A 56646-nucleotide genomic window follows, 5' to 3' on the forward strand; every position below is an offset into this window, starting at 1 on the left:
CCGACGGCGTCGAGGACGGCCTCGACGCCGGAGACCCGGCGCCCACCGAGCAGGTGCAGCGCGTAGCCCAGGCCGCCGGCGGCACCGGCCCCCGGCTCACGCTCGGGCTTGAGGAGCGTGCCGGTCAGCAGGTCCCTCGCGGGCGGACGCACGCGCGCGACGACGCTCGCGAAGTGCCCGAGCGCGCTCTCGAGGCGCTGCGCGTCCTCCTCGCTGGCGCCCTTCTGCGGGGCGAACACGGCGCTCGCCCCCTTGAGCCCCAGCAGGGGCGAGTCGACGTCGCTGGCGATGACGAGGTCGACGCCACGGAGGCGGTCCCGGGCGGCGTCCAGTCCTGCGAGGTCCTCCGCCGTCGTCGCCTCGAGGGCGAGACCGCCGCGCGCGAGGCGTGCCGCGGGGCCGACGCCCAGCGCAGCGAGCAGTCCCGCGCCCGCGTCGTTGGTGCCCGACCCCCCGAGCCCGATGACGACGCGGCGCGCGCCGGCGTCGAGGGCCGCGAGCAGCAGTGTCCCTACGCCGGCCGTCGTGGCCCGGGTGGGGTCTCGCTCGTCCGGTGCCAGCAGGTGCAGCCCGGCGGCCTGCGCCGACTCCACGTATGCCGTTCGCCCGCCCGCGCCGGTCGTCAGCAGGATCGTGCCCGGGACCTCGCGGCCGAGCGGGTCCGTCGTGACGACCGCGACGATCTCGCCATCGAGGTTGTCGGCCAGGACGTCGACGAAGCCCGGGCCTCCGTCGGACAACGGCACGAGGGTGAGTCGGTCGTGCGGTGCAGAGCGAGCCCAGCCGTCGGCCATCGCGGCGGCGGCCTGGCTCGCCGTGAGGGTTCCGGTGTAGCAGTCCGGGGCGATGATGACGTGCACGGCCGCATCTTCGCATCCGCGCTGGGTCGAGGTGGTGGTCGAGGTGGTGGTCGAGGTGGTGGTCGAGGTGGTGGCCGGCTCAGCGGGTCGGGAGGAACAGGCCGGCGTCGCCGAACTCGTGCCAGAGGTAGCGGTGCGCCACCGCCTCGTCGTACGCCCGCTGGGTGAGGGCGGCACCGGCGACCGACTCGACGAGGAGCAGGTGCGAGGCATCCGGGTTGTGCCAGCCGGTGATGAGCCCGTCGACGACGCGCGCGGGGCGGTCGGGCGAGATCACGACGTCCGTCCAGCCTGCCGCCGCGTGCACGGTGCCGCTCTCGTCGGCCGCCGACTCGATGGCGCGGGTCGCCGTGGTGCCCACGGCGACGACGCGTGCGCCGCGGGTGCGCACATGGTTGACGAGCGCCGCAGTGCCGCCCGACACGGCGAACCGCTCGGGCTGTGGCGCCTCGCCGGCCTCCTGCGACGACAGTCCGGTGTGCAGCGTGACCGGTGCGATGTGGATGCCGGATGACACGAGCCGTGTCACGAGCTCGGGCGTGAACGGCCTTCCCGCGCTCGCCATCTCCGCACTGCCCGGCAGCTGGGCGAAGACCGTCTGGTAGTCCGCGACCGGGAACCGTTCACGGAGGTAGCCGTAGGCGACCGGTCGCCCGTGCTGCTCCAGGTGTCCGGGGAGCACGCAGTCCTCGAGCTCCACGGCGCGCCAGAGCCGGTTGCCGTGACCGGTTGGCGACGAGTCGGGGCGCGGGTAGGGCGACTCGAGCCGGAGCCGAGGGCCGCCCTCCGCCAGCTCGACGACGTCGCCCTCTGCCGCGTCGAGCACCGGGCGCGCGGCGTCCGGCGCGGTCCGCAGCTCGATCACCCAGGTGCAGTCGTCGAGCTCCGTCGCGACGTGCACGACGACTGGCCCACGCCCCCGTACCCGTCCGTCGACCTCACCGGCCACGGTCGCCGAGTTGTTGACGAGGAGGAGGTCTCCCGGGCGGAGGTGGTCGCCGAGGTGGTCGAAGGTCGTGTGCGCGACGGCGGTGCCGGCCGTGGTCCCGGACGCCACGAGCAGCCGTATGCCGTCGCGCCGCAGTCCGCGGGCCTCCGGCGGTGCGTCGGCGGTCAGGTCGCCGGTCTCGCGGAACACGGTGTGCGGCACGTGCCCGAGAGACGTCGTCACGAGGCCACCCCCGGCGCGACCGCGTTCGGGATGCCGCTCGTGGTGTCGGCCAGCAGGTCCGCGGCTCGGTAGCGGCCGCTCGGCGGACGGGCGTCGAGCAGGGCGAGGATCCCGGGCACGGCGACGTCCTCAGGGAGCGGCCGGTCGCTGATGTCCTCCCCTGCGAACGCGGCCTGGTGCATCGCCGTGCGCATGTCACCCGGGTCGACGGCATACAGGTGGATGGTGGGGGTCTCGGCTGCCAGGGTCAGGGTGAGGTGGTCCAGCGCTGCCTTGGAGGCGCCGTAGCCGCCCCACGTCTCGTAGTGCTCGACCGCGGCGTCGGACGACACGTCGATGACCGTGCCCGCCGCCGTCTCCAGCACGGGCAGCAGCGAGCGGACCAGCGCGTGGGGGGCCAGCACGTTCACGGCGAGCACGGCCGCGAGGTCCTCGGACGTGAGGTCGCGCACCGCCCGCAGGGGCACGGGGCCGAGGGTGCTCGCGTTGTTGACGAGCAGGTCGAGGCCGGACGGACCGGTCACCTCGGTGGCCACGTCGACCACCTCGTCCCGGTGCACGGAGTCGCTGACGTCACCGGCGAGGCCGACGACCACGTGGCCGTGACGGCGCAGCGAGTCGACGGCGTTGGCCAGGGCGGACGCGTCGCGCGCGGTGACCACGAGGTCCCAGCCCCTGGCCGCGAGGGCCTCGGCCAGGGCTCGTCCCAGGCCTTGGGTGGCTCCGGTGATGGTCGCGGTGGGCATCATGACTCCTTGGGTCGTGAGGTATATGCCCACAGCCTCAGACATCAAGTCGACTTGAAGTCAACCCCCTTCTCTGCCCCAACCCACAGACACACCGAACAACGCGGGACACACCGCGATCGGATGCGGGTGCGTCGAGAACTCCTCGGTGTGTTGCGGGGTCGGCGGACCGGAGCCGCGGCGCAGGGACCCCGCCGGGCGGCATACGATCTGGGCATGACGACGGCACCGGCACCACTCCCCCTCCTCGTGCTCGGCCAGGGCACCGACCTGCGCACCGAGCGCGGCGTCGAGTGCCCCGGTGACCTGCCCGCGCCGTCCGACCCCGGGCTGGTCGAGCGTGCCCGCGCCGCCAAGGCCGCCCTCGGCGACTCCGTCTTCGTGCTCGGGCACCACTACCAGCGCGACGAGGTCATCGAGTTCGCCGACGTCACGGGCGACTCCTTCAAGCTCGCGCGCGACGCTGCGGCCCGCCCCGACGCGCCCCACATCGTCTTCTGCGGCGTCCACTTCATGGCCGAGTCCGCGGACATCCTCACCAGCGACGAGCAGACCGTGATCCTGCCCGACCTCGCCGCAGGCTGCTCGATGGCCGACATGGCCGCGATCGCCCAGGTCGAGGACTGCTGGGACCAGCTCGCCGCCGCGGGCATCGCCGCCCGGACGATCCCCGTCACGTACATGAACTCCTCGGCCGCGATCAAGGCGTTCACCGGCCGCCACGGCGGCACCATCTGCACGTCGTCCAACGCCCGCACCGCCCTCGAATGGGCCTACGGGCAGGTGGGCGGTGTCGACGGCACCGGCAAGGACGCAGGCAAGGTGCTCTTCCTGCCCGACCAGCACCTGGGACGCAACACCGCGGTGCGCGAGCTCGGCCTCTCCCTCGACGACTGCGTCCTGTGGGACCCGCACCGCCCCAACGGCGGCCTCACCCGCGAGCAGCTCGCGAACGCCCGGATGATCCTGTGGCGCGGGCACTGCTCGGTGCACGGTCGCTTCTCCGTCGAGGCCGTCGAGGCCGCTCGCCGCGAGATCCCGGACGTCAAGGTCATCGTGCACCCCGAGTGCCGCCACGAGGTCGTCGAGCTCGCCGACGAGGTCGGGTCCACCGAGAAGATCATCCAGACGATCGCGGCCGCACCCGACGGGACGTCCTGGGTCGTGGGTACCGAGCTCAACCTCGTGCGCCGACTCGCGAAGCAGTTCCCGAACCAGCGGATCGCCTTCCTCGAGAAGAACGTCTGCTACTGCTCGACCATGAACCGCATCGACCTGCCACACCTGGTGTGGGCACTCGAGTCCCTCGTGGACGGGCGCGTCGTCAACCCGATCCACGTCGACCCGACCGTGGCCGCCGAGGCCCGCGCCGCTCTCGACCGGATGCTCGCCCTGCCCGGCAAGACCCACAAGGACTGACGACTGGTGCAACCCGCTCCGCGCGACCCTTGCGGACCACTTCACAAGGTCGCCGTCGTCTCCGACGTGCACGGCAACGTCACCGCGTACGAAGCCGTGCTCGCGGACATCGCCCGCCGTGGCATCGAGCACGTCGTCAACCTCGGCGACGTCATCGGCAAGGGACCCCGCGGGTCGGAGTGCATCCGCCTGAGCAAGGAGCGGTGCGCGGTCACGGTGCGCGGCAACTGGGACGCGTTCATCGCCCGCGACGACGCGCAGGCGTGGGGGCACGCCCAGTGGGTGCGCGACGGCCTCTCCCCCGCCGAGCTGACCTGGCTCGCCCAGCTGCCCAACGTCCACGAGCTCGTCCTGAGCGGCCAGCCGATCCGCTTCTTCCACGCGTCACCGGTCGGCGAGTTCACGCGTGTCTTCGCCCCCACGACCGAGGCCGAGCACCGGGCGTTCGCCGCGCAGACGACGTTCACCGGTGACGGTCCCGTGCCGACGATCGTCGGCTACGGCGACATCCACGGCGCCTACCTCTCCGTCGACTACGGCATCACCGTCTTCAACGCAGGCTCGGTCGGCAACGCCCTCGACGCACCCGGCGCGCCCTACGTCGTCCTCGAGGGCACGCTGCCGAGACCCGGGGAGACCGACCCACCGGGCCACGTCGGCATCACGTTCGTCCGGGTGCCCTACGACGTCGAGGCCGAGATCGCGGTCGCCGAGGAGCTCGGCATGCCGGGCGTCGAGGCGTACGCCCTCGAGCTGCGCGAGCAGCGGTACCGCGGGTCGGCGCTGCCCGCCTCGTGAGCGTCAGCGCTGCAGGGCGCCCAGTCGCGCGAGGAAGACGGCCTCGGCCACGCACACCTTCTCGAACTCGCCCAGGTGCAGCGACTCGTTGGCGCCGTGGGCCCGCGTGTCCGGGTCCTCGACACCGGTGACGATGATCGACGCGTCCGGGAAGCGCGCCGAGAAGTCGGAGATGAACGGGATCGACCCGCCCACCCCCATGTCGACGGGCTCCGTGCCCCACGCATCGGTGAACGAGGCACGTGCCTCGTCGTACACAGGGCCGTCGGCGTCGGCCGCGAACCCCGAGCCGTGCTCCTCGAGCTCGACGGTGAGGCGGGCACCCCACGGGGCGTTGGCCTCCAGGTGTTCGCGCACCCGGTCGAAGGCGACGAGCGGGTCCTGTGTGGGTGCCAAGCGCACCGAGATCTTGGCGGCAGCCTTGGCTGAGAGCGTGTTCGAGGCCTTGTCGATCGTGGTCGCGTCGATGCCGATCGTCGTGATGGACGGCTTGTTCCAGAGGCGGGACAGGATCGAGCCGGAGCCGATGAGTGAGACGTCGTCGAGCAGTCCCGACTCCTCGCGGAAGCGCTTCTCGTCGTAGTCGATGTCGGCCGCCTCGCCGGCGTCGAGACCCACGACGGCGACGTTGCCGTCATCGTCGTGCAGCGAGGCCAGCAGGCGCACGAGCGCCGTGACGGCGTCCGGAGCGGCGCCGCCGAACATGCCGGAGTGGACCGAGTGGTCGAGCGTCTGGACGCGCACCACGACGCGTATGCCTCCGCGCAGCGTCGTCGTCAGGGCCGGCGTGCCGATGTCCCAGTTGCCCGAGTCGGCGATGACGATGGCGTCGGCCGCGAGACGGTCGCCGTGCTTCTCCAGGATCGTGCCGAGCGACGGTGAGCCTGACTCCTCCTCGCCCTCGACGAAGACGGTCACGCCGACGGGCAGGTTGCCGGCGTGGGCACGCAGCGCGGCGACGTGGGCCATGACGCCGGCCTTGTCGTCGGCGGCCCCCCTGCCGTAGAGGCGCCCGTCTCGCTCCTGGGGTTCGAACGGCGCGCTGTCCCAGTCGGCGTCGTCGCCGGGAGGCTGCACGTCGTGGTGCGCGTAGAGCGTCACGGTGGGCGCACCCTCGGGACCGTCGACGTGGCCGATGACGGCTGGGCGGCCGCCTTCGACGACGACCTCGACGTCGAGGCCCTCCCGGCGCAGCAGCTCGGCGACGGCCTCGGCGCTGCGCGCGACCTGACTCTGGTCGAACGACGACGCGGAGACGCTCGGGATGCGCACGAGGTCCTCGAGGTCGGCCCGCACCTGCGGCATGAGGTCGGCCACGCGGTCGCGGATCTGCTGGATCGTGTCGGGGGTGAGGGCGGCGTCAGTCACGTGCCGACCCTACCCACCCGTGGACCGTCCCTCAGACCGAGCCGCCCCGCGCGCCCGAGCTCGTCCGTCGTCCCCTATGGGTAGGTTCGCGGCGTGGGAGACAACGCTTTCGTGTCCGGGCAGGAGCCCTGGCTCGAACGGCTGGGCAACCTGCGCAACGTCGTGCGCCAGGAGCTGGTGACGCGCCAGCTCGCAGCCCACCTCCCCCGCGGCCCCCTGCGCGTCCTCGACGTGGGCGCCGGCCAGGGCACCCAGGCGCTCCGGCTCGCCCGACTCGGTCACTCGGTGACGGCGGTGGAGCCCGACGCGCGGATGCGGGCCGCGTTCGAGCAGGCCGCCCGTGGGCTCACGACCGGTCAGCGCGAGCACATCACGCTCGTCGCGACCGACCTCGCCGGGCTCGCGAGCGTCACGCGGCCCACGGCATACGACGTCGTGATGTGCCACGGCGTGCTCATGTACCTTCCCGAGAGCCGTGCCGCCGTCGCCGCCCTCGCCCGCCGCGTCGCGCCGGGTGGCGTCGTGTCGATCGTGGCCCGCAACGGCGACGCCATGGCGTGGCGACCGGCGCGTCGGCACGACTGGGCGGGCACGCTCGCGATGCTCGACGAGATGCGCATCGCAGCCGCCGAGGGCCGGGATGCCCGCTACCGCAACGAGATCGGCGTAGCTGCTCGCGCCGACACCCTCGCCTCGCTGACGACCGACTGCGAGGCACACGGGCTCGACGTGGCCCAGTGGTACGGCATCCGCGTCGCGAGCGACGACGTGCCCGTCGACGAGCCGGCGCCGCAGGGCGACGAGCTGGAGACCCTGCTCGATGTCGAGGAACGGCTCGGCGCGACCGACCCGTACCGCGCGCTGGGCACCCTGCTCCACGTCGTCGCCCGTCCGCGAGGGTGATCGGGACGTGAACACGGTGGCGGGTCGTGCTTGACTCGACGGATGGGCACGGCTGACGCGGTGGACGGGGCCTTCCGGGCGGTCCCGCGCGCGCGTTTCCTCCCCCGGCTCTCGCGCCCCCGGGCCCGTCACGACGTCCCCATCCTCATCGGGCACGGCCAGACGAACTCCCAGCCGCGCACGGTGGCCGACATGCTGCACCTCCTCCAGGTCCAGCCCGGACAGCGGGTGCTCGACGTCGGCTCAGGGTCCGGCTGGACGACCGCACTGCTCGCGCACCTCACCGGGCCGACCGGTGAGGTCGTCGGCGTCGAGCTCGAGCCCGACCTCGTGCGCTGGGGCGCCGCGAACCTCGCGAGCGTGCGGATGCCGTGGGCCCGCATCCAGGCACCGGCAGCCGGCGTGCTCGGAGACCCTGACCACGCCCCCTGGGACCGCATCCTCGTGTCCGCCGAGGCGACCGCGCTGCCGCAGGCGCTCGTGGACCAGCTCGGCGAGCCCGGTCGTCTCGTCGTCCCCGTCTCGGGATGGATGACCCTCGTCGTGCGCGCCGGTGGCGTGGTGACGACGAGCACCCACGGCCGGTACCGGTTCGTCCCTCTGCGCGAGGTTCCGGGCTGACGGGCGGAGTCCAGGCGTGCTCCGTGGGCGCGATTCCGGGCCGCGCGCCGTTCGGCTTAGAGTGTGTCCGTGTTCGGACGCAAGAAGACCCTCAACGACGAGCTGGCCGCCCAGGTGGAGGCCGATCAGGCCGCGCGCCCCGGCGCGAAGAACCGGCCCACGCCCAAGCGCCGTGACCAGGAGGCCCTCAACAAGCGCCCGCTCATCGTCACCGACCGCAAGGCCGCGGGCAAGCAGGACAAGACGGCCCGCCGCGAGGCGATGGCCAAGCAGCGGGCCGGCATGCTCGTCGGCGACGAGAAGTACCTCCCCGTCCGCGACAAGGGCCCACGTCGGCGCTTCATCCGCGACTCGGTCGACGCCCGGTGGAACATCGGGGAGTTCATGCTCCCGATCATGCTCATCGTGCTGCTGCTCAGCTTCGTCCGCACGAGCTGGGCGCTGCTGCTCGTGTTCGTCCTCGTCTACGGGCTCATCCTCGTGGCGATCGGCGACGCGGTGCTCATGTGGCGTCGCACCCGCCGCAAGGTCGAGGCCAAGTTCGGCCAGGCCGAGAAGGGTGACGCCTGGTACGCGATCATGCGCGCCTTCCAGATGCGCCGCACCCGCATGCCGAAGCCGCAGGTGGGCCGCGGAGACCACCCCGCCTGACGGTTCAGAGCTGCAGGTCGGCGAACGCAAGCGGCGCCCGCGTCACGGCGTACGTCGCGAAGTAGAGCCGCTCGACGGACCCGTCGGCGGCTCTCACCACCTCGAGCACCTCGCCGGCCTCGCGTCCGTCGACGGCGCGGTAGCGGTCGGTCCCCTCGGCGGAGTACCGCGTCTCCGACAGCGGCTCGTCGTCGGCGAGCCGCGACCACAGCTGGCCGTCGCGCACGAAGAAGGTGATCGGCGACCCCTCGGACCACCACAGGCCGAGGAGCTCATCGAGCTCCGGTCGCGGGGCCTCGGGCACCCAGGCGCTCGCCAGTGAGGGCTCGGCGTCAACGACCGCCTCGACGAGGTCGGTCGCGAGCCCGAGCGTCAGGGCGCCCGACGTGGCGTTGGCGAAGACGATGGCGCCGACGCCCTCCTTGCGGCGGACCCGCAGCCCGGTGAGGAAGCCGGGCATCGCGCCGCCGTGGCCGACGTAGACCCGGTCGCCGCGTCGGCCCATCCCGAACCCGAGGCCGTAGGCGCCGCTCCAGGCGTCGACGTCGGTCATGATGAGCGGCCGGCACATCTCGTCGAGCGTCTCGGGCCGCACGACCCGGTCGTCAGGGCTCGCGACGTACGCGGCGTAGCGCGCCATGTCCGCGACGGTCGACCAGAGGCCACCGAGCGGAGCGGTCGCGTTGAGCGTGAAGAGCGGCTCCTCCCGCGCCGTCCCGGCGTACGGGTCGACCTGGTAGCCGACGGCGCGGTCGTCCCCAGGCGTCAGCCCGGTGCGGGTCATCCCGAGGGGTTCGAGCACCCGCTCACGCACGACGTCCTCCCACTCCTGCCCGGTGACCTTCTCGACGACCTGGCCGAGCAGGCCGTACGCGAGGTTGGAGTAGTGGAACGCATGGTGCGGGGGCAGCACCTGCTCGGCGTGCTCGACGCCGGCGAGGAACGCCTCACGGTCCGGGGCCACGAGGCTCTCCCAGATGTTGCCTACCGGCTCACGCTGCAGCCCCGAGGCGTGGGCGAGCATCTGCCGCAAGGGAACCCGCGCGTGCCTCGTGCCAACGAGGTACTCCTCCAGCGTGTCGTCGAGCGAGAGCCTGCCCTCGTCACGCAGTGACATGACCGCCAGAGCGGTGAACGTCTTCGTGACGGAGCCGATCATGAACTGCGTGTCGTCGCCGGCCGGCACCGGATCGGCGCCGAGGCGGGCCGCCCCGACGTGGGCCGACCACACGAGGGCGTCGCCGCGCACCACGCCGACGCTGACGCCGGGTGAGCGCCAGCTGCGCTGGGCCGTGACGACACGGCCCAGCAGGTCCCGCTCGAGCCCCGCGGAGAGCCCGGCGGACGGCCCCACCCCCGTGCCGGGTGCCGTGTGCGCCGCGCCGCTCACTCCGCCGCCCGCAGGCTCATCGGCCCGTAGACGACGATGCCGTTCTCGCGGAGCGTGACGGCTTCGACCCCGGCGGCGAGCAGGTCGCGCCAGGACTCGCCGAGGTAGCTCTCGGCGTCGCTCTGGGTCGGGAAGCCGGTGGTCGTCAGGGCCTCCCCCTCCATCGTCTCTCCGTGGGCGTCGAGGAACAGCCAGGACCAGTCAGCGCTCATGCCGTCACCCTAGTTGGCGGGCCGCGCCACGCGTTTGACGGCTGACCCGCCCGCGTGCCACGGTTCGCTTAACCGAAGGACGACGGGGCAAGCCGGTGAGACTCCGGCGCTGACCCGCAACCGTGATGCCGCCCTCCGTCGCCGTGAGGCCCGGGGTGACCAGCCGGAAAACCCGCGTCCTCCCGGCTCCCCTGTCAGTCTGTCGTGGAATGCGGACCGGAGTCACCAGCCGGGCCGGCTCCAGACCCGACACGGTGTCCGACCGCGAGGAGGAAACCGTGTCCCTTGCCTCTCGTGCCCGTCGAGCTCCGCTCCGGGTCGTGCTCGCCGCGCTCGTCGCGGCATGCCTCTCGGCCCTGACGGTCGCTCCGGCCCACGCCGCCGCCTACCGCTTCTGGGGCTTCTACCAGCTCACCGACGGCGCGTGGACCTTCGCGCAGAAGGGCCCCGACCAGACCGTCCCGGCCGACGGCTCGGTCGACGGCTGGCGGTTCGCGGTCGGCGACGAGGCCTCGACGCGTTTCCCGCGCGGCGTGCTCACGTTCGAGCAGCTCTGCGGCTCGACGCCTGCCCAGGACGGCAAGAAGCGCGTCGGTCTCGTCGTCGACTTCGGCCGCTCCGCCGACTCCGCAGACGGCGCCACGCCGCCCGAGCCCAAGGCAGTCTGCGCAGTCGTCGACAAGGACGCGACGAGCACCGCCGTGCTGGCCACTGCCGGTGACGTCCGGGCGGAGAAGGGCCTCGTCTGCGGTGTCGCCGGGTACCCCACGACCGACTGCGGCGGTGCCGTCAAGGAGGTCAGCGCAGAAGCCAAGGCGCCCGACCAGCCGGTCGCCATCGCGGCACCGGCCGAGACGACGGCTGCCACGACGGCCGCCACGACGGCCGCCCCGGCCCCGAGCACGGGCGGCACGGACACGAACGTGCCGGGCACGTCGGTCACGGCCGAGTCGGGCACGAATGTCGCGGCATACGTCATCGCTGCGCTCGCGCTGCTCGCACTTCTCGGCTACCTCGTCGCCCGATCGCGCTCGCGCGCCCGTCAGGACGGCTGAGACCGGGAGCGACGACCAGCGTGATGCAGCATCGTGCGAGGCTCCAGCACCCCGCGGCCTGGTGGCTGTGGGGGCTCGGGCTCGCCACGGCCGCGTCGCGCACGACGAACCCCGTGCTCCTGCTCCTCGTGATCGGGGTCTGCGTCGTGGTCGTGACGGAGCGCCGCGACCCCGCGACGGCCAACCCGCTGCCGGCGTTCCTCGTCATCGGCGCGGTCATCGTGGCCTTCCGGGTCGCCATGACGGCGCTGCTCGGCAACGGCATCGCGGGGCAGACCGTGCTCGTGACGCTTCCGCGCGTGCCGCTGCCCGAGTGGGCGGCCAGTGTCCGGATGGGTGGTCCGGTCACGCTCGAGTCCCTGCTGTACGCCGTCTACGACGCGCTCCGTCTGGCCGCCATCCTCGCGTGCCTGGGTGCCGCCAACGCGCTCGCGAGCCCACGACGCCTGCTGCGCTACCTGCCGGCCACGCTCTACGACGTCGGCACCGCGGTCGTCGTGGGCCTGACCTTCGCCCCCCAGCTGCTCACCGATGCCCGGCAGGTCCGTGCGGCCCGGACGCTCCGCGGCCGCGACGGTCGCGGTGTCCGCGAGATGGCCCGCCTGACGGTCCCTGTCCTGGAGACGGCCTTCGAGCGTTCGCTCGGGCTCGCCGCGTCGATGGAGTCGAGAGGCTACGGCCGCGTCGTGCGGTCGACGGCCGCCACCCGGCGCACGGCGACAGGGCTTGCCCTCGCCGGTCTCGTCGGGGTGCTCGCCGGTCTCTACGGCCTCCTCGACGCCTCGGCCGGTGGCGTCCTCGGCCTGCCCGTCCTCGTGCTCGGCGTATTGCTCGCGGCGTCGAGCCTCGTCGTCGGTGCCTCGCGCGACCGGAGGTCCGGTCATCGCCGGGACGGATGGGCGTGGACCGAGTCGATGACCGTCGTCGCCGGCGCCGCCCCGGGCGCGGTCCTCGTCGTCGCCTCCGTGCTCGGCTGGGACGGCGTCGTGCCCAGCCAACAGGCGCAGCTCCCGGAGGTGCCGCTCCTCGCGGTCGTCGCCGTGCTCGTGGCCGCCGCCCCGGCGTGGTTCACGCCGCGTCCGAGGGAGATGGCCTCATGATCAGCTTCCGGCACGTCTCGGTGCAGTACGCCGACGCCGCCACTCCCAGCCTGCGCGACGTCACGCTCGAGATCCCCGAGGGCGAGCTGGTCCTCGTCGTCGGCCCGACGGGCAGCGGCAAGTCGACCCTGCTGCGCACTATTAACGGGCTGGTCCCGCACTTCAGCGGCGGCACCCTGACGGGGCGGGTCACGGTCGACGGCCTCTCCACGGACGAGCACCGGCCGCGTGACCTCGCGACGGTCGTCGGTCTCGTCGAGCAGAACCCCTCGTCGACGTTCGTCACCGACGTCGTGGAGGACGAGGTGGCCTACGGCATGGAGACGATGGGGCTCGACTCGACGACCATCCGCCGCCGCGTCGAGGAGACGCTCGACCTGTTCGGTCTCACGCCGTTGCGCGCACGCTCCCTGACGACGCTCTCCGGCGGGCAGCAGCAGCGCGTCGCGATCGCGGCACTCTTCGCGGCAGGACCACGCGTGCTCGTGCTCGACGAGCCCACCTCGGCGCTGGATCCGGTTGCGGCCGAAGAGGTTCTCGCGTCGCTCCACCGCATCGTCCACGACCTCGGGGTCACGGTGGTGCTCGCCGAGCACCGTCTCGAGCGGGTGGTCCACCACGCCGACCGGGTGGTCCTCGTCGACGACGGTCACGTCTCCGAGCTCCTCGACCCGGCCGAGGCCATGCGTCAGTCGCAGATCTACCCGCCCGTCGTGGGGCTGTCGCGGCTCGCCGGCTGGTCACCGACACCGCTGTCGATCCGCGACGCGCGGCGCCGGGCCGCGACCCTGCGCGACGACCTCGGTTCGCGCGAGCACTCCCAGGTTGCTGCCCTGCGTGCCATCGGGCCTCAGGATGCCGTCAGGGTCTCCGGCATCCGGGTCTCGCGCGGGAGCCGGGTCGTCCTCGACGGGGTCGACCTGTCCGTCGGGCGCGGGTCCGTCACGACGCTCATGGGCCGCAACGGCGCCGGCAAGTCGACCCTCCTGGGGGCCATCGCAGCCCAGCACCGGCTGACCTCGGGCCGGGTCACGCTCGGCGCAAGCGCCGTCAACCCGCACACCACGCCACCGCGTGAGCGCGTGCGCACGGTGGGTCTCGTGCCGCAACAGCCCGAGCTGCTCATCTACGCCGACTCCGTGGCGGCCGAGTGCGCGGCGGCCGACGCGGACTTCGCGGCCGCTCCCGGGACCACAAGCTCCCTCCTCGACCGCATCTCCGGCGGCGTCGAGCCCACGACACACCCGCGCGACCTGTCCGAGGGCCAGCGGCTCGAGCTCGCCCTCTCCGTCATCCTCGCCGGCTCCCCGGAGGTGCTCCTGCTCGACGAGCCGACGCGCGGCCTCGACTACGGGGCGAAGAAGCGGCTCGGTGAGGTCCTCACCGAGCTCGCCGCGCGCGGCACGACGGTCCTGCTCGCGACGCACGACGTGGAGCTCGCAGCCGAGGTGGCGGACCGGGTCGTCATCCTCGCCGACGGCGAGGTCGTCACCGACGGGCCCGCGCGTGACGTCCTTGCCTCGTCGCCGGCCTTCGCCCCGCAGGTGACGAAGGTCCTGCTCCCCCAGACCTGGCTGACGGTCGCCGAGGTGGCGGCCGCGCTCGGGAGGCCGGCGTGACCGGCCGGCGGGTCATCCCGCTGCGCTGGCCGGCCGTCGTCGCCGTGACGGTGGTCGGGCTGGTCGGGCTCGTCGCCTTCACCTGGCCGTTCTTCGTCACCGGCGACTTCGCCCGCGACCACGGCAACGACGCGCCGTGGCTCTTCGCGGTCCTGCTCGGCCTGCTCGCCGTGGTCTGCCTCGCGGAGGTGACAGCCGGGCGCCTCGACGCCAAGACCATCGCCGTCCTCGGCGTCGCGGCGGCCGCCGGGGGCGCCCTGCGGCTGCTCAGCGCGGGCACCGCGGGGCTCGAGCCGATGTTCTTCGTGGTCATCGTCGCGGGATGCGTGCTCGGCCCGGGCGTCGGCTTCGTGTCCGGAGCGCTCGCCGTCACGACGGGTGCCCTCCTCACGGGTGGGGTGGGACCGTGGCTGCCGTTCCAGATGATCTGCGCGGGCGGAATCGGGCTGGGCGCCGGGCTCCTCCCGGCCCGAGCGGGTGGTCGCGTGGAGCGGTGGGTGCTCGCGGCGTACGCCCTCGTCACCGGACTCGCGTACGGCCTGCTCATGAACCTGTGGTTCTGGCCGTTCCTGGGCGCCAACGCGCCGACCGGGATGGGCTTCGTGCCAGGCGCGCCGCTCCTCGACAACCTCGGCCACTACGGCCTCTTCTACCTGACGACCTCGCTCGGCTGGGACCTTCCCCGCGGCCTTCTCAACGCCCTTCTCGTCCTCTCCGCTGGTCCAGCCCTGCTGCGGGTCTTCCGGCGGGCCGCACGGCGCGCGGCGTTCGGCGCCCCGGTCGTCTTCGCGCCGCCCGAGACCCCTGCCTCGCTCCAGGACACGAGGGGCCGACCATGAGGGCAGTGGCCCGCACCACGACCCTCGTGACAGGCCCCGTGCGCAGCGGCAAGAGTCGTCACGCCGAGGACCTCCTGGGGGATAGCCACTCGGTCACCTACGTCGCGACCGGGCGCCGGGCCGACCCGAGTGACCCCGAGTGGAGCCGCCGCGTCGCGAGCCACCAGGTCCGCCGACCGGAGTCGTGGCGCACGGTCGAGACCGTCGACGTGGCGGGGGTCGTCGACGCCGCGACCGGCCCGGTGCTCGTCGACTGCCTCGGCACCTGGCTCACGGCTGTCGTGGACGAAACCGGCTGGGACGACCTCGTCGCGGCTGCCACCACGGTTCGTGACGCCAGCGCGCTGCTCATCGAGTCCCTCTGTGCCGCGTGCGTACCCGTCGTCGTCGTGACCAACGAGGTCGGCTGGTCCCTCGTCCCCACCACGGCATCGGGGCGGTTCTTCCAGGACGAGCTCGGTCGCCTCAATGCCGCGGTGGCGGCGGTGGCAGCCCACGTCCACCTGGTCGTGGCGGGTCGGGTCCTCGACCTCAGCAGCGCCCCGGTCGTGCCCCTCGAGCCGCGGCCCGGGACGCTCGATGCGTGACGCGTGGCGGCTCGCCGTCGGGACCTTCACTGCGCTTCGCACCCCTCCCCCTCGACACGTCGACGACCGCGTGCTGGGGCGCGCCATGCTGCTCGCCCCCGTCACCGCCCTCCCGGCCGCTCTCGTGTGGGCCGTGCTCGGTGTCCTCGTGGGCGCCGGCCTCGTGCCACCTCTCGTGGCCGCCGTCCTCGCCGTGCTCACCACGGCCCTCGTGTCACGAGCCCTGCACCTCGACGGGCTGGCCGACCTTGCCGACGGGCTGACGTCCGGCCACGACCCGACACGGTCGCTGGAGGTCATGCGTCGTGGCGACACCGGCCCGGCCGGTGCGGCAGCCCTCGTGCTCGTGCTGCTGCTCGAGGTCGCATGCCTCGCCTCCCTGCTCGGGTCGCCGACCGGCATCGCGCTCACGATCGCCGCCCTCGTCGCGAGCCGGCTGGCGTGCGCGGTGTGCGCGCGGGACGGCATACCCCCGGCGCGCGCGGAGGGCCTGGGTCAGGGAGTCGCCGGCACGGTGTCGCGGCCGCATCTCGTGGGCCTCGTCGCCGCGGTCGTCGTCGTGGCCGGTGCCGTGGGGATCCTCTTCCTCGGTGGTCCGTCCGCGGCCCTCGGCCTCGCGGCCGTCGTCGTCGCAGCGGTCGCCTCGGCGGTCGTCGCGCGCCGGCACGCGGTGCGACGCCTGGGAGGTGTCACGGGCGACGTCATCGGCGCGGCCATCGAGGTCTCGCTCGCCGTGGCACTCGTCGCCGCTTCGGTCATCGCGTCACTCGGCTGAGCCGCCAGCGGCCCCGCGCCGAGTGGCCGCGTCTCGTGGCCCCCGCCGGGTCAGCCACGCAGGCGGGCGGCCAGCGGCTTCGGCAGTCGGCTGCGCCAGTCGGAGCGTGGGGCCTCGCGCCGGGTGTCGGCGATGCGTTCGACGCGGGCCCGCTCGACCGACCCGGAGCGGAGGGTGGGCCACGCCTCCTCGCGGCCGGTGGCGCGGGCCAGCACGAGGTCGGCGAGCTCGGGGTTCAACGCGAGGAGCGGACCGTGCAGCCGAGTGCCCATCACGGAGCCGGCCAGAACGCCCTCCGCTACGGCGCCGTCGGCCTCCTGCGTCCGGTTGCCGGCTCCGATCTCGAGCCTGAACAGCGGCCGGGCGCCGTCCTCGCGCACCGTGCGCAGGTCGTTGGCCTCCCAGCCGACCAGGGCCGGCAGGTCGAGCGAGGGGTCAGGGTGAGTCACGACCGTGCCCGTCGACTCGGACGCCGGGTGCACCGTGACGGGGACGAGACCGAGACCCTCGTGTCGGGAGCCTGACGCGTCGACCCACGTGCGGGCGACGGCGTCGAGGCCGGCATCGACGGCGAAGAGCACCGCGCCGTCCGCGACGCGAGCCGCGAGGTCGGTCGACGCCAGGGCCTCGACGAGCGCTCCCACTCCCCCTCGACCGGTGCCGCCGACGAGGTACACGTCGGCCTCCACGAAGGAGTCGGCGCGGTCGACCGTGAGGGTCTCGACCGTGAGGTCACGCGCGGCCCCGCGACGCACGAGCGCAGCGGCGTTCGCCTCGTCGGCCGCCGCGACCGTCGCCAGGGGGAAGAGCGTCGCGACCGTGAGTGCCCGGCTCAACGGGTGCCTCCTCGGAGGTGCTTGGAGATGCGTCGGAACGCCGGGTAGTTGCACGCGACGATCACCTCGCCGGACGCGTGCCGGCGTAGCGCCGACTCGAGGTCCGGCGCCTCGACGACGTCGGCGCCGAAGGACTCGAGGATCGCGACGGCGTCCGCCGTGCGACCGCCCGTGACGGCCACCCGCTGACCCGCGAGGCGCTCGAACGGCGCCTCCCACATCGTCGCCGTGTCCTTCGGTCCGAACGGGTCGACGGCGACGACGAGCGGCCGGTCCGTCGAGACGACGACGTCGATCGCCTCCGCCCACCCGGCGGGGTTCTTCAGCATGAGCAGGCGCGCGGAGTGGTCGCCGACCCGGTACGGCGCGTAGCGGCCGTCGACGTCGGCGACGGCGCTGACGCGCTCGGCCGCCGTGTCGACGTCGACCCCGAGCGCGTCCGCGGCGGCCAGTGCGAAGGCTCCCCCGACCGGGCCCGTCCGCCCGGGCACGGTGACCTCGATGCGCGTGCGGGCACCCGCGTGCTCGACGGCCCAGCCGTCACCGTCGGGGACGACCTTCCAGTCGGGTTCGGGCCGGGATCGCCGGCACCCGGGGCAGCTCCACGAGTCGTCAGAGAAGTCCTGCACGGTCCCGCACGCCGGGCAGATGAGCGCGTCGCCGCGCCAGTAGAGGCCTCCGCTGACGCCGACCCGCCGCGGCGCCGTCTCGAACGCCCAGCTGACGAGGGGGTCGTCGACGTTGACGATGGCCACGCAGTCCTCGGGCAAGCCGGCCGCCGTGCGACGCCAGTGCTCGAGCGTGCTCTTCAGGGAGACACCTCGCGTGTACTCGCGCGAGCTGTTGAGCACGACGACGGCCTTGGGTCGCGTGCCGCGCGCCACCGGCTCGAGGTAGACCTCGTCGACCTCAAGGGCTGCGAGCGGCGACACACGGTCGCTCGAGAGCGCGGTGACGATGCCGTCGGTCATGTTGGCGCCGGTCGTGTTGCTGACGACCGCGCCGCCGGGCGAGATCGCCGCAGCGACGAGCGCCGTCACGGTGCTCTTGCCGTTGGTGCCGGTGACGAGAACGCTGCGGCGGTCACCCCCCACCGCACGCAGCACCTGTGGGTCGACCCGCAGGGCCAGCCGGCCTCCGATCATCGAACCCGAACCCTTGCCCAGGGCTTGCGAGAGCCGTCCCGCCAGCCGTCCCGTGGCCAGCGCCAGGCGGGCACGGAGCGGATCGCGTGCGTCAGTCAAAACGGGTTACCCTTCTCGACGTCGTGGCCGGGCCGAGGCCGCCTGCGTCGGGCGACCGCTCGATGACATGCCAGATCGATCAGCCAGATGCTATCCGCAGCACCGGCCCCGCCGGCCCGCGGGGGACGAGGAGGAGACCGCGTGCGAGCCGCCGATGTCGGGATCGAGATCGGGACCGGCTGCTCGGGTCCACTCAACGCCATCACCGACGTGGAGGGGGTTCGCGTCGGGTACAGCACGATCGTCCACGGCGAGGGTGACCTCCTGGTCGGGCAGGGTCCCGTCCGCACCGGCGTCACCGTCATCCGGCCCCACGGCGGACGTGCGTCGACCGAGCCCGTGTTCGCCGGCTACCACCGGCTCAACGGCTTCGGCGAGCTGACCGGCCTCGAGTGGCTCCACGAGTCGGGCATGCTCTCGAGCCCCATCGCGCTGACCAACACCGACAGCGTCGGCATCGTGCGCGACTCGCTCATCGCCCGCGAGACCCGGCTCCCGGGCCGGATGCCGATCATGCTCCCGGTCGTCGGCGAGACGTGGGACGGCATCCTCAACGACATCAGCGGCCAGCACGTGACCCGGGAGCACGTGTACGCCGCCTTCGACGACGCGCGCACGGGCCCCGTCGCGGAGGGCAACGTCGGCGGTGGCACCGGCACGCAGTGCTACGGCTTCAAGGGCGGCACGGGCACGGCGTCCCGCGTCGTCGACCTCGGCCACCGGCACTTCACGATCGGCGTCCTCGTCCAGGCCAACCACGGCGACCGCAAGCACTTCGAGGTCAACGGCGTGCCCGTCGGGCACGTCCTGACGAAGAAGGCCGTGCCGTTCCCGCGCATGTCCGAGATCACCCGCGTGCCGCCACCGGGCACGGGCTCGGTGCTCGCCGTCGTCGCGACGGACGCGCCCCTGCTGCCTCACCAGCTCAACCGTCTCGCCCAGCGCGCCGGTCTCGGCATCGCGAAGTTCGGCGCCCGTGGCGACAACTACTCCGGCGACCTCATGATCGCCTTCTCCACCGCCGCGCACGGCATGCCCGACCAGGGTCCAGGTGCCCGAACACAGATCGGCATGCAGGTCGAGATGCTCGCGCTCGAGTACTTCGACGCCCTGTTCGGCGCTGTCATCGAGGCGACCGCGGAGGCGATCCTCAACGCCATGCTCCAGGCCGAGACGATGACCGGCCGCGACGGCCTGACGGTCCACGCCCTCGACGGCGAGCGGCTCGCCGCGCTCCTCGACCGCCACGGCCGCCGCCGCTTCGCCCTGCACTAGCAGGCCCGCGGGCCGACACCCGCCGGTCAGGACTCGCGGACCTGCACCTGCACGAACGGCGGCTTGACGACCGTCGCCTCCACCGCACGACCGCGCACGTCGACCGTCACCGTCTCGCCGTCGGCGATCTCGGGGGTGAGCAGGGCGAGCGCGATGCCCTGCCTGAGCGTCGGCGAGAAGGTGCCCGACGTCACCTCGCCGGCGGCCGAACCGTTCCACGACACCGTGCAGTGCGGCCGCGGGATGCCGCGACCGGTCACGAGCAGGCCCCGCATGAGCCGGGTCGGGTTGGCCCGCTCGGCCTCGAGGGCGGCCTTGCCCCAGAAGGTCTCCTTCTTCCAGCCGACGGCCCAACCGGCGCGGGCCTGGACAGGCGAGATCTCGAGCGAGAGGTCCTGGCCGTGCAGCGGGTAGCCCATCTCGGTGCGCAACGTGTCGCGCGCGCCGAGGCCACACGGCATACCCCCGAAGGTCTCGAGCGAGGCGACCAGCGCGTCCCACAGGGCCGGCGTGTCGTCCCAGCGCGGCACGAGCTCGTAGCCTCGCTCGCCGGTGTAGCCCGTGCGGCAGACGATGACCGCCCGCCCCTGCCAGTCGGCCTCGACGAAGGACATGTACTCGTGCCCGGTCGGGAGGCCCAGCGAGTCGAGCAGCTCGTCGCTCTTCGTTCCCTGCACGGCGATGACGCCGTGGTCACGGTGCAGGTTCGTCACCGTGATGCCTTCGGGCGCGGCGGCCTCGAGACGGCGCACGACCTCAGCGGTGTTGGCGGCGTTGGGAATGAGGAACACGTCGTCGTCGGACTTGAGGTAGACGATGAGGTCGTCGACGACCCCGCCCGCATCGTCGCAGCACAAGGTGTACTGCGCCGAGCCCGGTTGGATGCGCCGGACGTCGTTGGTGAGGCACGCGTTGACGAAGTCAGCGGCGCCCGGTCCCGTCACGGACGCCTTGCCGAGGTGGCTCACGTCGAAGATCCCGACGCGCTCGCGCACCGCGGTGTGCTCGGCGACGACGCCTCCGCCCGGGTACTCGATCGGCATGTCCCAACCGCCGAAGTCGGCCATCTTGGCTCCGAGGGCGACGTGGCGGTCATGGAGCGGGGAGGTGAGCGGGGAGGTCGTCCCCGACGTCGCTGTCGTCATGGGCGCCAACCTACCGCTCGGCGGGTATGCCGCTTCCGCTCGTTATCATCGGACGCCGCCACCAGCGGCGGCGTCGCCCGCACCACCACGTGCACCACCGACCCGACGCCAGGACGCGCTGTGACTCGTGCGCCCACAAGCACCTCGACAAAGGAGTCCTTCGTGGCCAACCTGACCATCTCGAACCGCTCGGCCGCCGACACCCCCGGCGACGCGCTCGTCGTCGCGCTCGTCTCGGGTGACAGCGGCGCCGCCCTGGCCCCCGGTCACGGCCTGCCTCGCAAGACGGTCTCGCACCTCAAGTCCGTCGTCGCCGACCTCGAGCTGGCCGGGAAGGTCGGTGAGGTGACCACCATCGCCGCCGTGCCCGAGGTGACCGCGAAGCTCGTCGTGCTGGCCGGGGTCGGGGAGCTCGCGACCGACCCCGCTGGCCTCGAGGAGACCCGCAAGGGTTTCGGTGCGGCGATCCGGACGCTGAGCAAGAAGAAGAAGGTCGCTGTCGTCGTGCCGGGGACGTCGGTCGAGCTCGTGGCCGCGGTGGCCGAGGGGGTCGCCCTCGGCGCGTATGCCGTGTCGAAGGCCGGCACGACGAGCACGGACGCCGTCGCCGCGGTCGCGCTCGTGGGCCCGGCCGACGCCGTGTCACGCCGGGCGGTCAAGCGTGCCGCGGCGATCGGCGAGGCCGTCGCCTACACGCGCGACCTCGTCAACCTCCCGCCGAACCTGCTGTATCCGGCGACGTTCGTCGACTCCCTCTCCGACCGCATCAAGGGCACGAAGGTCAAGCTCAAGTCGTACGACATGAAGGCGCTACGCGCCGGCGGGTTCGGTGGCACGGTCGGCGTCGGGCAGGGTTCCGCCAACGAGCCGCGCATTGCCGTGCTCAGCTACACGCCGTCGCGGTCCAAGGCCTCCATCGCCTTCGTCGGCAAGGGCATCACCTTCGACTCTGGTGGCCTGTGCATCAAGCCGGCGAACGGCATGCTGACGATGAAGTGCGACATGGCCGGCGCGGCCGCCGTCGCGGGCGCGGTCCTCGCGATCGCCGAGCTGGGCCTGCCCATCACCGTCACCGGCTACCTCGGCCTCGCCGAGAACATGCCGAGCTCGACCGCGCAGCGCCCGAGCGACGTCGTGACGATGCGCGGCGGCAAGACCGTCGAGGTGCTCAACACCGACGCCGAGGGTCGCATGGTGCTCGGCGACTGCATCGCGCTCGCGTCGGAGAGCAAGCCCGACGCGATCGTCGACATCGCGACGCTGACCGGGGCCCAGGTCGTCGCGCTCGCCAACACGGCTGCGGTCATGGGCAACGACGACGACTTCCGCACCCGCGTGCTCGAGGCGGCGCAGTCGGTGGGCGAGTCGATGTGGCCGATGCCGTTGCCCAAGGAGCTGCGCCCGGGCCTCGATTCGATCAACGCCGACATCGCGCACAAGGGCGGCGCCGAGGGCGGCATGCTCACGGCCGGTCTCTTCCTCGGCGAGTTCGTCGGTGAGGGCATCCCGTGGGGCCACCTCGACATCGCCGGCCCCGCCTACAACGACAAGGCGCCGGCCGGCTACTGGCCCAAGGGCGGCACCGGCTTCGGCGTGCGCACGCTCGTCGGCCTCGCCGAGTCCTACACCTGATCCCCTGACCGTCGAGAGGCCACGTTCCGGAGGTGTGCCAGAGGTCAGCGACCTCGGGGGCAACCGGAACGTGGCCTCTCGACGTGGTGAGCCGGGGTCAGCCGCCGGACTTGCGGCGGAACATCTGCTGGGCCTTGGCCGGCCCGTGCGCGCCGTGCACCTTGGAGCGGTCGTGGTCGTCGGAGACGTCCTTGCCGCCGTGTGCGTGCTTCTTGTCGAGGGCGGCCCGGAACTTGGCCTTCATCTCCTCGCTGGGACCGCTTCCTGCGCCATCCTGCTTCGACATTCGAGTACCTCCTGTTGTGCTGTGGCGCCGAATCCGGCACGGACTGAACGCCTTTTCACCCTGTCAGCCAACCGCGGTGCGGTCCAGCCCATATCGTCCGGGGCGCCTCGTGTCGGGTGCCGGGGTGCCGGCTCAGGCGTCGCCCCGGCGGCGCCGCTTGCTCCACTCGCGCATGCGGTTGGGGTAGCCGGTCTGGTTGACGTCGTAGACGGGGATGCCGAGCTTCTGGCTCATCTCGAAGCCGTCTCTGGCGGACCCGACCGCGCGTCGTGTCCACTCGCCGTCCCAGGCGATGAGCACGATCGTCGTCGTCGTGACGCTCGTGGCGGGCTCGACGTACGCCTCGACGCCTCGCCGGGACTCGACGAAAGCGCGGAGGTGTTGCTCGACCGCCTTGCGGTCGATCTGCATCTGCGGCCCGTCGGAGCGCCCGGGGCGGATGTCGCCCTTGCGGCCGCCACGCCGTGAGAACCAGCCCATGGCGGCACTGTACGGGGTCGACCCGTGCCCGCCACCGCAGCAACCCGCGCGGCGTGACCTGCCTGTGACGTCTCCGTCGATCAATGACAAGATGCTCTTGCACGTCCCCCGAGCGTCCACCGACGTTCACCCTGCACGTCCCTGGACTCCGCTGCACGACGGCCGGAGCGGGTGACCGACCTGAAGGAGCACTCACTTATGTCGGCTGGTGCCGCAGGCGACTACGACGTCGTCATCCTCGGTGGGGGGTCGGGCGGCTACGCCTGTGCCCTCCGGTCGGCAGAGCTTGGCCTGTCCGTGGCCCTCGTCGAGAAGGGACGCCTGGGCGGCACGTGCCTCCACCAGGGCTGCATCCCGACGAAGGCGCTCCTGCACGCAGCCGAGGTCGCCGACGTCGCCCGTGAGGGCGCGTCGTTCGGCGTGAAGACCACCTTCGAGTCGGTCGACATGACGGGTGTCAACGCATACAAGGACGGCGTCGTCGGCCGTCTCTACAAGGGCCTGCAGGGCCTGGTGAAGGCAGCCAAGATCGACTACGTCGAAGGCGCAGGTGTCCTCGACGGGCCGCGTACCGTCGTCGTCGGCGACCGCCGCGTCACCGGGCGCAACCTCGTGCTCGCCACGGGCAGCTACGCGAAGTCGCTGCCCGGGCTCGAGATCGGCGGCCGCATCATGACGAGCGAGCAGGCCCTCGCGATCGAGGACGTGCCGGCGCGCGTCGTCGTCCTCGGCGGTGGCGTCATCGGCGTCGAGTTCGCCTCGGTGTTCAAGAGCTTCGGGTCCGAGGTCACGATCGTCGAGGCGCTGCCACGGCTCGTGGCCGCCGAGGACGAGGCCATCAGCAAGCAGCTCGAGCGCTCGTTCCGCAAGCGCAAGATCGCCTTCAAGACCGGTGTGCGTTTCGCGGGCGCGACCCAGCGGGGTGACGTCGTGACGGTGTCGCTCGAGTCGGGCGAGACCATCGACGCAGACCTGCTCCTCGTCGCGGTCGGCCGTGGCCCCGTCACCGACGGCCTGGGCTACGAGGCGGCCGGCGTCGCCGTCGACCGCGGCTTCGTGCCGACCGACGAGCGACTGCGCACCAACGTGGAGGGCGTGTACGCCGTCGGCGACATCGTGCCCGGGCTCCAGCTCGCGCACCGCGGGTTCGCGCAGGGCATCTTCGTCGCCGAGGAGATCGCGGGCCTCGCGCCGGCTGTCATCGAGGAGACCGGCATCCCCCGGGTCACCTACTGCGACCCGGAGATCGCGAGCGTGGGCCTCACCGAGCCGCAGGCCCGAGAGAAGTACGGCGACGTGGCGACCTACGAGTACAACCTCGGCGGCAACGGCAAGTCGCAGATCCTCGGAACGCAGGGCTTCGTCAAGCTCGTGCGCCGGGTCGACGGCCCGATCGTCGGGGTCCACATGATCGGCGCCCGGATGGGCGAACAGATCGGCGAGGCACAGCTCGTCGTCAACTGGGAAGCACACCCGGAGGACGTCGCCAGTCTCATCCACGCGCACCCCACACAGAACGAGGCACTCGGCGAGGCACACTTGGCCTTGGCGGGCAAGCCGCTGCACGCACACGCTTGAGCCAGACACTGGGAAGAGGAGAAAACACGTCATGTCAGAACGCGTGACCATGCCGGCCCTGGGTGAGTCAGTCACCGAGGGGACCGTCACCCGCTGGCTGAAGAACGTCGGTGACCGCGTCGAGATCGATGAGCCACTGCTCGAGGTCTCGACGGACAAGGTCGACACCGAGATCCCCTCACCCGTGGCGGGCACGCTGCAGGAGATCCTCGCCCAGGAGGACGACACGGTGCCGGTCGGTGCCGACCTCGCCGTGATCGGCGACGGTGCCGCTCCGGCCGGTGGGGGCGAGGCTCCCGCCGCCGCCCAGGAGCAGCCGGCCCAGGCGCAGCAGGACCAGGCGCAGCAGGACCAGCAGGCAGCGCCGGCGCCCGAGGCCCCGAGCACCGAGCAGGAGCCGCAGCCCGCGACGAGCGAGCCCGAGGCCGAGCAGGCCGAGCAGCCGCAGGCCGCCGCATCGACCGCCGGTGGCGGCGAGGGCCAGACGGTCACGATGCCGGCGCTCGGCGAGTCCGTCACCGAGGGCACGGTCACGCGGTGGCTCAAGGCCGAGGGCGACGAGGTCGCCGTCGACGAGCCGCTGCTCGAGGTCTCGACCGACAAGGTCGACACCGAGATCCCGTCCCCGGTCGCTGGCACGCTGACGAAGATCCTCGTCCAGGAGGACGACACCGTGCCGGTGGGGGCCGACCTCGCCATCGTCGGTGGCAGCGCCCCTGCCGCCCAGGCCCAGCCCGAGAAGGCCCCGGAGCCCGCACCCGCCGCCGAGCCGGAGAAGGCCCCCGAGGCCGCACCGGCGCCCCAGCAGGCGCAGGCCGAGGCGCCCGCACAGGAGCAGCCGGAGGCGACCCCGGAGGCCGCCGGCAAGCCCGCGGACGCCGAGCGTCCGCCCGCCCAGCAGTCGCCCGAGGCCGCGGAGCCGGCCCAGCCGGAGCCCGCGTCCGCGCCCTCGCGCGATGACGCCGCCTCGTACGTGACGCCGCTCGTGCGCAAGCTCGCGTCCCAGCACGGCGTCGACCTGGGCTCGGTAGCGGGCACCGGGGTCGGCGGCCGCATCCGCAAGCAGGACGTCCTCGACGCGGCCGAGGCCGCCAAGGTCCCGGCCGAGCCCGCGGCACCGGCTCAGCCCGCTGCCGCGGCTACGGCAGCCAGCGCGCCGAGCGCCCCTGCCACGGCGGAGGTGTCGCCCAAGCGCGGCACGCGCGAGAAGATGAGCCGTCTGCGCAAGGTCATCGCCACGCGCATGGTCGAGTCGCTCCAGGTGTCGGCTCAGCTGACGACCGTCGTCGAGGTCGACCTGACGAAGGTCGCCCGCCTCCGCGCCAGGGTCAAGGGCGACTTCGAGGCACGCGAGGGCACGAAGCTCAGCTTCCTGCCGTTCATCGCGCTCGCCGCGACGGAGGCCCTGAAGGCGCACCCGATGGTCAACGCGAGCGTCGAGGGCGACGAGATCGTCTACCACGGCAGCGAGAACCTCTCGATCGCCGTGGACACCGAGAAGGGCCTCATCGTCCCGGTCGTGAAGAACGCCGGCGACCTCAACATCGCCGGGCTCGCCCGCGCCATCGCCGACGTGGCGGCGCGCACGCGCAGCAACAAGATCACGCCCGACGACCTCGCCGGTGGCACGTTCACCATCACCAACACCGGCAGCCGCGGTGCGCTCTTCGACACCCCGATCATCAACCAGCCGCAGGTCGCCATCCTCGGCACCGGCGCGATCGTCAAGCGTCCTGTCGTCGTCACCGACTCCGACGGCGGCGAGACCATCGCGGTCCGCTCGATGATGTACCTCGCGCTGTCGTACGACCACCGCATCGTCGACGGGGCCGACGCCGCTCGGTTCCTGGGCACGATGAAGACCCGGCTCGAGGAGGGCCGCTTCGAGGCCTGACGTCTCTGGCGTCAGGACCAGACCATGACGAAGCGCGTCGCCATCACCGGCTCGTCCGGCCTGATCGGCGGCGCGCTTCGTCGTCGCCTTCTCGAGCGCGGTGACGAGGTGGTGCGCCTCGTGCGCCGCCCACCATCGGCTCCGGACGAGATCCATTGGGACCCCTCACGGGGCCGGCTCGCCCCGGAAGCCCTTGACGGGGTCGACGGCGTCGTCAACCTCGCCGGCATCGGTATCGGCGACCGCCGCTGGAACGCCGAGCACAAGCGCGAGGTCGAACGCTCACGCACGGACGCCACGGGCACGATCGCCCAGGCTCTCGCCGCACACCACGAGCGCACCGGGGCCGCCATCCGCCTCGTGAACGCCTCGGCAGTCGGCTACTACGGCGACCGCGGAGACGAGGTCCTCACCGAGAGCAGCTCTCCCGGCCAGGACTTTCTCGCCGGCGTCGTCGGTCGCTGGGAAGGGGCGGCCCAGCCCGCGGTCGACGCCGGTGTCCCCGTCGCCTTCACCCGCAGCGGTCTCGTGATGGCCCCCGACGGCGGTGCGTTCCAGCCGATCCTCCTGCTCGGGCGGCTCGGGCTCGGCGGGCCGATGGGCACGGGCCGCGAGTGGTGGCCCTGGATCACGCTCGCCGACGAGACCCGCGCCATCATCCACCTGCTCGACCACAGCGAGCTCGTCGGCCCGTTCAACCTCGCCGCACCGGAGGCCTCACGACAGAAGGAGATCGCCGCGACGATCGGCCGGGTGCTGTCGCGTCCGGCAGTCCTGCCGGCACCGCGCGTCGCGCTGCGAGCGGTTATCGGTGAGTTCGCCGACTACGTGCTCGCGAGCCAGAGGGTCGAGCCGGCAGGTCTCCTCGCCTCGGGCTTCACGTTCGAACACCCTGGCCTCGAGGGCGCCGTCAGGTGGCTGGTGCGTCGCTGATCGACGCGATGCGCCACCCCCTGGCATCGCGCGCCAGCGAGAAGTCGAGCAGGCGCCCCGAGTCGGGCGGTCGAGCGACCCTGGTGCCATCGCTCCACACGACCGCGTATGCCGTCCAGTCGACGCGGGCGCGCAGCACCGCCTTCGTGGACGTGCCTGACACGAAGGCCGACTCGGCCACCTCGAGCCGCAGACCGGTCCACCGCACCTGTGACTCGACGAGTCTCGCGACGAGCGCCCGGTCGCTTGCCGCGCTCGGCGACCGCGGTGCGTGGACGTCGTCGAGCGCCGAGGCGTCCCGGGCGACGAGGACCGCGCAACGCCGGTCGCTGAGCACCTGGAGAATCTCCTCCGGATGGGCCGACGGACTGGCAGGGTCGCGGAGCAGCCGGTCGACAGGCCCCGGCTCCGCCGTCGACCTGTGGGTCGGGATGCGCGCCGTCGGTGCGGCGGCCCTGCCGGGTGTGACCGGCCGGCTCGTCGACGGCTGCTCCAAGCCCGCGGGTGGTCCGTCAGGGGCCCGTGCCGCCAGGGCCCAGCCGGCAGCCGCGAGCACCGGGATCGCGAAAAGCATTGCGGTTGCGAGCCGGCGGGGCCATCGGGACGGCCATCGGGAGGGCCATCGAAGTCGCCGGCCGCGCAGCCGCCCCAGCGTCCAGCCGCCCAGGCGCCGCCAGCCACGGCGCGGCACATGTGCCGGGCCAGGCACCTCGCGACTGGCCTGGGCGCGCAGGCGATGGGTCAGGGCCGAGGCCTCGTCCGCGCCGAGGACGACCTCGATGGGCTCGGCCGAGGCCGCCTCGTAGAAGCGCCGGGCGAGCTCGGCGGCGCTCGGCCGGCGTTCCGGCTCCGGGTCGATGCACGCGGCGACGACGTCGGCCAGCTCGGGCCCGACATGGCTGAGCACGGTCTCGGGATCGAGCCGCATCATCGTGTCGGGTGCTCCGTTGCCCGTCGCGCAGAACCACGCGACGGCGCCGAGCGCGTACACGTCCGCCGCCTCTCCCGGCTCGGACCCCAGCCGGACCTCGGGCGCGACGAAGCCGGATGTGCCATGGACGTCGCCCGGCTCGTGACCGGCGACCCGCGCCGCCCCGAGGTCGAGCAGGACCGGACGGCCGGTGGCCGTCACCGTGATGTTGGACGGCGAGATGTCTCCGTGCAGGCCGCCGGCCGAGTGCAGGTGCGCGACGGCCTCGCAGACGGGTGTGAGCACGGTGACGACCTCACCGGGGCGCATGTGACCGCGGCTGCCGACCATGGCGCGCAGCACCGCGCCACGGACGAGATCGAAGACGAGGGCATCACGTCCGTCGTCCAGGGGTACGACGGCGCGCAGGCGCACGAGATGGTCGTGCTGGACGGCCATCAGCACCTGCTGCTCGACGAGAGCCTGGCGGGCGTCGACGTCACCGCGGCACCGGTGCGGGATCTTGACCGCCACCCGTCGGCCGGTGGCATCCACCCCGGACCACACGACGGCGGAGCCGCCCCGTCCGAGGATGGTGTCGAGCCGGTGGCCGGGCACGTCGGGCCGCTCGACCACGTCGGATGTGCGGCTCTCGTCCACGCCGTCAGGGCCGTGCTTGCGGTGCTGCTCGTCGATCACCCGCCCATGAAACCAAGCGCCGTCCTGATCGCGGGCACGTCATCCACAGGCCCGGAGACCGACCGTTCAGGGGGTCTGTCCGGGGGTCACGACCTCGACGACGCGGCCGCCACGCGCGCTGGTCCGCGCCGCGTCGATGACGGCCAGCACATGGACGGCGTCGCGCGGGTCGACGGGCATCGTCGCCTGCGGGTCCGAGCCAGCCAACGCCGCGGCGACGGCCCGGTAGAAGTCCGCCTGGTCGGCGTCGGTGACGACGGGCCCGGGCTCTCGCTCGTCGCCCCGCACGATCCAGCCCACGGCGTCGCCGTCGTTCTCGAACTCGGTGAACGAGCTGACCGAGTCGAACTGCCGCCCGATGACGAACGACCCGGTTGACCCGTTGACCCGGGCCCGGGGCCCGGGCGCGCCGTTGACCGAGCTCGACATCACATGGCTGACGACACCGGAGGTGTGGCGGCAGGCCAGGAAGGTGTCGTCCTCGGCGACGGTCGTCCGCGAGTCGACCTCGGCGTAGACCGACTCGACCTCGCCGTGGAGCAGCACGGCCTGGTCGACGAGGTGGCTCTGCAGATCGAGGAGAAGGCCACCACCCTCGACGGCCGACGCCTGCTCACGCCAGCGCCGCCTCGGCTCTGGACGCCAACGGTCCCACCGGTACTCGGCCCGCCAGATCTCCCCGACGAGCCCTTCGTCGCGCACGGTGCGCAGTGCGGCGAGCTCGGGGTCGAAGCGGCGGTTGTTGAAGACGGTGAGCGGCACGCCGTGGTGGGCGGCCTGGTCGACGACGTCGAGCGCCTGGCTCGCGTCGACCGCCAGCGGCTTGTCGACGACGATCGGGAGGCCTGCCCCGATGACCTGCTCGGCCTGCTCGGCATGCACGCCGCTGGGCGACGCGAGCACGACGAGGTCGAGGCCGTCGACCGCGAGCAGCGCCTCGAGATCGGGCACGACCTCGGTGCCGGGCAGGTCGGCGCGCACCTCGTCGGCGCGGGTCGCGTTCGACGTCGAGACGACGGCCACGGTGAGCCCGGCACGCACGATGAGCGGCGCGTGGATGCCGCGGCCGGCGGAGCCGTAGCCGACGAGGCCGACGCGCAGGGGGGTGGACGGGGACGGCTCGGCAGACGGCATTCCGGCATCGTATGCCGCCCGGCGTAGGGTGGCCGCATGCGCTTCGTGCACCTCGGCCTCGACCCCGACTTCGTCGACTACGAGCGGGCGTGGCAGGTCCAGCGCGACACCCACGCGAAGGTCGTCGCCGGCGAGGAGCCCGACACCGTCTACCTGCTCGAGCACCGAGCCGTCTACACGGCGGGCAAGCGCACCGAGCCCCAGGAACGGCCGAACGACGGCACGCCGGTCATCGACGTCGACCGCGGCGGCAAGATCACGTGGCACGGGCCGGGTCAGATCACGGGCTACCCGATCGTCCGGCTCCCCGCCCCGATCGACGTCGTCGGTTACGTGCGGCACATCGAGGAGATGATGATCCGCGTGTGTGCCGACTTCGGCGTGGAGGCCGGCCGCGTCCAGGGCGAGAGCGGCACATGGATCGCCGCCGACGACCGGGGCCCGCGACGCAAGATCGGGGCCATCGGCATCCGCGTGAGCCGGCAGGTCGCGATGCACGGCTTCGCGTTCAACGCCAACCCGGACCTCTCGTGGGGCGACGTCATCATCCCGTGCGGCATCCTCGATGCCGGCGTCACCTCGCTCTCCTTCGAACTTGGCCGCGACGTCCCCGTCACCGAGGTCCTCCCCCACGTCGAGAAGCACCTGGCCGACATCCTGCCGACGCTCCAACCCAACCGCCGCGTCCTCGCCTGACCCTGCTCCACCCCCTAGGGTGTCGAACACACACCGGTCGAACCAGGGGGATCGATGGACGTCGCCGTCCGCACCACCAACCTACGCAAGACGTACGTGAGCAGAGGCTCGCGCCGGGTCGCGGTCCAGGGCCTGTCCATGGCCGTGCCACACGGCGGGGTCCACGGGTTCCTGGGCCCGAACGGCTCGGGCAAGACGACGACGATCCGGATGCTGCTGGGTCTCGTCCGCCCCGACTCAGGCACCGCCGAGCTCTTCGGTGAGGCGGTACCCCGCCGCCTCCCCCAGGTCATGGACCGGGTGGGCGCCATCGTCGAGTCCCCGAAGTTCTTCCCGGCCTTCTCCGCGCGCCAGAACCTCGTGCTGCTCGCGGGCGCCATCGGCACGCCGCGCCACCGCGTCGACGAGGTGCTCGAGGCCACGCACCTCGCGGACCGGGGGCGTGACCGGTATGCCGGGTTCTCCCTCGGCATGAAGCAGCGCCTCGCGATCGCAGCCACGCTCCTAAAAGACCCGGACCTGCTGATCTTCGACGAGCCCACCAACGGTCTCGACCCTGCAGGCATCCGCGAGGTGCGTGACACCATGAGATCGCTTGGCGCACAAGGCAAGACGGTGCTCGTCAGCTCTCACATCCTTGCCGAGGTCGAGCAGGTCGCCGACACGGTCTCGATCATCGGGCAGGGGGCGCTGCTGGCCGAGGGCGCCGTGAGCGACATCCTCGGCGGGTCCGGCGTCGCGCAGGTCCGCGTCGGGGTCGCGGCACCCGACCGCGCCGAGCAGGTGCTCCGCGACGCAGGTTTCACCCCCACCCGCGACGGCCAGTACCTCGTCGTCGGCGTCGAGGACCCGTCCGCCGTGACGCGAGCGCTCGCCGGCCACGGCCTCTACGTGAGCGAGCTCGTCCCGATCCGCCCAGACCTCGAGTCGGCGTTCCTCGCGCTGACGGCCGACCAAGGTCTCGGGAGCGATGCCGACCGAGCCGCCGGTGGCCGGACGACAGGCGGTGCGGCATGAGCGAGACGCTCGTCAGCAGGGAGTCCCGGCCGCGCAGTGAGCTGCGGCCGTCGGGCACGTCCTTCGCCGGCCTCGTAGGCGTGGAGGTGCGTCGCCTCTGGTGGCGCCGCCTCACGAAGGCCGTCGTCGTGGCCGTCGTGCTCTTCACCGGCGCCACCATCTACAACGCGTACAACGCCAGCTCGCCCGAGCGTCTCGCCCAGCAGCTCGACGAGTACCGCACCATGCAGGAGCAGCTACCCCGCATGGTCGAGGACTGCCGCAAGCAGCAGGCGATGGAGCGGGATCGCAGCGGGGACCCGACGATCGACTTCGGGTGCGACCAGCAGGGCCAGGCTCCGACGCTGGAGCAGATGGGGCTCTCGCTGCCCGTCGCGGACTCGATGACCGCGGAGATCGCCAAGGTCAGCGCCCTCCTGTTCGCCTTTCTCGCTCTCCTGCTCGCGGCGAGCTTCGTCGGGGCGGAGTTCTCGACCGGCTCGATGGGCACGTGGCTCACCTTCCAGCCGCGCCGGGTCCGCGTCGCCACGAGCAAGCTCGCCGCCGCGGCGTTGGGCGGCGCGGTCCTCGCCGTTCTGGGGCTGGTGCTGACCAACCTCGGTGCGCGGATGATCGCGGTGGTCAACCGACCGGGGGCCGGGCTCCAGCTGCCCGACCCTCCCGCGATCGGCGAGCCGTTGGCGGTACTGGGCCTGCGCGTCGTCGCGCTCACGCTCGGCGCCGGGCTGGTCGGCGCTGCCCTCGGGCTTCTGCTGCGGCACACCGCCGCGATCATCGGCGTCGTGCTCGGGTTCGCCGTGGTCATCGAGGGAATCGTCGTCCAGGCGTTCTTCGAGGGCCGGCTACAGCAGTGGTCCGTCCTCAAGAACATGGAGGCGTTCGTGGAGAAGGGCACGACGTACTTCGCCGAGACCTGCACCGACTCAGGCTGCGACTACGCATCGCACACGATCACGTACACCCACGGCTGGGTGTACCTGCTCAGCCTCGTCCTCGTCATCGTGGCGGCCGGCGTCGTCTCCTTCCGTCAGCGCGACGTCACCTGACCTGTCGATCCGCGCCGGGGTCGTTCGTCGTATGTGTGGTCGGACGAGCCGGCCACGAACGAAGGAGTGATGACATGTCGCCGATCCCGCCGTCGCCACCTACCCATACCCCTACCTCAGCGCGGCCCGTGCCGACTTCCTCCGCCGGCTCGCGGCCTGGGGCGATGCGGCCCTGGCCTACGAGGAGGCCGTTGCGCTCGCCGGCAACGAGGTCGAGCGCGCCTTCCTGCTCGGCCGTCTCGAGGAGGTCCGCGCCCGCCAGGGGCGGTGGGCGTGAGGCCACGGGGCGGCATACGGGCGTGGTCGGTGGCGTTGTCACGGAGGCGTAACCTGTCCGGAGCAGCAAATCCCGACCAAGGAGCCCCTGTGTCTGTCGTTCCCGACGGCCGTCGTCTGCTGCGCGTCGAGGCGCGCAACGCCGAGACCCCCATCGAGCGCAAGCCGTCCTGGATCCGGACGACCGCGAAGATGGGCCCCGAGTACACCGCCCTGCACTCCATGGTGAAGTCCGAGGGACTGCACACGGTGTGCCAGGAGGCGGCCTGCCCCAACATCTTCGAGTGCTGGGAGGACAAGGAGGCCACGTTCCTCATCGGGGGTGACGTGTGCACCCGGCGTTGCGACTTCTGCGACATCGCGACGGGCCGCCCCACCGACCTCGACCTCGACGAGCCGCGCCGCGTGGCCGAGTCGGTGCGTCAGATGGGCCTGCGCTACTCCACCGTCACCGGCGTCGCCCGTGACGACCAGCCCGACGGCGCCGCCGGGCTCTACGCCGAGACGATCCGCCAGATCCACCTGCTCAACCCCAACACGGGCGTCGAGATCCTGCCGCCCGACTTCGGCGCCAAGCCGGAGCTCGTCGGGCAGGTCTTCGACGCGCGTCCGGAGGTGTTCGCGCACAACCTCGAGACCGTGCCGCGGATCTTCCGCCGCATCCGTCCGGCGTTCACCTACGAGAAGTCGCTGAAGGTCCTCTCGATGGCGCGCGCGGCCCAGCTCGTCACGAAGTCGAACCTCATCCTGGGCATGGGCGAGACCGACACCGAGATCGAGGAGGCGATCCGCGACCTGCACGACGCCGGCTGCGACATCCTCACGATCACCCAGTACCTGCGGCCCTCGAAGCTGCACCACCCGATCGACCGGTGGGTCAAGCCGGAGGAGTTCGTCCACTGGTCCGAGCTCGCCGAGGAGATCGGTTTCAAGGGCGTCATGGCCGGTCCGCTCGTGCGCTCGTCGTACCGCGCCGGGCGCCTCTGGGCGACGGCCATGCGCAAGTGGGGCCGCGAGATCCCCGCGCATCTGTCCCACCTCGCCGAGGCCGCTGGGTCACCTGCCCGCCAAGAGGCGGCGTCGTTGGTGGCGCGTGCGCAGAGCGCCGTATCCTGAGCACCATGGCACGCAACAAGGACGGCGACTCGACGAGCACGCCCCAGGAGAAGAAGCAGGGACGGCTGTCCCAGATCCGTGAGGTCTACCGGGTCTCCAGGCAGGCTGACCCGCTCATCGGCTGGTACATGCTGCTCTCGTTCCTCGTGGTCTTCGGGGTGCTGCTCGTCGTCGGCTTCCTGGTCAAGCTCCCGTGGATCCTCGGAGCCTTCGGGGTCCTCTTCGGCATCCTCGCCGCGACGATCGTGATGAGCCGTCGGGCCGAGCGCGCCGCCTACACCCAGATCGAGGGGCAGGCAGGCGCCGCCGGCGCCGCGCTCACCTCGATCCGCCGCGGGTGGTACACCGATCGCGAGCCGGTCGCCGCCGACGTCGCCCGCGCCGGTGACATCAGCTCGGCCGCGATGGTCTACCGCGCCCTCGGCCGTCCGGGCGTCGTGCTCGTCGGCGAGGGCCCGACCGGCCGCGTCCAGAAGCTGCTCGCCGCCGAGAAGAAGCGCGTCGAGCGTGTCGCTCCGGGCGTGCCCGTCACGACCCTGCGGGTCGGCAGCGGCGAGGACGAGGTGCCCCTGCCGAAGCTCGCGAGCAAGGTGCAGCGCCTCAAGCCGCAGATCACCAAGGACGAGATGGCCATGGTCAACAAGCGACTCAAGGCCCTCGGCGGCATGCGCGCCCCGCTGCCGCCGGGCGTCGACCCGATGCGTGCCCGCATGGACCGGAAGGCCTTGCGCGGCAAGTGATCCCGGGGTGATCCCGGCGTATGCGGAAGGGCGGGCTCCCGGGGAGCCCGCCCTTCTGCATATGCCGAGGTTCTTCGCCTATCGGCGCCCGCGTCAGCGCGTGCGCACGATGACCGTGTTGGGCACCTTGTCGTGCAGCCCACGCCCGTTGCGGTCCCAGACGACAGCGGGGATGAACAGGCACAGCAGGATCGTGCGCACGACCGCCTGGATGGGCATGACCCGTGCACCGCCGAGGGAACGCACCTGGAGGCCGGCGACGCGGTGGCCGATGGTGTAGCCGATCGTGCCGACGAGCAGCAGGTGCATGAGGGCGAAGACGCCGAGCACGACGAAGTTCTGCGCACCCGTCGCCGGCGGCTGCGCGAACGGCAGGGGCACCGAGAAGGTCCCACGCGCGATGAGCGCCGCGATCCCCCAGTCGATCAGCACGCCCACGAGGCGGATGCCGAAACCGGCGATCGATCCCGGGCCGCTCGGCGGCAGACCGAGATCACGGCCCCGGTACTCCTCCTGGGCGCTCGTGCGTGCGCGCGGGCCCTCGAGCCACGAGCCGAAGTCCTTGCGGTCCACCACGGCACCAGCGTAACGAGACACGAGCCGGGCGCTTTGCCCGGGCCTGCCCATCCCGTAACACCCGCGAAACATTGGGGTCATTGCCGAGAAATCGGTTGTCGATAGTGTCGTCCCCGACAGCACGAGGCCGTCCTCGATCTGCAACGCCCCGAGCGCTCGCGATCACCGAGGACGACCTCGCCCCACATCAGGAGGTTGGATGTTCAGCTCAGCTGACGAGGTCCTCAAGTTCATCAAGGACGAGGACGTCAAGTTCGTCGACATTCGGTTCTGCGATCTGCCCGGTGTCATGCAGCACTTCAACGTGCCGGCTGAGACGGTCGACAAGGACTTCTTCACCGTTGGTCAGATGTTCGACGGCTCGTCGATCCGCGGCTTCCAGGCCATTCACGAGTCGGACATGAAGCTCGTGCCGGACCCCGCGACGGCGTTCGTCGACCCGTACCGCGTCGAGAAGACGCTGGTCATGAACTTCTCGATCCTCGACCCGTTCACCGACGAGCGCTACAGCCGCGACCCGCGCAACATCGCGAGCAAGGCCGAGGAGTACCTCAAGTCGACGGGTATCGCCGACACCGCCTACTTCGGTGCCGAAGCCGAGTTCTACGTCTTCGACGACGTGCGCTTCGAGACGAAGCAGAACGCCGGGTACTACTACATCGACTCCATCGAGGCCGCGTGGAACACCGGTCGTGAGGAGGAGGGCGGCAACAAGGCGTACAAGACCCGCTACAAGGGCGGCTACTTCCCCGTCTCCCCCGTCGACCACTTCGCGGACTTCCGCGACCAGGTCTGCCTCCAGCTCAAGGAGGTCGGGCTCAACGTGGAGCGCAGCCACCACGAGGTGGGCACCGCCGGGCAGATGGAGATCAACTACCGGTTCAACACGCTGCTGCACTCCGGCGACGACATCATGAAGTTCAAGTACGTCGTCAAGAACCAGGCGTGGGCCGCCGGTCGCACTGCCACCTTCATGCCGAAGCCGCTCTTCGGTGACAACGGCTCGGGCATGCACACGCACCAGTCGCTCTGGAAGGACGGCGAGCCGCTGTTCTACGACGAGCGCGGCTACGGCGGCCTGTCGGACCTCGCGCGCTGGTACATCGGTGGCCTGCTCAAGCACGCCCCGTCGCTGCTCGCGTTCACGAACCCGACGATCAACAGCTACCACCGTCTGGTCCCGGGTTACGAGGCGCCCGTGAACCTGGTGTACTCGGCCCGCAACCGCTCGGCCTGTGTGCGCATCCCGATCACGGGCACCTCGCCGAAGGCCAAGCGCATCGAGTTCCGCGTCCCGGACCCGTCGGCCAACCCGTACCTCTCCTTCGCGGCCCAGCTCATGGCCGGCCTCGACGGCATCAAGAACCGCATCGAGCCCCCGGAGCCCGTGGACAAGGACCTCTACGAGCTGCCGCCCGAGGAGCACGCGGCCATCGAGCAGGTCCCGGGCTCGCTCCCCGAGGTGCTCAACGCGCTCGAGGCCGACCACGAGTACCTGCTCGAGGGCGACGTGTTCACCCAGGACCTCATCGAGGCCTGGATCGAGTACAAGCGCAAGAACGAGGTGGACCCGATCCGCTTCCGCCCGCACCCGCACGAGTTCGAGATGTACTTCGACATCTGACGGAGCGAAGCGGAGTCTGATGTCGAACGACGAGCTCAGCGACATCTGACGGAGCGAAGCGGAGTCTGATGTCGAACGACGAGCTCAGCGACATCTGACCGGAACAGCCGCAGCCGACAGGCGCGGACCCCACGAGGGGTCCGCGCCTGTCGTCGTGTCGGGAGAGGGTGAATTGACCGCGGCTGGGGCCGATGGGCGAGTAGCGTCATTTGTCATGGCAGCAGGAGTCGTTGCACCGACCGAGACCGGTCCTGGGCCGGCCCTCCAGACGTATCGCTACCTGAGGCTGACGCTTGCCCTCCCGGCGGTCTTCCTCATAGTCGCGACGCTGCTCGAGGCGTGGAACCAAGGCGCGTTCCGCCAGTCCATCAGCGACTCCTACCAGGGGCCGGTCCGCGACGTCTTCGTGGGAGCCCTGATGGCCTCGGGCGTCTGCATGATCGCGTACAAGGGTCGCTCGAAGCTCGAGGACTACGCGCTGAACTTCGGCGGCTTCAACACCTTCTTCGTCGCTCTCGTGCCGAACAACTTCACCCAGGTCCTGCGCGACGCGCCGACCGGATCGCTCGGCGCCACAGGCACAGCCACGCGCGAGCAGATGCTGACGAACCTCCGGCTGGTTCTCGCGGCGTTCCTGCTGGTGGCGGTGGTCTTTGTGGTCCTCGACGCGAGGCTCATGCAGTGGAGTGCGATCCGGTGGCAGAACCAGCAGCCCGTCTCGAACGTTCTCGTCGTCGTCTCGTGGGTCGCTGAGGTCGTGTTCATCGTCGTCGTCGGTGGGGTGCTCATGGGCTGGGAGACGCTGTTCGGCGCGTCGATCTTCGGCATCGTCCACTTCGCCGCCGCGGGGCTCCTCATCGCGAACCTGTCCTTCGCGGTGGCCAGCCACGCGTTCCCCGACAAGCTGCGGACCGCAGCGGATGACGCTCCCGAACCCCCTTCGACGCAGATGTTCTACCGGGTGGTCGTCGCCCTGATGTGGCTCGGTCTGCTCGTCGGCGGCTTCGCCATCGCGAAGAACGTCAGCTACTCGGTGCTGGCCACGGAGTACTACGAGATCGTCATGTTCCTTCTCTTCTGGGCCGTCGCGACCCGCCACGGCTGGAACCCGACGGTCTGAGCACGCCTCGCGGGGTACGTCCCGTCCATGACCGGCGACCCGTACGACCTCGACCGCTTCGTCCGCGCCCAGGACTCGGGCGCCACCTATGCCGCAGCCCTGGCCGAGCTGCGGGCGGGGACGAAACGGGGGCACTGGATGTGGTTCGTCCTGCCCCAGGTCGCCGGCCTCGGGCGCAGCGAGACGGCCCAGCGGTATGCCGTGTCGGGCCTCGCGGAGGCCCGTGCCTACCTGCGCCACCCCGTCCTCGGCCCGCGGCTGCGCGAGTGCGCCGACGCCCTCGACGCGCTGGACACGACCGACCCCGTCGAGGTGCTCGGCAGCATCGACGCGACGAAGCTGCGTTCGTCGATGACGCTCTTCGAGAGGGCGGCGGCCGACGGCACGGAAGCGGAGCCGTTCGTGCGGGTGCTCGACCACTTCTTCGGGGGTCGCCGCGACGACGCGACCGCCGGGATCCTCGGGTCGTGACGCCGGCCGGCACGGCTCAGCCTGATCCAGAGCGGCGAGGTGACGAATTCCACGCGTGTCGTTCCCACCCTCGACCCCGGGAATGTGCATCAAGCGGACAAATGGGTTAAAGTGCCGCACCCGCGTTCGCAGGTCTCTCTGACGGCCTCTCTCCACGCGCCCGGGATCACAACACAACAGCCCTCGCGCTCGCCGCCCTGCCCTCGCGCAGGAGCGGATTCCGTCCCCATCCGTCTCGGAGAACCCGCATGAACCACACCCTCAACCCTCGACGCCTCCGGGTGGTCGTCCTGTTGTTGTCGGCCGTCGCCTCTGTCGCCATCGTCTCGTCCGTCGCACCCGCCGCCACGGCCGGTGGCGGTCCCCCCGCTCCCGCGACGCCGACGGGCCTGCCGACCTCCATCGAGGGCCTGTCCCCCTACGTCGGGCCGACCGGCTGCGACCTGCGCACCCGGACGGGTTCGCTCAAGCTCGCCAAGCTCATCCAGGCCACCTACGCCAACACCTACGGCCTGTCCCGCACCTGCACCTCAGCCACGACGCCGTCCTCGGAGCACTTCGACGGCCGAGCCGTCGACTCCTTCTTCAACGTCCGCAACACGACCGAGCGCGCCGAGGCCAGTGCCCTGTTGACCTGGCTGCTGAAGTACGACGCAGCCGGCAACCGCTACGCCAACGCTCGCCGTCTCGGCGTCATGTACATCATCTGGAACAACAAGATGTGGAGCTCGTACCGCGCGGGCGAGGGCTGGCGCCCGTACAGCAACTGCGCCGACACGCCCTCGTCGGCGTACGACACGGCCTGCCACCGCAACCACATCCACGTCAGCCTCTCGTGGGAGGGCGCCCAGGGGCGGACGTCGTTCTGGACGAAGGCGGTCGCCCCGGTCGACTGGGGCCCGTGCCGCCCGGCCGACCTCAACTGGTCGGCGGGACAGGCCGCGTACAACCCGCGGCCGTGCCCGCGCTACGCCGTCGTCAAGGCTCCGTCGGGCGCGAGCTCGCTGCTCAAGGAGATGGTCCCGCGGTCCGGCATGGTGCTGCGTCCGGGCATGGCCGGGCCCGCGGTCAAGACCGTGCAGAAGGTCATCGGCGTGACCGCGACCGGCACGTTCGGCTCGACGACGAAGGATCGCCTCATGGCCTGGCAGCGCGCCCACGGTCTCGATGCCAGCGGCATCACCTGGCCGACGACGTGGCGGGCGATGCTCGCGTCCAACGGCATGCCGCGCTGAGCCGAGCCCGCGGACGCGCGTCGTCGTCCTCCGCGTCGCTCAGGCGGCGTGGGAGGAGGACGACGGCGCGTAGGCGCGGTCGACGGCGCTTCGGACGTGGCGGTGGGGCCACGTCGCAGCCACGGCCGCGACGAGGCCCAGGCACACCGCCGCGCAGATCGTGACGCCGAGGTAGGCGTTGGTGTGCTGGCCGACCCACCCTGCGGCGAGGTACGACAACCCTGCTGCGGCGATCGACACCGACCCTGCGAGGCTGAAGATGCGGCCACGCAGCTGCGGCTCGGTGACGAGCGCGAACGTGGCCTGCAGCGGCACCATGAACGCCTGGAGCATGCCCGAGGCGAAGAAGATCACGGCCACCACGACCAGGGGCGGTTCCAGCGCCGTCAGCAGCAGCGGCATCGGCATCGCCAGCGCCAACGGCACGATCGAGCGGTTCTGCCGGTGCACGTCACGGCGGCCGATGACCAGGATGCCGACGACAGCACCCACGATCGGCGAGGCCATGAGCACGCCGCCCCAGGTGGTCGGACCGGCGATCGGGATCGCGAGCGCCTCGGGCGCCGCGATGGCGAGGCAGGCCACCGCGCTCAGGGTCACGAGCCGGGCGAGCACGGGGTGTCGCACAAGATCCGTCGCGGCCGTCGTGAGGTCACGGGCGAAGCCGCGCAGGCCGCGACCGCGTTGGCCGGTGATCGGCCGGAGCTCGACGACGAAGAGGATGACGAGAGCTGCGACGACGAACGTGACGAGGTCGAAGAGGAGCCCGGTCTCAGGACCGACGAGGGCGACGAGCGCCCCACCGACCGCGAGACCGATCGCCTGGTTGAACTGCTCGGACATGGCGCCGAGCCCCACGGCGCGGGCATACAGGTGCCGGTCCTCGAAGAGGTCGGTGAGCAGCACCATGTTGGAGGCGGTGGAGGCGCCCCCGATCAGCTCGAGGACGAAGAGCACGAGGAACATCGGCCACAGCGACGCGCCGGTGAGGACGAGCCACATGAGCCCGAGGACACACGTCGCCCGCAACAGGTGGGACCAGATGAGGACCCACTTGTAGGGGAACCGGTCCACGACCGGCCCGACGAGGCTGCGCCCGAAGAAAGACGGCACCAGGCTGACCGCGAGGGTCGTGGCCGTTGCGAGCGGCGACCTGGTCACGTCGTAGACGACGGCGGCGATCGTGACGCGCGCTATGAAGTCGCCCCACATCGACAGGGCGTTGGCCAGGAAGATGGGCAGGTACCGCGGAACGCGGAGGACGGCGGCGTACGTCGGCACGCTGGCGCCCTGCCCCTGGCTCGGATTCACGTGATGACGCTACCCCGAGGTGGGGAGTCGTAAAAGTTGAAATCAGTAGCATGGCGTGACCGCCGGGCTACCCGCCGCCACAGCTCCGCGAGGGCCGCGCCCTCCCCCGCCGGGCGGCCCATGATCCGGCCGATCCCATCGAGGTCGCGCACGTCGGAGGGGACGCTGTCGATGGGCCGTCCGCGCCACAGGACCCCGGCGTTGCGCATGAGCGCGCCGAGGCGCCACGCCTCCCGCAACGCCGCGACGTCCCCGGCGGAGAGCAGCCCCTCGGCGCCGAGCGCGTCGAGCCCCGCCATGGTGCCGGCCACCCTGAGCGCGGGCCGCTCGTGGGCGTGCTCGAGCTGGTGCAGCTGCACCACCCACTCGACGTCGGTCAGGCCACCGCGACCGAGCTTGATGTGGGTGCTCGGGTCGGCGCCGCGCGGCAGCCGTTCGCTCTCGACGCGGGCCTTGAGCGTGCGGATGTCGCGGACCTGGCTCTCGTCGAGACCGCCTTCGGGCCACCGGAACGGGTCGATGAGCTCGATGAACGCGTCGGCCAGGGACTGCGGTCCGGCGATCGGCGCGGCACGGAGCAGGGCCTGGAACTCCCATGTCAGGGCCCAGCGCTCGTAGTAGGTGCGGTAGGAGTCCAGGCTCCGCACGAGCGGCCCGTTCTTGCCCTCGGGCCGCAGGTCCGGGTCGAGCCCGAGCGCCGGGTCAGCTCCGGAGCCGGCCAGGAGCCGTCGCAGCTCCTGCACGACGAGGGTCGCACGCGCCTGGACGTCCTTCTCCGTCGACCCGGGGTGCGGCTGGTGGACGAACATCACGTCCGCGTCGGAGGCGTAGCCGAGCTCGCGGCCGCCGAAGCTGCCCATGGCCACGACGAGCACGTCGCCGCCGATCGGCGTCCCCTCGCGAGCCTCGACCTCCCGGATGGCCGCGTCGAGGGCGACCTGGATCGTCGCGCCGGTGAGATCAGTCAGAGCCGCGCCGACGGCGGGTAGGTCGATGACGCCGACGAGGTCGGACATGACGATGCGCAGCAGCTCGTGACGGCGGATCGCGCGCACCGCCGCGACGGCGTCGGCCGCGGACTCGCGCCTCCCGGCCGCCGACTGCATCGTCGCCGTGAGGGCCTCCCGAGTGCGTGGCGTCAGGCCGTTGTCGTCGCCCAGGATCGACACGCTCTCGGGCGAGCGCACGAGCAGGTCGGCGGCGTACCGGCTGCGGGCGAGGCAGTGCGCGAGCCGGTCGGCGGCCCGGCCCTCGTCACGCAGCATCTTGAGGTACCAGTGCGTCGTCCCGAGCTCGTCGGACACGCGGCGGAACGACAGGAGGCCCGCGTCCGGGTCGGCCTCGTCGGCGAACCAGCCGAGCATGACCGGGAGCAGGGTGCGCTGGATCGCCGCGCGCCGACTGACGCCCGAGGTCAGGGCCTCGAGGTGGCGTAGGGCGCCCGCGGGGTCGCGGAAGCCGAGTGCGAGCAGCCGCTGGCGGGCGGCCTCGGCGCTCAGCCGCGACTCGGTGGGACTGAGCTTGGCGGCCGCCGCGAGCAGCGGGCGGTAGAAGAGTCGCTCGTGCAGGCGCCGCACCTCGCGTGCCGCCGCCTGCCGGTCGGCGACGACGGCCTGCTCGGGATGGGTGCGGTGCCCCATGGCCCGGCCGAGACGGCGCAGGTCCGGCTCGGTCACGGGCATGAGGTGGGTGCGACGAAGACGGTGCAGCTGGATGCGGTGCTCGAGGCACCGGAGGTGGCGGTAGGCACGGTCGAGGATGGCTGCGTCGTCGCGGCCGACGTAGCCGCCGCGGGCGAGGGCCGTGAGGGCCTCGAGGGTCGTCGCGGACCGCAGGCTCGGGTCGGTGCGGCCGTGGACGAGCTGGAGCAGCTGGACGCTGAACTCGACGTCGCGCAGGCCACCCGGGCCGAGCTTGAGCTGGCGGGGGGCCTCGTTGGCCGGCACGTGCTGCTCCACCCGGCGACGCATCGCCTGGACGTCCTCGACGAACCGGTCGCGACTGGCGGCCTCCCACACCATCGGTGAGATCTCGGCCTTGTAGCGCAGCCCGATCTCCCTGTCACCCGCCGACACCCACGCCTTCAGCAGCGCCTGGAACTCCCAGGTCTTGGCCCAGCGCTCGTAGTACGCCTTGTGGCTGCTGACGGTACGCACGAGCGGGCCCTGCTTGCCCTCGGGACGCAGCGCCGCGTCGACGGGCCACAGGCTGCCTTCGGGCGTCGGCGTCGAGCAGGCCCGCATCGTCGCGGTCGCGAGAGCCGTGCCGACGCGCAGCGCCGTGTCCTCGTCGACGCCCTCGGCCGGCTCGGCGACGAAGATGACGTCGACGTCGCTGACGTAGTTGAGCTCCCCGCCCCCGGTCTTGCCCATGCCGATGATCGCGAGGCGGCACGCCTCGTGGCCCTCGCCGTACTCCTCGCGCGCGATCGCCAGGGCCGCCTCCAGGGCCGCCTCGGCCAGCTCCGCGAGGGCCTCTCCGACGGCGGGCATCTGCGCCAACGGGTCCGGAGACGTCACGTCGAGCGCCGCGATGCGCAGCAACCCGCGTCGGTACGCGATGCGCAGCGCGTCGAGCGGAGCCACGTCGCCGCGGTCCTCGGTGACGGCCCGGACGAGCTCGTCTCGCACCTGCTCCCCGGTGCGCCGCTCGGCACGCGCAGTGTCGAGCCAGTGCTCGGGGTGGCGGACCAGCTCGTCGACGAGGGCCGTCGACGCTCCGAGGACCCCCATCACGCGGTCCCGGCCGACGCCCTCCGTGGCGAGCTCACCCGCGAACGCGGAGATCCCCCAGTGCGGTGGGTCGCCACGCTGCTGGAGGGATTCCGCGACGCGCACGAGGCCGAGCAGCCCCTGGTCGGGGTCGGCGGTGTCACCGATGACGGCGACGAGGTCGTCGAGGAGGCCGTCGGGGACGGCTGCGCGCAACGGCAGCAACGCCCGGTCCTCGAGGAGCGCCGCAGCCCGGTTGGGGTCGGCGAAGCCGAGCCGGGCGAGGGCTCCCTCGGTGGTGCTGGTGCGAGATGACATCGGTCGAGCCGTTCGGTGTCAGAGGATGCGGGGCGCCTCGTCGTGCGACGGGCGTACGCATGGGGCTGCGTCGGAGGGCGCCGCGACGTCGACCGGCCGCGACGCCCCGCGGTCACAGCCTCGGCAGGTAGCGATCGAGCTCGAAGCGGCTGACCTCATGACGGTAGTCGAGCCACTCCTGGCGCTTGTTGCGCAGGAAGAAGTCGAAGACGTGCTCGCCCAGGACGTCGGCGACGAGCTCGCTCTCCTCCATGACCTCGAGCGCCCGGCCGAGCGAGGCCGGGAGCGGCTTGATCCCCATGGCCCGGCGCTCCGAGTCGGTGAGGCTCCAGACATCGTCCTCGGTCTCCGGGGGCAGCTCATAGCCCTCCTCGATGCCCTTGAGGCCCGCCCCGAGCAGCACCGCGAAGGCGAGGTAGGGGTTGCACGCGGCATCGAGGGAACGCACCTCGACCCGCGTCGACTGTCCCTTGTTCGGCTTGTGCATGGGCACGCGCACGAGGGCCGAGCGGTTGTTGTGTCCCCACGTCAGGTGGGCCGGAGCCTCCCCGCCACCCCAGAGGCGCTTGTAGCTGTTGACCCACTGGTTCGTGACCGCCGCGATCTCCGCGCCGTGCCGCAGCAGCCCTGCGATGAACTGCCGTCCGACCTTGCTCAGCTGGTAGGGGGCGCCCGCTTCGTAGAACGCGTTCGCGTCGCCCTCGAAGAGCGAGAGGTGCGTGTGCATGCCCGAGCCCGGGTGCTCGGTGAACGGCTTCGGCATGAAGGTCGCGTAGATGCCCTGCGTCAGGGCGACCTCCTTGACGACCGTGCGGAAGGTCTGGATGTTGTCGGCGGTGCTCAGCGCGTCGGCATAACGCAGGTCGATCTCGTTCTGGCCCGGTGCGCCCTCGTGGTGGCTGAACTCGACCGAGATGCCCATGTTCTCGAGCATCGTGATGGCGGCCCGCCGGAAGTCGTGCCCGGTGCCGTGCGGCACGTGGTCGAAGTAGCCGGCGTCGTCGACCGGGACGGGCCGCCCGTCGGCGTCACGCTCCTGCTCGAGCAGGAAGAACTCGATCTCGGGATGCGTGTAGAACGTGAACCCGAGGTCGGCCGCCTTGCCGAGGGACCGTTGGAGCACGTGCCGCGGGTCGGCGAAGCTCGGCGTGCCGTCGGGCAGCTGGAGGTCACAGAACATGCGCGCAGTGCCGGGCGGGTCACCGCGCCAGGGCAGGATCTGGAACGTCGAGGGGTCGGGCTTGGCCAGCATGTCGGCCTCGTAGACGCGCGCGAAGCCCTCGATGGCCGAACCGTCGAACCCGATGCCCTCGGCGAAGGCGCCCTCGAGCTCGGCCGGCGCGACGGCCACCGACTTGAGGGTGCCGAGGACGTCCGTGAACCACAGACGGACGAACCGGATGTCACGCTCTTCGATCGTGCGGAGCACGAACTCTTCCTGACGGTTCATGTGTCGATCCTGCCGCATCGCTGTTTCACGAATGTGACGACACACGTTTTGTGGGACCGGCCCCTTGCGTATGCCGTCGGGTGGGACGCGGAGGGCCCCCGGGAGACGTGTCCCGGGGGCCCTCGCACTCATGACCCTGAGGTCACCGGAAGGTGACCTTCACCTGCAGCTCCATGCCGCCGGCGGAGGTCTTGCTCACGGTCATCCGGGTGCCCGACCCGGCGACCTTGGTCGACGACCACGGGTTGGCCGAGGACCAGTAGCGGTTGACGTCGGAGTCGTCGAACGTCGGGACCGCCGGCTGCGACGGGACCGCGCCGGCGGCGCCGTTGCGGTGGAAGGTCACCGCGTCGGTGGCCTCCTGGCCGAAGGTCGCGTCGAAGGGCTGACGACGGTTGCCGAGCTTGACGCCGTCCGGGAAGGTGACCGGCGCCGGGCGGGCGTCGACCGGGAGAACCTCGCCCCCACCCGGGTGGTCCTTCGTGTTGTTGTCGGCGTACTCACCGTTGGCGAACCACACGAGCATGCCGTTCTGGTACGGGAAGCGCTCCACCCAGTCGGGCCGCGTGTTGCCCCAGCCGAAGTTGTACGGGCCGGTCCTCAGCGTGTCGTCGTAGCCGCTGTAGACGCGATTCTCGGCGTAGTAGACGTCCTGGACCTGCTTCGAGGTCGTGCCGCTGCTGATGGAGAAGCCCTTGGCCGTCCACGCACCGGCACCGGACTCGACGTCGTCGACCGCGCCGGCCACACCGTCGACCATCACGGTGAGGTCGTCGAGGAAGGCCTCGCTGGCCACGCCGCCGTCGGTGGCGACGCGAACCCGGAACTGGACGCTCTGACCCTTGTACGCCGAGAGGTCCCATGACTTCTGCGTCCAGGCGAAGACGCCGTCGATCGGGGCGCCCGCGTCCTTCCAGCTCGCGCCGTTGTCGGTGGAGACCTCGCCGTAGAGGAAGTCGTAGCCCTTCTCGAGGTTGCCCTGGACCCAGGCGCCCACCGACGCGGAGGTCGTCGCGGACGTCAGGTCGATGGTGCGGGTCAGGGTCGAGTTGAGGTTGTCGCCGAACCCACTCCACCACTCGGCGATGCCGGAGTGCGGGGTGTTGCGCTTGGTCGTGACCGTGCGCTCGGGCAGCGGGACGACGATCGCCTGGTAGCTCGTCGCGCTCGCGCGGTCGGCCGCACCGAGCTTGACGGACATGTCGGTGCCGTAGGGGACGACCTTGTAGTCGAGCCAGCCGAGCTGGAGCTTCTCCCACGGGCCCATGTAGCCCGGCGTCGTGCCGATCGAGTCGGTGCCGTGGTTGAGCCACGAGCCACCGCTCATGAGCGTCCAGAAGCCGGTGCCGTTGTCACCACCGTTGGTGTCGTAGAGGTCGGGCAGACCGAGGTCGTGGCCGAACTCGTGGGTGAAGACGCCGAGGCCACCGTTCTCAGGCTCGGTCGTGTAGTCACCGATCCAGATCCCGGAGTCGCCCAGTGGCACACCACCGAGCTTGTTGAAGTCCGGGCCCGACTTGCCCTGGCCGTTGGAGAAGGCGTACCAGCGGTGCGACCAGATCGCGTTGACCCCCTGGGCGCCACCGCCCGCTTCCTCGCCCTCACCGGCGTGGATGGCCTGGAAGTGGTCGATGTAGCCGTCGGGCTCGTTGAAGTTGCCGTCGCCGTCGTAGTCGTAGCGGTCGACCTTGTCGAACTGGGCGAGGTACGCCGTGATGTCGGCGTCGCTCTTGCCCTGGGCCTTCTGGTCGTCGTACCAGGCGGCGGCCGTGTCCTTGATGTAGTTCCAGTAGCCGTCGGCGTCGTTCTTCGCGCCGTAGCGGGCCTCGTTGTAGGGCACCGTGACCCAGTCGGAGACGTCCCCCTTGGCGAGGAAGCGGCCGTTGGACAGCTTGAGGTAGAAGTCCTTGAACGACTCCCCCTCGCCGAACATCATGCCCAGGTAGTGGTCGCGGTTGAAGTCGGCCGTCCAGTACGTCGAGTTGTCGTCGGTGCTGTTGCCGTCCCAGGTGCGGTCGGGCGCCGGGATCTTGTTGTGCACCGGCCCCGGCGTCGTGTCGAAACCGGTCTGCGTCCGGGTGCCGAAGTCGGTGAGGATCGTGAAGATGTCCTCCTCGCGGTTCACCGGGTAGTCGATGTACCTCGACGTGCCGGCCTTGCCGGCCTTGCCCTTGCCCTTGACCTCGATGACGCGGTTGCCACCGATGGTCTTCGTCGTCGCCTCACCGTTGATGAGCTTGGTGACGGCGTCCTTGCGCTCGGCGGCCTTGGCCTCGGCGAGCGGGTTGGGAAGGTTGTCCGGCTGCGAAGCCTGCGCGGCCGCGGGGTCACCGCTGACCGGAGCCTTGGCAACGGGAGTTGCCTGAGCCTGCATCGGGGCCGTCAGGCCGGTGACGACGAGCGCCCCCACGGCCAACCCCGAGACAGCACTCCACTGGCGCTTGTTCAAGATCTGTCCTCCTGGTCACGGACGCCGTCCATCCGGCGCCTCGGGTATGAGAACACAGATGGCCGACAATGTGGCGTCTAGAGGCCCCAGATCCGGAAAAACTTGTGCCACAAGGCAGTTCGACGCAAAGAACGTAAAATCTTCGTAAAGAAGGGCCCGTGCGGTCTAGGCAGGACGGGCCGCTCTCCGATACGGGTCACAGGAGTCACAGAGCCCCCACCTCGGGCACGCATCGCGGGCGGACGACCGGCGCGAAGCCCCGGCTATGCTCCCGCAATGAGCACTGACGCCCACGAGGAGCAGAGTCCCTACGGTTCCGGGACCCGGGCGCAGGTCCCGCCCACGGGTGTCGGTGCCGAGACCTCCGGTGCCACGCCGACTCCGCGCAAGGTGCGCATCCCCCACCTGCACGCCATGAAGGCGGAGGGGCGGCGCTGGGCGATGCTGACGGCATACGACATGTACGCCGCCCAGATCTTCGACGAGGCCGGCATCCCGGTCCTGCTCGTCGGCGACTCCGCCGGCAACAACGTGTACGGCTACGAGACCACCGTCCCCGTCACGCTCGAGGAGATGATCCCGCTCGTCCGGGCCGTGTCGTCGGCCGCGCGTCGCGCCCTCGTCGTCGCCGACCTGCCCTTCGGGTCCTACGGAGGGTCGGTCGAGCAGGGCTTCGCGAGCGCGGTGCGGCTCATGAAGGAGGGGCTTGCGCACGCCGTGAAGCTCGAGGGTGGCACCGCGATGGTGCCGCTCGTGACGGCGCTCACGGACGCCGGCATCCCGGTCATGGCGCACGTCGGCTTCACTCCGCAGAGCGAGCACCAGCTGGGCGGCTACCGGGTCCAGGGTCGGGGCGACGCGGCCGACGCCCTGGTGGACGAGGCCCGGGCACTGCAGGACGCCGGGGCGTTCGCCGTCGTCCTCGAGATGGTGCCGGCCCCGGTCGCCGCGCGCGTCACCGAGGTGCTCACCATCCCCACCATCGGCATCGGCGCCGGCAACGGCACGGACGCCCAGGTGCTCGTCTGGAGCGACTTCGCCGGTCTGCGCAGCGGCAAGGCTCCTCGCTTCGTCAAGAAGTATGCCGACCTGCGCGGCACGCTGCTCGAGGCCGCCCGCACGTACGCCGCCGACGTCGAGTCGGGCGCGTTCCCCGACACCGAGCACTCGTTCGACTCCTGAGCCGGCCCCGCCCAGACGGCCGGAGGACCCGCCGGGCGGATGTCCGGCGGACGTCGCGCGGTGACTCTCAGTCCTCGTCGTCCCCGTCGGTGCGCGTGGCGCCACGCTGGTTCCAGGCGCGGTCCTCGGCGTCCCACTTCTCCGTCCTTGCGTGGGCGGTGTCGAGGGCCGCCCGCGCCTCGGCCTCGGTGGCGTACGGACCGAGCACCTGCTCGCCCCGGCTGCGGTTCTCGTCGGTCTCGACCTGACCGGTGTCGACGTTGTACCAGAAGCTCACGAGCACACTCCTTCTCTTCCGACTCGAGCGGGTCCGCCTCGTGAGCGCCCTTCGTGGACGGCACGCGCTGACGACCTAGACTCCACCGTATGCCGTTGCTCCAGCCGCGGGTGTCTGCGCACCCCATCAGCCCTCGACGTCCGGTGCCCGCCTCGATCGAACGGCCGCACTACGTCGACGTGCCCAACCCGCGCGAGGACGGCGACCTTCGCGTCAAGGACGCCGAGACGATCGAGAAGATGCGTGTCGCCGGCCGGATCGCGGCCAGCGCGATGGTCGAGGCCTCCAAGCGGATCGCCCCGGGGGTCACGACCGACGAGCTCGACGTCGTCGCCCACGAGTACCTGCTCGACCACGGCGCCTACCCGTCGCCCCTCGGCTACAAGGCCTTCCCCAAGTCGGTGTGCACCAGCGTCAACGAGGTCATCTGCCACGGCATCCCCGACGCGCGTCCCCTCGAGGACGGCGACATCGTCAACATCGACGTCACCGCGTACGTCCACGGCGTGCACGGGGACACCGACGCGACCTACCTGGTCGGCGACGTCGACGAGGAGTCACGGCTGCTCGTCGAGCGCACCCACGAGGCGATGATGCGCGGCATCCGCGCCGCCCGCCCCGGTCGGGAGATCAACGTCATCGGCCGCGTCATCGAGAGCTACGCCAAGCGCTTCGGCTACGGCGTCGTGCGCGACTTCACGGGCCACGGCATCGGGCTCGAGTTCCACTCCGGCCTGATCGTCCCCCACTACGACGCCGCGCCGCACTACGACACCGTGATCGAGCCGGGCATGACCTTCACGATCGAGCCGATGCTCAACCTCGGCACGCACGAGTGGGACATGTGGGACGACCGGTGGACGGTCGTGACGCGCGACGGCTCGCGTTCGGCACAGTTCGAGCACACGATCGTCATCACCGACGACGGCAACGAGATCCTGACGCTGCCCGACGGCGCCGAACGGCCGTAACGCAGCGGGCCGACCGGCCCCCGGGCTCGACCGCACGACCTCGCACGACCGATCACGACTCAACGACGTCCTCGACAAGGAAGCAGGGACCATGGGCAAGAAGGGCACGCCCCTCGGCATCGACATCGGCGGCAGCGGCATCAAGGGAGCCCCCGTCGACCTGAAGGCGGGCGAGCTGGCCGGCAAGCGAATGCGCATCGACACGCCGAAGCCGGCCACCCCAGATGCGGTGGCCGAGGTCGTCGACGAGATCGTCGACCACTTCGCCGACGTCACGGGCGGCTCCCCCATCGGCGTGACGATCCCGGCCGTCGTCATCCGCGGCACCGTGCTGTCGGCTGCCAACATCGACCCGACGTGGATCAACACCGACGCCGAGGCCCTGATCCAGGAGCACACCGGCCGCGCCGTGACCGTCCTCAACGACGCCGACGCGGCCGGGCTCGCCGAGCTGTACTACGGCGCCGCCAAGGGCGTCACCGGCCTCGTCATCCTCACGACCCTCGGCACCGGCATCGGCACGGCCCTGATCCACGACGGCCGCCTGGTGCCCAACTCCGAGCTCGGCCACCTCGAGATCGACGGCTACGACGCCGAGGACCGCGCAGCCTCGTCCGTCAAGGACATCGAGAACCTGTCGTGGGACGAGTACATCGAGCGGCTGCAGACGTACTACGACACGATCGAGAAGCTCTTCTCCCCTGACCTCATCGTCGTGGGCGGCGGGATCTCGAAGGACAGCGACGAGTTCCTGCCGAAGCTGAAGCTGCGCTGCCCGATCGTGCCGGCGCAGCTGCGCAACCAGGCGGGCATCATCGGGGCGGCGCACCTCGCTGTCGACCTCGCCTGACCTCGCTCGCCCTCCACCTGGCTCGCCCCGGGCTTGCCCGAGCTCAGGAACGCCGCAGCGCCGCCAAGAGCTCGGGCGCCCGCCGGTCGAAGAGCCCTGCCCCGACCCGGATGCCCACGAGCGCGACGACGGCACCGGTCCCGACACCCACGGCGCCCGTCGCCCACGCCGCGACGACCGAGCCCTGCCAGGCGAGCCACGCAAGGACCAGGACGGGTGACGCGAGCGCGACGGTGCCGATGCTCGCCAGCGACTGCGCGGCGATCGTGATGCCGGCCGCTCCGGGCGGCGTGTTGAAGGGGCTCTCGCCCGACGCGGGCACCGGGTAGGGCAGGACCACGCTCATGACGCTCGACACGGCATACCCCGCGCCGAGCAGGCCCAGACACAGACCGACGACGGGCACGAGCAGGTCCCAGCGTGCGGCGACGGCGACTCCCACGACGGCATAAAGCGGCACGAGGGCGAGCGCGAGGAATGCGCCGGGCACGAGGCGGCCGCGGCGGTCGTCACGTCCGGACGTGCCGGCGACGACGTGCAGCCACAACGCGTCCGCCTCGTAGGCGACGGCGTTGTGCTCGCTCCACCCGAGGAGGAACGCGATGAGCGGGCCCATGAGCAAGGGCGTCCACAGGAGGTCGCCGGTGTAGTACGGGACGAGCAGGGCGAGCGGCAGGAGCGGCGTCATGGCCATGCTGATCTGGTACCGGGGGTCACGTCGCCAGTACGTGATCACGCGGGCCGCGACCGCGCCCGGCGGGGTGCCGGGAAGTCGGGCGAACAGGCCGAGGTCGTCACCGACCGAGGCGCCCGAGTCGGACCGCGACACGGCCCGCGGGTTGTCGACCTGGCCACGCAGGGCGCGGGACCAGAGCCAGCCCACGAGCGCGAGCAGCGCGACCGCGAGGGCGAGCCGGACCAGGCCGGTGCCCGTCGCGCCGGCGGCGATGTCACCCGGGGCGGCCCACGCCCACCCGAGCGGTGTCCACGCCACGACCTGCGCCGCGGAGGTGGCCAGGTGGCGCAGGTCCCGGTCGAGGTTCGCCACGAGGGAGACAGCGGGCCCGATGACGACGAGCAGGAAGAGTCCGAGCACGGCCACGACGTCGCGGCCGCGCCGGCTCGAGATCGCGTGCGTCAGGACAGCCGAGACCCAGCGGCTCGTCGTGATCGCCGTGAGCAGCCCGAGAGCCGTCGCGACGACCGCGACGGCCGTCGACGCCGGGGTGTGCGACCACGCGACGACGACCCCGACGCAGAGGACCATCGACGCGAGCGCGGGCAGACCCACCAGCGCTGCGACGATGAGCCCGGCCGCGAGGACGCGGTGCGGCACGGCGAACGTCGCGAACCGGCCGGGGTCGAGGGTCGGGTCGGAGCCGAAGGAGAAGAGCGGGACCACCGTCCACAGCACGGTCCCCGCCGCGCCGGCGAGCGGGATGACGACCTTGGCGGCGTCGAGCGAGGTGCGGAAGGAGGACAGGATGACCGTGAGCCCGACGACGAGGAACGCGAAGTAGACGATGCCGATCACGGCACCGATCGCCTGCGCCCGGCTGCGACGGAAGATGTTGCGGAGCAGGGCGAGCTTCAGTCGGACGAGGTGCGCAACCACGACAGCCCCACCACCTCGGTCGAGCCCCCGACGAGGTCGACGAACCGCTCCTCCAGGGACCGGCCCGCACGCACTGCCTCGACCTCGCCTGCCGCAAGCACCTGACCGTCGGAGATGACCGCGACGTGCGAGCAGATGCGCTCGACGAGGTCCATGACGTGGCTCGAGAGAACGACGGTGCCCCCAGCGCCGACGTAGTCCGCGAGGATCCGACGGATCGTCGCGGCCGAGACCGGGTCGACGGCCTCGAAGGGCTCGTCGAGCACGAGCACGCGCGGGGCGTGGACGAGGGCCGAGGCGAGGGTGACCTTCTTCGTCATGCCGGCGGAGTAGTCGACGACGAGCTTGCCCTGTGCCTCGGAGAGCCCGAGCGCCACGACCAGCTCGGCGGCCCGCTCCGACGCGAGGTCACGCGACATCCCACGCAGCAGGCCGGCATACGTGATGAGCTGCAGACCGGTGAGACGGTCGAAGAGCTTGAGGCCGTCGGGCAGCACCCCGATCAGTCGCTTGGCGGCGACCGGGTCGGACCACACGTCGCGGCCGAGGACGAACGCCTGCCCGGCGTCGGGTCGCAGCAGACCGGTCACCATCGACAGGGTCGTCGTCTTGCCCGCGCCGTTGGGTCCGACGAGCCCGAAGAAGGAACCACGGGGCACGTCGAGGTCGATGCCCTTCACCGCGACGAGGTCGCCGAAGCGCTTGCCCAACCCGCGCAGGGCGATGGCCGGACCGTCGTGTGGATCGCCCTGTGGCGCAGGCAGATCGGCGATGCCACTCACGTCGCTCCCGGAGTCCCCGAGCTCAGAACGTCGCGGACTCGGCGTCGCGCAGCGCGGTGTACGTCAGGCCCTCGACACCGGAGAACTGCTCGATGTGGCCGGAGTACATCTTGTGCCCGACGTCGCTGAGCAGCGCGTCGTGGATGGGGATGAAGACCTTCGGGGCGATGCGGCCGACGAAGTCGATCGAGTCGCGGCTCGCTGCCCATGGGGCGTTGAGCGGATGCGCGAGCACGTCGACCTGACCCGGCTCGCCGTCGTACGCGTCGCCGGGGTGGAAGATCGACGGCTCACCGTCCGCACGCAGCACGACGCCGACATTGGGGATGCGTGGCATCGCCGGATGGTTGAACGCGTGCAGCTCGCCGACCGGTGAGACCGTGACGTCGCCGACGACGAAGTCCTCCCCCTGTCGCGAGGGCACCGCATCGAGCCCCTCGCCGCGCAGCTTCTCGGCCGTCAGTGGGTCGGTGTGGACGGTCGCCGCCGGGTTGGCGCGCAGCAGGGCGGGGACCCGCTCCGGGTCGAAGTGGTCGGCATGGTTGTGGGTCACGAGGACGGCATCGAGGCTGGTCAGGTCCTCGAAACCGGACGAGAAGCTGCCCGGGTCGATGAGGATGCGGCGGTCCGCGAGCTCGACGAGGAGGCAGGCATGTCCGAGATGAGTCACGCGCATGTCCCCACCTAATCACGCGCGACCGGGGCGCATCCCCGAGTCCCTGATCTCCCAGCTCGAGTCCCCGCTGCCCGGCCTCACACGATCGTGAAGTTGACCATCATGGCCATGTCTTCGTGCTCGAGGTTGTGGCAGTGCATGACGTAGCGCCCGCGGTAGCCCTCGATCCGGGTGAGGACCTCGACGACCTCACCGGGCCGAAGGTCGATCGTGTCCTTCCAGCCGAGGTCGCCGCCGCGCGGGTCGCCGCCGTTGCGTCCGACCACCTGCATCCGGAGCGCATGTACGTGGACCGGATGGTGCACGTCCGTCGTGAAACGCCACCGTTCGACCGTTCCGAGCACGGGCCGGGCGACGTCCGCACCACTGGCGAAGGTGACGCCGTTGACGGTCCACAGGTGTCCGGACGGGTGCGCCCGGCCATGCTGCGAGCGACCACCACCTCCGCCGCCGTCAGCGCGTAGCTGGAAGTGGAAGCTCCGGGTCGCCGTGACCTCGCGCGGGTCGATGACGCGCATCGATGCCGCTGATGCGAGCGCCTCCGGCACCCGACTCTCGTCAGCGGCCTTGCGTGCGACGACGAACTGGAGGATCAGGATCCCCCCGACGACGTCCGGGTCGAGCGTGTCCCGCAGGGTGACCCGTGCCCCGACCGGCAGACCGCCGAAGTCGACGACGACATCGGACCGCTCACCCTGCGCCACGACGATCGAGCCACGTTGCAGCGGTCGCTCGAGCAGTCCTTGGTCGGACCCGACCTGGACGAACGGCCGCGCGGATCCGTGTCCGTCGAGCACCAGCTCGTAGCGCCGTGCGGACGACGCGTTGAGGACGCGGAGGCGGTAGCGCGCCGCATCGACCTCGTGGACCGGCCACGGTGCACCGTTGACGAGGACGACGTCGCCGAGCACCCCGCCCATGAACCGCGACTGCACGCCGGGCCCGCGCCGATCGGCGAACAACGCCGGATACAGCAGGTCACCGTCTGCACCGAAGGAACGGTCCGCGATGACGAGCGGCAGGTCCCGCTCGCCGGTCGGCAGCCCGAGTGCGGCGTCCTGCTCATCCTCGACGACAAACATCCCGGCGAGCCCGCGGTAGACGTTCGGAGCGGTGAAGTCCATGGCGTGGTCGTGATACCAGAGCGTGGCCGCACGCTGCTTCAGCGGGAACTCGTAGGTGCGCGTCACCGACGTCGAGGTGCCCTGCGGTCCCATCACGGTCGGTTCAGAAACCCCCTGCGGCAGAACATAATCCGTGGGGTATCCGTCCGAGGCCGGTGGTGTCTGACCACCATGGAGGTGCAGCACGGTCGGGACCGAGAGCTCGTTGCGCAGCACGACGTCGAGCGCCCGAGCTCTGCGACCCCGGATCGTCGGCCCGGGAAAGGTGCCGTCGTAACCCCAGATGCGGGTGTGCCGACCCGGGAGGATCTCGAACTCGGACTCGCGTGCCACGAGTTCGACACGGTCCCGACCGCCCGGTCCCCGTCCACGAACTACCTTGGCCTCGCGGGGGATCGGAAGCGGCACGCGGAACCGTTCTGGCAGGGGCCCGGCGCTGCGCAGAAGGGCACCCGTCGACCCTACGGGACTCCCCGCAGCGCGCCAGAGCCCACCCGTGGCCGCGACCGCCCCGCCGACGCCGAGGATCCCGAGGACCTGTCGACGGCTCGCCCTCATGGCGCGCCCACCCGCGCCGGTCGGGTGCCGAGCCGTCGCGGTGACCAGGCCCAACCCAGCATGGCCAACCCCGTCGCGACGATGGCGACGCCGAGTGGCAGGTGCACGCCGAGGCTTCGGTTGTAGCCGGCGACGACCTGCACGACGGTCAGCACCGACAGGAGCCCCGACGCGACAAGCGGGAAGGGACTGAAGCGACCCGGTCGCCAGGCGAGAAACGCTGCGGCACAAACGATCCAGGTGAGTGGGATGATCCCACCCCCGATCGCACCGTGGGGTTTGAGAGCCTCGTAGG

The 56646-nt window shown here is 71.5% G+C and carries 52 protein-coding genes and 1 riboswitch (1 of these 53 only partly in view); of the genes, 28 read left to right on the forward strand and 24 right to left on the reverse strand.

All coding sequences use genetic code 11. The features are described from left to right. From H9I49_RS07020 to H9I49_RS07030, 3 genes are all read right to left on the reverse strand, one after another. Window positions 1-860: glycerate kinase (locus H9I49_RS07020; RefSeq protein WP_188029666.1), on the reverse strand; the 860-nt coding region annotated here is incomplete at its 3' end. 79 nt (window positions 861-939) lie between these two features. Beyond that, the gene (locus H9I49_RS07025; RefSeq protein ID WP_188029667.1) at window positions 940-2031 is read right to left on the reverse strand and encodes an S-adenosylmethionine:tRNA ribosyltransferase-isomerase; all 1092 of its coding nucleotides are present in this window, start codon (window positions 2029-2031) and stop codon (window positions 940-942) included. Then, window positions 2028-2777: an SDR family oxidoreductase gene (locus tag H9I49_RS07030; protein ID WP_255523770.1), complete on the reverse strand. Its 750-nt coding sequence runs from the start codon at window positions 2775-2777 to the stop codon at window positions 2028-2030. The genes H9I49_RS07025 and H9I49_RS07030 overlap by 4 nt, the downstream gene beginning before the upstream one ends. A 216-nt stretch (window positions 2778-2993) precedes the next feature. Here H9I49_RS07030 and nadA point away from each other — a divergent pair, with 216 nt between their 5' ends. Then, window positions 2994-4196, forward strand: coding sequence for a quinolinate synthase NadA (gene nadA, locus H9I49_RS07035; RefSeq protein WP_188029669.1), 1203 nt, complete (start codon window positions 2994-2996; stop codon window positions 4194-4196). Window positions 4197-4202: 6 nt separating this feature from the next. Then, window positions 4203-4994, forward strand: a complete 792-nt coding sequence (locus tag H9I49_RS07040) for a metallophosphoesterase family protein (protein ID WP_188029670.1) — start codon at window positions 4203-4205, stop codon at window positions 4992-4994. A 3-nt stretch (window positions 4995-4997) separates the two neighbouring features. Here the strand turns inward: H9I49_RS07040 and H9I49_RS07045 are convergent, their stop codons facing one another. Continuing rightward, on the reverse strand, window positions 4998-6362 hold the full coding sequence (locus H9I49_RS07045; protein ID WP_188029671.1) for a dipeptidase: 1365 nt from the start codon (window positions 6360-6362) through the stop codon (window positions 4998-5000). Between the two features lie 93 nt (window positions 6363-6455). On the opposite strand from H9I49_RS07045, the gene H9I49_RS07050 reads away from it, so the two are divergent. The 3 genes from H9I49_RS07050 (at window position 6456) to H9I49_RS07060 (ending at window position 8537) form a co-directional block, all read left to right on the forward strand. Next, window positions 6456-7265: a methyltransferase domain-containing protein gene (locus H9I49_RS07050; protein WP_223128447.1), complete on the forward strand. Its 810-nt coding sequence runs from the start codon at window positions 6456-6458 to the stop codon at window positions 7263-7265. 42 nt (window positions 7266-7307) lie between these two features. Beyond that, window positions 7308-7886, forward strand: a complete 579-nt coding sequence (locus tag H9I49_RS07055) for a protein-L-isoaspartate O-methyltransferase (protein WP_188029672.1) — start codon at window positions 7308-7310, stop codon at window positions 7884-7886. Window positions 7887-7955: 69 nt separating this feature from the next. After that, on the forward strand, window positions 7956-8537 hold the full coding sequence (locus tag H9I49_RS07060) for a DUF3043 domain-containing protein (protein ID WP_188029673.1): 582 nt from the start codon (window positions 7956-7958) through the stop codon (window positions 8535-8537). Window positions 8538-8541: 4 nt separating this feature from the next. Here the strand turns inward: H9I49_RS07060 and H9I49_RS07065 are convergent, their stop codons facing one another. Both H9I49_RS07065 and H9I49_RS07070 read right to left on the reverse strand, forming a co-directional pair. Further along, window positions 8542-9927: a serine hydrolase domain-containing protein gene (locus tag H9I49_RS07065; RefSeq protein ID WP_188029674.1), complete on the reverse strand. Its 1386-nt coding sequence runs from the start codon at window positions 9925-9927 to the stop codon at window positions 8542-8544. After that, entirely contained in the window at window positions 9924-10139 is a 216-nt protein-coding gene (locus H9I49_RS07070; RefSeq protein ID WP_188029675.1) for a hypothetical protein, read from the reverse strand. Before H9I49_RS07070 ends, H9I49_RS07065 begins: the two co-directional genes overlap by 4 nt. Window positions 10140-10201: 62 nt before the next feature. After that, a riboswitch (cobalamin riboswitch) is annotated at window positions 10202-10315 on the forward strand. Window positions 10316-10417: 102 nt separating this feature from the next. Between H9I49_RS07070 and H9I49_RS07075 the strand changes: the two genes are divergently transcribed. From H9I49_RS07075 to H9I49_RS07100, 6 genes are read left to right on the forward strand one after another with little or no spacing between them, the layout of a single operon-like run. Beyond that, the gene (locus H9I49_RS07075) at window positions 10418-11194 is read left to right on the forward strand and encodes an SCO2322 family protein (protein ID WP_370587465.1); all 777 of its coding nucleotides are present in this window, start codon (window positions 10418-10420) and stop codon (window positions 11192-11194) included. 23 nt (window positions 11195-11217) lie between these two features. Next, on the forward strand, window positions 11218-12294 hold the full coding sequence (locus tag H9I49_RS07080; protein ID WP_188030405.1) for an energy-coupling factor transporter transmembrane component T: 1077 nt from the start codon (window positions 11218-11220) through the stop codon (window positions 12292-12294). Beyond that, entirely contained in the window at window positions 12291-13913 is a 1623-nt protein-coding gene (locus H9I49_RS07085; RefSeq protein ID WP_188029677.1) for an ABC transporter ATP-binding protein, read from the forward strand. The genes H9I49_RS07080 and H9I49_RS07085 overlap by 4 nt, the downstream gene beginning before the upstream one ends. Beyond that, entirely contained in the window at window positions 13910-14752 is an 843-nt protein-coding gene (locus H9I49_RS07090; protein WP_188029678.1) for an ECF transporter S component, read from the forward strand. The genes H9I49_RS07085 and H9I49_RS07090 overlap by 4 nt, the downstream gene beginning before the upstream one ends. Continuing rightward, entirely contained in the window at window positions 14749-15339 is a 591-nt protein-coding gene (locus H9I49_RS07095) for a bifunctional adenosylcobinamide kinase/adenosylcobinamide-phosphate guanylyltransferase (RefSeq protein ID WP_188029679.1), read from the forward strand. The genes H9I49_RS07090 and H9I49_RS07095 overlap by 4 nt, the downstream gene beginning before the upstream one ends. Beyond that, window positions 15332-16114 (forward strand): adenosylcobinamide-GDP ribazoletransferase, encoded by a 783-nt coding sequence (locus tag H9I49_RS07100; RefSeq protein ID WP_188029680.1) that lies wholly within the window; start codon window positions 15332-15334, stop codon window positions 16112-16114. The genes H9I49_RS07095 and H9I49_RS07100 overlap by 8 nt, the downstream gene beginning before the upstream one ends. Window positions 16115-16164: 50 nt before the next feature. Here the strand turns inward: H9I49_RS07100 and H9I49_RS07105 are convergent, their stop codons facing one another. Together H9I49_RS07105 and H9I49_RS07110 are read right to left on the reverse strand one after the other, a co-directional pair. Then, a complete protein-coding gene (locus H9I49_RS07105; RefSeq protein WP_188029681.1) occupies window positions 16165-16950 on the reverse strand; it encodes a hypothetical protein in 786 nt (261 codons plus the stop codon). Then, window positions 16947-18194, reverse strand: coding sequence for a Mur ligase family protein (locus tag H9I49_RS07110; RefSeq protein WP_188029682.1), 1248 nt, complete (start codon window positions 18192-18194; stop codon window positions 16947-16949). Before H9I49_RS07110 ends, H9I49_RS07105 begins: the two co-directional genes overlap by 4 nt. Before the next feature lie 141 nt (window positions 18195-18335). Between H9I49_RS07110 and H9I49_RS07115 the strand changes: the two genes are divergently transcribed. Continuing rightward, window positions 18336-19469, forward strand: a complete 1134-nt coding sequence (locus H9I49_RS07115; protein ID WP_223128448.1) for a P1 family peptidase — start codon at window positions 18336-18338, stop codon at window positions 19467-19469. A gap of 26 nt (window positions 19470-19495) precedes the next feature. On the opposite strand, the gene gcvT is transcribed toward H9I49_RS07115, so the two are convergent. Continuing rightward, window positions 19496-20614, reverse strand: a complete 1119-nt coding sequence (gcvT, locus tag H9I49_RS07120; protein ID WP_188029684.1) for a glycine cleavage system aminomethyltransferase GcvT — start codon at window positions 20612-20614, stop codon at window positions 19496-19498. A 162-nt stretch (window positions 20615-20776) separates the two neighbouring features. Between gcvT and H9I49_RS07125 the strand changes: the two genes are divergently transcribed. Beyond that, window positions 20777-22246: a leucyl aminopeptidase gene (locus H9I49_RS07125; RefSeq protein WP_188029685.1), complete on the forward strand. Its 1470-nt coding sequence runs from the start codon at window positions 20777-20779 to the stop codon at window positions 22244-22246. A 97-nt stretch (window positions 22247-22343) separates the two neighbouring features. On the opposite strand, the gene H9I49_RS07130 is transcribed toward H9I49_RS07125, so the two are convergent. Next, window positions 22344-22532 carry a DUF5302 domain-containing protein gene (locus tag H9I49_RS07130; protein ID WP_188029686.1) on the reverse strand — a complete coding sequence of 63 codons (189 nt, stop codon included), beginning with the start codon at window positions 22530-22532 and terminating at the stop codon, window positions 22344-22346. Window positions 22533-22664: 132 nt separating this feature from the next. Further along, on the reverse strand, window positions 22665-23012 hold the full coding sequence (locus tag H9I49_RS07135) for a hypothetical protein (protein ID WP_188029687.1): 348 nt from the start codon (window positions 23010-23012) through the stop codon (window positions 22665-22667). Window positions 23013-23210: 198 nt separating this feature from the next. On the opposite strand from H9I49_RS07135, the gene lpdA reads away from it, so the two are divergent. Genes lpdA through H9I49_RS07150 form a run of 3 tightly spaced genes read left to right on the forward strand, consistent with a single transcriptional unit; the run spans window position 23211 to window position 27417 of the window. Continuing rightward, the gene (lpdA, locus tag H9I49_RS07140; RefSeq protein WP_188030406.1) at window positions 23211-24590 is read left to right on the forward strand and encodes a dihydrolipoyl dehydrogenase; all 1380 of its coding nucleotides are present in this window, start codon (window positions 23211-23213) and stop codon (window positions 24588-24590) included. 31 nt (window positions 24591-24621) lie between these two features. Beyond that, complete coding sequence (gene sucB, locus H9I49_RS07145) at window positions 24622-26484, forward strand: 2-oxoglutarate dehydrogenase, E2 component, dihydrolipoamide succinyltransferase (protein WP_188029688.1); 1863 nt, start codon at window positions 24622-24624, stop codon at window positions 26482-26484. Window positions 26485-26508: 24 nt separating this feature from the next. Continuing rightward, the gene (locus H9I49_RS07150; RefSeq protein ID WP_188029689.1) at window positions 26509-27417 is read left to right on the forward strand and encodes a TIGR01777 family oxidoreductase; all 909 of its coding nucleotides are present in this window, start codon (window positions 26509-26511) and stop codon (window positions 27415-27417) included. On the opposite strand, the gene H9I49_RS07155 is transcribed toward H9I49_RS07150, so the two are convergent. Continuing rightward, window positions 27395-29026 (reverse strand): serine/threonine-protein kinase, encoded by a 1632-nt coding sequence (locus H9I49_RS07155; protein WP_188029690.1) that lies wholly within the window; start codon window positions 29024-29026, stop codon window positions 27395-27397. The genes H9I49_RS07150 and H9I49_RS07155 overlap by 23 nt on opposite strands. Window positions 29027-29092: 66 nt before the next feature. Further along, window positions 29093-30160 (reverse strand): Gfo/Idh/MocA family protein, encoded by a 1068-nt coding sequence (locus H9I49_RS07160; RefSeq protein ID WP_188029691.1) that lies wholly within the window; start codon window positions 30158-30160, stop codon window positions 29093-29095. A 36-nt stretch (window positions 30161-30196) separates the two neighbouring features. Here H9I49_RS07160 and lipB point away from each other — a divergent pair, with 36 nt between their 5' ends. The 5 genes from lipB to H9I49_RS07185 all read left to right on the forward strand — a co-directional run bounded on the left by lipB (window position 30197) and on the right by H9I49_RS07185 (window position 35051). Further along, entirely contained in the window at window positions 30197-30856 is a 660-nt protein-coding gene (gene lipB / locus H9I49_RS07165; RefSeq protein ID WP_188029692.1) for a lipoyl(octanoyl) transferase LipB, read from the forward strand. 54 nt (window positions 30857-30910) lie between these two features. After that, window positions 30911-31873: an ABC transporter ATP-binding protein gene (locus H9I49_RS07170; RefSeq protein WP_188029693.1), complete on the forward strand. Its 963-nt coding sequence runs from the start codon at window positions 30911-30913 to the stop codon at window positions 31871-31873. Next, window positions 31870-32919 (forward strand): ABC transporter permease subunit, encoded by a 1050-nt coding sequence (locus H9I49_RS07175; RefSeq protein ID WP_188029694.1) that lies wholly within the window; start codon window positions 31870-31872, stop codon window positions 32917-32919. Before H9I49_RS07170 ends, H9I49_RS07175 begins: the two co-directional genes overlap by 4 nt. Window positions 32920-33285: 366 nt before the next feature. Beyond that, entirely contained in the window at window positions 33286-34311 is a 1026-nt protein-coding gene (gene lipA / locus H9I49_RS07180; RefSeq protein WP_188029695.1) for a lipoyl synthase, read from the forward strand. A gap of 5 nt (window positions 34312-34316) precedes the next feature. Beyond that, complete coding sequence (locus H9I49_RS07185) at window positions 34317-35051, forward strand: DUF4191 domain-containing protein (RefSeq protein WP_188029696.1); 735 nt, start codon at window positions 34317-34319, stop codon at window positions 35049-35051. 93 nt (window positions 35052-35144) lie between these two features. Here H9I49_RS07185 and H9I49_RS07190 read toward each other — a convergent pair whose 3' ends face one another. Beyond that, on the reverse strand, window positions 35145-35627 hold the full coding sequence (locus H9I49_RS07190) for an RDD family protein (protein ID WP_188029697.1): 483 nt from the start codon (window positions 35625-35627) through the stop codon (window positions 35145-35147). Between the two features lie 199 nt (window positions 35628-35826). On the opposite strand from H9I49_RS07190, the gene glnA (H9I49_RS07195) reads away from it, so the two are divergent. The 4 genes from glnA (H9I49_RS07195) (at window position 35827) to H9I49_RS07210 (ending at window position 40077) form a co-directional block, all read left to right on the forward strand. After that, entirely contained in the window at window positions 35827-37251 is a 1425-nt protein-coding gene (gene glnA, locus H9I49_RS07195) for a type I glutamate--ammonia ligase (RefSeq protein WP_188029698.1), read from the forward strand. 214 nt (window positions 37252-37465) lie between these two features. Then, window positions 37466-38371 (forward strand): hypothetical protein, encoded by a 906-nt coding sequence (locus H9I49_RS07200; protein WP_188029699.1) that lies wholly within the window; start codon window positions 37466-37468, stop codon window positions 38369-38371. Between the two features lie 27 nt (window positions 38372-38398). After that, the gene (locus tag H9I49_RS07205; protein WP_188029700.1) at window positions 38399-38842 is read left to right on the forward strand and encodes a DUF1810 domain-containing protein; all 444 of its coding nucleotides are present in this window, start codon (window positions 38399-38401) and stop codon (window positions 38840-38842) included. A gap of 248 nt (window positions 38843-39090) precedes the next feature. Then, entirely contained in the window at window positions 39091-40077 is a 987-nt protein-coding gene (locus H9I49_RS07210) for a peptidoglycan-binding protein (protein WP_188029701.1), read from the forward strand. A gap of 39 nt (window positions 40078-40116) precedes the next feature. On the opposite strand, the gene H9I49_RS07215 is transcribed toward H9I49_RS07210, so the two are convergent. The 4 genes from H9I49_RS07215 to H9I49_RS07230 all read right to left on the reverse strand — a co-directional run bounded on the left by H9I49_RS07215 (window position 40117) and on the right by H9I49_RS07230 (window position 48316). Beyond that, entirely contained in the window at window positions 40117-41388 is a 1272-nt protein-coding gene (locus H9I49_RS07215; RefSeq protein WP_188029702.1) for an MFS transporter, read from the reverse strand. Beyond that, entirely contained in the window at window positions 41385-44417 is a 3033-nt protein-coding gene (locus tag H9I49_RS07220; RefSeq protein WP_188029703.1) for a bifunctional [glutamine synthetase] adenylyltransferase/[glutamine synthetase]-adenylyl-L-tyrosine phosphorylase, read from the reverse strand. Before H9I49_RS07220 ends, H9I49_RS07215 begins: the two co-directional genes overlap by 4 nt. Before the next feature lie 112 nt (window positions 44418-44529). After that, window positions 44530-45867: a type I glutamate--ammonia ligase gene (glnA, locus tag H9I49_RS07225; RefSeq protein ID WP_188029704.1), complete on the reverse strand. Its 1338-nt coding sequence runs from the start codon at window positions 45865-45867 to the stop codon at window positions 44530-44532. Between the two features lie 142 nt (window positions 45868-46009). Next, window positions 46010-48316 carry an immune inhibitor A domain-containing protein gene (locus H9I49_RS07230; protein WP_255523773.1) on the reverse strand — a complete coding sequence of 769 codons (2307 nt, stop codon included), beginning with the start codon at window positions 48314-48316 and terminating at the stop codon, window positions 46010-46012. A 276-nt stretch (window positions 48317-48592) separates the two neighbouring features. Here H9I49_RS07230 and panB point away from each other — a divergent pair, with 276 nt between their 5' ends. Then, complete coding sequence (gene panB, locus H9I49_RS07235; RefSeq protein WP_188029705.1) at window positions 48593-49498, forward strand: 3-methyl-2-oxobutanoate hydroxymethyltransferase; 906 nt, start codon at window positions 48593-48595, stop codon at window positions 49496-49498. A 67-nt stretch (window positions 49499-49565) separates the two neighbouring features. On the opposite strand, the gene H9I49_RS07240 is transcribed toward panB, so the two are convergent. Next, complete coding sequence (locus H9I49_RS07240) at window positions 49566-49775, reverse strand: methionine aminopeptidase (RefSeq protein ID WP_188029706.1); 210 nt, start codon at window positions 49773-49775, stop codon at window positions 49566-49568. An 89-nt stretch (window positions 49776-49864) separates the two neighbouring features. Here H9I49_RS07240 and map point away from each other — a divergent pair, with 89 nt between their 5' ends. Beyond that, on the forward strand, window positions 49865-50746 hold the full coding sequence (gene map, locus H9I49_RS07245; RefSeq protein ID WP_188029707.1) for a type I methionyl aminopeptidase: 882 nt from the start codon (window positions 49865-49867) through the stop codon (window positions 50744-50746). 91 nt (window positions 50747-50837) lie between these two features. Beyond that, the gene (gene ppgK / locus H9I49_RS07250; protein WP_188029708.1) at window positions 50838-51596 is read left to right on the forward strand and encodes a polyphosphate--glucose phosphotransferase; all 759 of its coding nucleotides are present in this window, start codon (window positions 50838-50840) and stop codon (window positions 51594-51596) included. A 43-nt stretch (window positions 51597-51639) separates the two neighbouring features. Here the strand turns inward: ppgK and H9I49_RS07255 are convergent, their stop codons facing one another. From H9I49_RS07255 to H9I49_RS07275, 5 genes are all read right to left on the reverse strand, one after another. Beyond that, window positions 51640-53211, reverse strand: coding sequence for a hypothetical protein (locus H9I49_RS07255; protein WP_188029709.1), 1572 nt, complete (start codon window positions 53209-53211; stop codon window positions 51640-51642). Further along, the gene (locus H9I49_RS07260; protein WP_188029710.1) at window positions 53187-53993 is read right to left on the reverse strand and encodes an ABC transporter ATP-binding protein; all 807 of its coding nucleotides are present in this window, start codon (window positions 53991-53993) and stop codon (window positions 53187-53189) included. Before H9I49_RS07260 ends, H9I49_RS07255 begins: the two co-directional genes overlap by 25 nt. A gap of 22 nt (window positions 53994-54015) precedes the next feature. Then, on the reverse strand, window positions 54016-54669 hold the full coding sequence (locus H9I49_RS07265; protein ID WP_188029711.1) for an MBL fold metallo-hydrolase: 654 nt from the start codon (window positions 54667-54669) through the stop codon (window positions 54016-54018). A 77-nt stretch (window positions 54670-54746) separates the two neighbouring features. Beyond that, window positions 54747-56126 carry a multicopper oxidase family protein gene (locus H9I49_RS07270; protein WP_223128450.1) on the reverse strand — a complete coding sequence of 460 codons (1380 nt, stop codon included), beginning with the start codon at window positions 56124-56126 and terminating at the stop codon, window positions 54747-54749. Between the two features lie 221 nt (window positions 56127-56347). After that, window positions 56348-56646 carry the 3' portion of a hypothetical protein gene (locus H9I49_RS07275; RefSeq protein ID WP_188029713.1) on the reverse strand. The gene runs 151 nt beyond the window's last position, so 299 of the gene's 450 nt are visible here — the last part of the coding sequence; its start codon lies beyond the right edge, outside the window; the stop codon is at window positions 56348-56350.

The sequence above is a fragment of the Terrabacter sp. MAHUQ-38 genome (genome assembly GCF_014518425.1).
GTDB lineage: Bacteria > Actinomycetota > Actinomycetes > Actinomycetales > Dermatophilaceae > Terrabacter.

Coding starts and splice junctions, on each gene's coding strand:
- H9I49_RS07030 (WP_255523770.1), bottom strand. CDS start 2,777: ATGCCCACCGCGACCATCACCGGAGCCACCCAAGGCCTGGGACGAGCC.
- nadA (WP_188029669.1), top strand. CDS start 2,994: ATGACGACGGCACCGGCACCACTCCCCCTCCTCGTGCTCGGCCAGGGC.
- H9I49_RS07055 (WP_188029672.1), top strand. CDS start 7,308: ATGGGCACGGCTGACGCGGTGGACGGGGCCTTCCGGGCGGTCCCGCGC.
- H9I49_RS07070 (WP_188029675.1), bottom strand. CDS start 10,139: ATGAGCGCTGACTGGTCCTGGCTGTTCCTCGACGCCCACGGAGAGACG.
- H9I49_RS07080 (WP_188030405.1), top strand. CDS start 11,218: ATGCAGCATCGTGCGAGGCTCCAGCACCCCGCGGCCTGGTGGCTGTGG.
- H9I49_RS07085 (WP_188029677.1), top strand. CDS start 12,291: ATGATCAGCTTCCGGCACGTCTCGGTGCAGTACGCCGACGCCGCCACT.
- H9I49_RS07095 (WP_188029679.1), top strand. CDS start 14,749: ATGAGGGCAGTGGCCCGCACCACGACCCTCGTGACAGGCCCCGTGCGC.
- H9I49_RS07100 (WP_188029680.1), top strand. CDS start 15,332: ATGCGTGACGCGTGGCGGCTCGCCGTCGGGACCTTCACTGCGCTTCGC.
- gcvT (WP_188029684.1), bottom strand. CDS start 20,614: ATGACGACAGCGACGTCGGGGACGACCTCCCCGCTCACCTCCCCGCTC.
- H9I49_RS07130 (WP_188029686.1), bottom strand. CDS start 22,532: ATGTCGAAGCAGGATGGCGCAGGAAGCGGTCCCAGCGAGGAGATGAAG.
- H9I49_RS07135 (WP_188029687.1), bottom strand. CDS start 23,012: ATGGGCTGGTTCTCACGGCGTGGCGGCCGCAAGGGCGACATCCGCCCC.
- lpdA (WP_188030406.1), top strand. CDS start 23,211: ATGTCGGCTGGTGCCGCAGGCGACTACGACGTCGTCATCCTCGGTGGG.
- sucB (WP_188029688.1), top strand. CDS start 24,622: ATGTCAGAACGCGTGACCATGCCGGCCCTGGGTGAGTCAGTCACCGAG.
- H9I49_RS07150 (WP_188029689.1), top strand. CDS start 26,509: ATGACGAAGCGCGTCGCCATCACCGGCTCGTCCGGCCTGATCGGCGGC.
- H9I49_RS07160 (WP_188029691.1), bottom strand. CDS start 30,160: ATGCCGTCTGCCGAGCCGTCCCCGTCCACCCCCCTGCGCGTCGGCCTC.
- lipB (WP_188029692.1), top strand. CDS start 30,197: ATGCGCTTCGTGCACCTCGGCCTCGACCCCGACTTCGTCGACTACGAG.
- H9I49_RS07170 (WP_188029693.1), top strand. CDS start 30,911: ATGGACGTCGCCGTCCGCACCACCAACCTACGCAAGACGTACGTGAGC.
- H9I49_RS07175 (WP_188029694.1), top strand. CDS start 31,870: ATGAGCGAGACGCTCGTCAGCAGGGAGTCCCGGCCGCGCAGTGAGCTG.
- H9I49_RS07185 (WP_188029696.1), top strand. CDS start 34,317: ATGGCACGCAACAAGGACGGCGACTCGACGAGCACGCCCCAGGAGAAG.
- glnA (WP_188029698.1), top strand. CDS start 35,827: ATGTTCAGCTCAGCTGACGAGGTCCTCAAGTTCATCAAGGACGAGGAC.
- H9I49_RS07200 (WP_188029699.1), top strand. CDS start 37,466: ATGGCAGCAGGAGTCGTTGCACCGACCGAGACCGGTCCTGGGCCGGCC.
- H9I49_RS07205 (WP_188029700.1), top strand. CDS start 38,399: ATGACCGGCGACCCGTACGACCTCGACCGCTTCGTCCGCGCCCAGGAC.
- H9I49_RS07210 (WP_188029701.1), top strand. CDS start 39,091: ATGAACCACACCCTCAACCCTCGACGCCTCCGGGTGGTCGTCCTGTTG.
- H9I49_RS07220 (WP_188029703.1), bottom strand. CDS start 44,417: ATGTCATCTCGCACCAGCACCACCGAGGGAGCCCTCGCCCGGCTCGGC.
- glnA (WP_188029704.1), bottom strand. CDS start 45,867: ATGAACCGTCAGGAAGAGTTCGTGCTCCGCACGATCGAAGAGCGTGAC.
- panB (WP_188029705.1), top strand. CDS start 48,593: ATGAGCACTGACGCCCACGAGGAGCAGAGTCCCTACGGTTCCGGGACC.
- map (WP_188029707.1), top strand. CDS start 49,865: ATGCCGTTGCTCCAGCCGCGGGTGTCTGCGCACCCCATCAGCCCTCGA.
- ppgK (WP_188029708.1), top strand. CDS start 50,838: ATGGGCAAGAAGGGCACGCCCCTCGGCATCGACATCGGCGGCAGCGGC.
- H9I49_RS07265 (WP_188029711.1), bottom strand. CDS start 54,669: ATGCGCGTGACTCATCTCGGACATGCCTGCCTCCTCGTCGAGCTCGCG.